49 protein-coding genes (2 of these 49 only partly in view) are annotated in these 56,211 nt (G+C 66.1%); 26 read left to right on the top strand and 23 right to left on the bottom strand.

Annotated features, from left to right (window positions below; genetic code table 11):
* The 11 genes from phnH to ACSQ22_RS11835 form a co-directional block, all read left to right on the top strand.
* A protein-coding gene (phnH, locus tag ACSQ22_RS11885; protein ID WP_436130397.1) for a phosphonate C-P lyase system protein PhnH crosses the window boundary here: on the top strand, positions 1-124 show its end. The gene continues 518 nt to the left of window position 1, outside the view; 124 of the gene's 642 nt are visible here — the last part of the coding sequence; its start codon lies off the left edge, out of view; its stop codon occupies positions 122-124.
* Positions 125-126: 2 nt separating this feature from the next.
* A complete protein-coding gene (locus ACSQ22_RS11880; RefSeq protein ID WP_436130396.1) occupies positions 127-1,230 on the top strand; it encodes a carbon-phosphorus lyase complex subunit PhnI in 1,104 nt (367 codons plus the stop codon).
* Entirely contained in the window at positions 1,227-2,144 is a 918-nt protein-coding gene (locus tag ACSQ22_RS11875) for an alpha-D-ribose 1-methylphosphonate 5-phosphate C-P-lyase PhnJ (protein WP_436130395.1), read from the top strand. Before ACSQ22_RS11880 ends, ACSQ22_RS11875 begins: the two co-directional genes overlap by 4 nt.
* Positions 2,141-2,602: an N-acetyltransferase family protein gene (locus ACSQ22_RS11870; protein ID WP_436130394.1), complete on the top strand. Its 462-nt coding sequence runs from the start codon at positions 2,141-2,143 to the stop codon at positions 2,600-2,602. The genes ACSQ22_RS11875 and ACSQ22_RS11870 overlap by 4 nt, the downstream gene beginning before the upstream one ends.
* Positions 2,599-3,387 (top strand): phosphonate C-P lyase system protein PhnK, encoded by a 789-nt coding sequence (gene phnK, locus ACSQ22_RS11865; RefSeq protein ID WP_055399975.1) that lies wholly within the window; start codon positions 2,599-2,601, stop codon positions 3,385-3,387. Before ACSQ22_RS11870 ends, phnK begins: the two co-directional genes overlap by 4 nt.
* A complete protein-coding gene (gene phnL / locus ACSQ22_RS11860) occupies positions 3,384-4,118 on the top strand; it encodes a phosphonate C-P lyase system protein PhnL (protein WP_436130393.1) in 735 nt (244 codons plus the stop codon). Before phnK ends, phnL begins: the two co-directional genes overlap by 4 nt.
* Positions 4,115-5,269 carry an alpha-D-ribose 1-methylphosphonate 5-triphosphate diphosphatase gene (locus ACSQ22_RS11855; protein WP_436130392.1) on the top strand — a complete coding sequence of 385 codons (1,155 nt, stop codon included), beginning with the start codon at positions 4,115-4,117 and terminating at the stop codon, positions 5,267-5,269. The genes phnL and ACSQ22_RS11855 overlap by 4 nt, the downstream gene beginning before the upstream one ends.
* Positions 5,270-5,486: 217 nt before the next feature.
* Positions 5,487-6,347 carry a phosphonate ABC transporter ATP-binding protein gene (gene phnC / locus ACSQ22_RS11850; RefSeq protein ID WP_436130391.1) on the top strand — a complete coding sequence of 287 codons (861 nt, stop codon included), beginning with the start codon at positions 5,487-5,489 and terminating at the stop codon, positions 6,345-6,347.
* A 45-nt stretch (positions 6,348-6,392) separates the two neighbouring features.
* Positions 6,393-7,340 carry a phosphonate ABC transporter substrate-binding protein gene (phnD, locus tag ACSQ22_RS11845; RefSeq protein WP_056059741.1) on the top strand — a complete coding sequence of 316 codons (948 nt, stop codon included), beginning with the start codon at positions 6,393-6,395 and terminating at the stop codon, positions 7,338-7,340.
* A 34-nt stretch (positions 7,341-7,374) separates the two neighbouring features.
* The gene (gene phnE / locus ACSQ22_RS11840; RefSeq protein ID WP_056059739.1) at positions 7,375-8,181 is read left to right on the top strand and encodes a phosphonate ABC transporter, permease protein PhnE; all 807 of its coding nucleotides are present in this window, start codon (positions 7,375-7,377) and stop codon (positions 8,179-8,181) included.
* 13 nt (positions 8,182-8,194) lie between these two features.
* Positions 8,195-8,779, top strand: coding sequence for a phosphonate degradation HD-domain oxygenase (locus tag ACSQ22_RS11835; RefSeq protein WP_436130390.1), 585 nt, complete (start codon positions 8,195-8,197; stop codon positions 8,777-8,779).
* Positions 8,780-8,815: 36 nt separating this feature from the next.
* On the opposite strand, the gene ACSQ22_RS11830 is transcribed toward ACSQ22_RS11835, so the two are convergent.
* Positions 8,816-9,277, bottom strand: coding sequence for an Lrp/AsnC family transcriptional regulator (locus tag ACSQ22_RS11830; RefSeq protein WP_055399988.1), 462 nt, complete (start codon positions 9,275-9,277; stop codon positions 8,816-8,818).
* Between the two features lie 97 nt (positions 9,278-9,374).
* On the opposite strand from ACSQ22_RS11830, the gene ACSQ22_RS11825 reads away from it, so the two are divergent.
* Positions 9,375-10,343, top strand: coding sequence for an EamA family transporter (locus ACSQ22_RS11825; protein ID WP_436130389.1), 969 nt, complete (start codon positions 9,375-9,377; stop codon positions 10,341-10,343).
* Here the strand turns inward: ACSQ22_RS11825 and ACSQ22_RS11820 are convergent.
* The 6 genes from ACSQ22_RS11820 to ACSQ22_RS11795 are packed head-to-tail and all read right to left on the bottom strand — an operon-like array spanning position 10,288 to position 17,262.
* Positions 10,288-10,686: a RidA family protein gene (locus ACSQ22_RS11820; protein ID WP_436130480.1), complete on the bottom strand. Its 399-nt coding sequence runs from the start codon at positions 10,684-10,686 to the stop codon at positions 10,288-10,290. The genes ACSQ22_RS11825 and ACSQ22_RS11820 overlap by 56 nt on opposite strands.
* 2 nt (positions 10,687-10,688) lie before the next feature.
* The gene (locus tag ACSQ22_RS11815) at positions 10,689-12,356 is read right to left on the bottom strand and encodes an AMP-binding protein (protein WP_436130388.1); all 1,668 of its coding nucleotides are present in this window, start codon (positions 12,354-12,356) and stop codon (positions 10,689-10,691) included.
* A gap of 4 nt (positions 12,357-12,360) precedes the next feature.
* A complete protein-coding gene (locus ACSQ22_RS11810) occupies positions 12,361-13,557 on the bottom strand; it encodes an acyl-CoA dehydrogenase family protein (protein ID WP_436130387.1) in 1,197 nt (398 codons plus the stop codon).
* Between the two features lie 4 nt (positions 13,558-13,561).
* Positions 13,562-14,416 carry an enoyl-CoA hydratase family protein gene (locus ACSQ22_RS11805; protein WP_431151696.1) on the bottom strand — a complete coding sequence of 285 codons (855 nt, stop codon included), beginning with the start codon at positions 14,414-14,416 and terminating at the stop codon, positions 13,562-13,564.
* The gene (locus ACSQ22_RS11800; protein WP_121507724.1) at positions 14,413-14,904 is read right to left on the bottom strand and encodes a MarR family winged helix-turn-helix transcriptional regulator; all 492 of its coding nucleotides are present in this window, start codon (positions 14,902-14,904) and stop codon (positions 14,413-14,415) included. The genes ACSQ22_RS11805 and ACSQ22_RS11800 overlap by 4 nt, the downstream gene beginning before the upstream one ends.
* A 6-nt stretch (positions 14,905-14,910) precedes the next feature.
* Positions 14,911-17,262, bottom strand: a complete 2,352-nt coding sequence (locus ACSQ22_RS11795) for a bifunctional salicylyl-CoA 5-hydroxylase/oxidoreductase (RefSeq protein WP_436130386.1) — start codon at positions 17,260-17,262, stop codon at positions 14,911-14,913.
* Positions 17,263-17,375: 113 nt separating this feature from the next.
* Between ACSQ22_RS11795 and ACSQ22_RS11790 the strand changes: the two genes are divergently transcribed.
* From ACSQ22_RS11790 to ACSQ22_RS11780, 3 genes are all read left to right on the top strand, one after another.
* Complete coding sequence (locus ACSQ22_RS11790; protein WP_436130385.1) at positions 17,376-18,644, top strand: class I SAM-dependent methyltransferase; 1,269 nt, start codon at positions 17,376-17,378, stop codon at positions 18,642-18,644.
* A gap of 29 nt (positions 18,645-18,673) precedes the next feature.
* Positions 18,674-18,997 (top strand): DUF1840 domain-containing protein, encoded by a 324-nt coding sequence (locus tag ACSQ22_RS11785; RefSeq protein ID WP_436130384.1) that lies wholly within the window; start codon positions 18,674-18,676, stop codon positions 18,995-18,997.
* A gap of 99 nt (positions 18,998-19,096) precedes the next feature.
* Positions 19,097-19,486, top strand: a complete 390-nt coding sequence (locus tag ACSQ22_RS11780) for a nuclear transport factor 2 family protein (RefSeq protein WP_436130383.1) — start codon at positions 19,097-19,099, stop codon at positions 19,484-19,486.
* Positions 19,487-19,514: 28 nt separating this feature from the next.
* Here ACSQ22_RS11780 and ACSQ22_RS11775 read toward each other — a convergent pair whose 3' ends face one another.
* The 9 genes from ACSQ22_RS11775 to ACSQ22_RS11735 all read right to left on the bottom strand — a co-directional run bounded on the left by ACSQ22_RS11775 (position 19,515) and on the right by ACSQ22_RS11735 (position 30,834).
* On the bottom strand, positions 19,515-20,543 hold the full coding sequence (locus ACSQ22_RS11775; RefSeq protein ID WP_436130382.1) for a Bug family tripartite tricarboxylate transporter substrate binding protein: 1,029 nt from the start codon (positions 20,541-20,543) through the stop codon (positions 19,515-19,517).
* Between the two features lie 181 nt (positions 20,544-20,724).
* Complete coding sequence (locus tag ACSQ22_RS11770) at positions 20,725-21,711, bottom strand: tripartite tricarboxylate transporter substrate-binding protein (protein WP_055400007.1); 987 nt, start codon at positions 21,709-21,711, stop codon at positions 20,725-20,727.
* Between the two features lie 412 nt (positions 21,712-22,123).
* Positions 22,124-23,371, bottom strand: a complete 1,248-nt coding sequence (locus ACSQ22_RS11765; RefSeq protein WP_436130381.1) for a phenylacetate--CoA ligase family protein — start codon at positions 23,369-23,371, stop codon at positions 22,124-22,126.
* A 224-nt stretch (positions 23,372-23,595) separates the two neighbouring features.
* Positions 23,596-24,408, bottom strand: a complete 813-nt coding sequence (locus ACSQ22_RS11760) for an ABC transporter ATP-binding protein (RefSeq protein ID WP_055400025.1) — start codon at positions 24,406-24,408, stop codon at positions 23,596-23,598.
* A gap of 224 nt (positions 24,409-24,632) precedes the next feature.
* Positions 24,633-25,961, bottom strand: coding sequence for an ABC transporter substrate-binding protein (locus tag ACSQ22_RS11755; protein ID WP_291467507.1), 1,329 nt, complete (start codon positions 25,959-25,961; stop codon positions 24,633-24,635).
* A gap of 52 nt (positions 25,962-26,013) precedes the next feature.
* Complete coding sequence (locus ACSQ22_RS11750; protein WP_055400013.1) at positions 26,014-27,090, bottom strand: branched-chain amino acid ABC transporter permease; 1,077 nt, start codon at positions 27,088-27,090, stop codon at positions 26,014-26,016.
* Positions 27,091-27,118: 28 nt separating this feature from the next.
* Entirely contained in the window at positions 27,119-28,048 is a 930-nt protein-coding gene (locus ACSQ22_RS11745) for a branched-chain amino acid ABC transporter permease (protein WP_055400015.1), read from the bottom strand.
* 15 nt (positions 28,049-28,063) lie between these two features.
* Entirely contained in the window at positions 28,064-28,849 is a 786-nt protein-coding gene (locus tag ACSQ22_RS11740) for an ABC transporter ATP-binding protein (RefSeq protein ID WP_055400027.1), read from the bottom strand.
* Between the two features lie 38 nt (positions 28,850-28,887).
* On the bottom strand, positions 28,888-30,834 hold the full coding sequence (locus tag ACSQ22_RS11735; protein WP_121422121.1) for an AMP-dependent synthetase/ligase: 1,947 nt from the start codon (positions 30,832-30,834) through the stop codon (positions 28,888-28,890).
* Between the two features lie 243 nt (positions 30,835-31,077).
* On the opposite strand from ACSQ22_RS11735, the gene ACSQ22_RS11730 reads away from it, so the two are divergent.
* Together ACSQ22_RS11730 and ACSQ22_RS11725 are read left to right on the top strand one after the other, a co-directional pair.
* On the top strand, positions 31,078-32,841 hold the full coding sequence (locus ACSQ22_RS11730) for an ExeA family protein (protein ID WP_436130380.1): 1,764 nt from the start codon (positions 31,078-31,080) through the stop codon (positions 32,839-32,841).
* Between the two features lie 2 nt (positions 32,842-32,843).
* A complete protein-coding gene (locus ACSQ22_RS11725) occupies positions 32,844-33,674 on the top strand; it encodes a general secretion pathway protein GspB (RefSeq protein ID WP_218298976.1) in 831 nt (276 codons plus the stop codon).
* Positions 33,675-33,857: 183 nt separating this feature from the next.
* Here the strand turns inward: ACSQ22_RS11725 and ACSQ22_RS11720 are convergent, their stop codons facing one another.
* Entirely contained in the window at positions 33,858-35,036 is a 1,179-nt protein-coding gene (locus tag ACSQ22_RS11720; RefSeq protein ID WP_121422124.1) for an ABC transporter substrate-binding protein, read from the bottom strand.
* 178 nt (positions 35,037-35,214) lie between these two features.
* Here ACSQ22_RS11720 and ACSQ22_RS11715 point away from each other — a divergent pair, with 178 nt between their 5' ends.
* Positions 35,215-35,928, top strand: coding sequence for a Crp/Fnr family transcriptional regulator (locus ACSQ22_RS11715; RefSeq protein WP_199727044.1), 714 nt, complete (start codon positions 35,215-35,217; stop codon positions 35,926-35,928).
* 89 nt (positions 35,929-36,017) lie between these two features.
* Here ACSQ22_RS11715 and ACSQ22_RS11710 read toward each other — a convergent pair whose 3' ends face one another.
* Complete coding sequence (locus ACSQ22_RS11710) at positions 36,018-37,730, bottom strand: methyl-accepting chemotaxis protein (protein WP_228897511.1); 1,713 nt, start codon at positions 37,728-37,730, stop codon at positions 36,018-36,020.
* A 396-nt stretch (positions 37,731-38,126) separates the two neighbouring features.
* On the opposite strand from ACSQ22_RS11710, the gene ACSQ22_RS11705 reads away from it, so the two are divergent.
* The 6 genes from ACSQ22_RS11705 to ACSQ22_RS11680 all read left to right on the top strand — a co-directional run bounded on the left by ACSQ22_RS11705 (position 38,127) and on the right by ACSQ22_RS11680 (position 45,587).
* Positions 38,127-39,023, top strand: a complete 897-nt coding sequence (locus tag ACSQ22_RS11705) for a DUF4394 domain-containing protein (RefSeq protein ID WP_121507712.1) — start codon at positions 38,127-38,129, stop codon at positions 39,021-39,023.
* Positions 39,020-39,676, top strand: coding sequence for a methylamine utilization protein (locus ACSQ22_RS11700; RefSeq protein ID WP_199727043.1), 657 nt, complete (start codon positions 39,020-39,022; stop codon positions 39,674-39,676). Before ACSQ22_RS11705 ends, ACSQ22_RS11700 begins: the two co-directional genes overlap by 4 nt.
* Positions 39,673-42,042 carry a putative bifunctional diguanylate cyclase/phosphodiesterase gene (locus tag ACSQ22_RS11695; protein WP_436130379.1) on the top strand — a complete coding sequence of 790 codons (2,370 nt, stop codon included), beginning with the start codon at positions 39,673-39,675 and terminating at the stop codon, positions 42,040-42,042. The genes ACSQ22_RS11700 and ACSQ22_RS11695 overlap by 4 nt, the downstream gene beginning before the upstream one ends.
* Before the next feature lie 325 nt (positions 42,043-42,367).
* Positions 42,368-43,195 (top strand): pseudouridine synthase, encoded by an 828-nt coding sequence (locus ACSQ22_RS11690; protein ID WP_436130479.1) that lies wholly within the window; start codon positions 42,368-42,370, stop codon positions 43,193-43,195.
* A gap of 55 nt (positions 43,196-43,250) precedes the next feature.
* Entirely contained in the window at positions 43,251-44,516 is a 1,266-nt protein-coding gene (locus ACSQ22_RS11685) for an esterase/lipase family protein (protein ID WP_436130378.1), read from the top strand.
* Between the two features lie 135 nt (positions 44,517-44,651).
* Positions 44,652-45,587: a hypothetical protein gene (locus ACSQ22_RS11680; protein ID WP_055400141.1), complete on the top strand. Its 936-nt coding sequence runs from the start codon at positions 44,652-44,654 to the stop codon at positions 45,585-45,587.
* A 267-nt stretch (positions 45,588-45,854) separates the two neighbouring features.
* Here ACSQ22_RS11680 and aqpZ read toward each other — a convergent pair whose 3' ends face one another.
* Positions 45,855-46,550 (bottom strand): aquaporin Z, encoded by a 696-nt coding sequence (aqpZ, locus tag ACSQ22_RS11675; RefSeq protein WP_055400143.1) that lies wholly within the window; start codon positions 46,548-46,550, stop codon positions 45,855-45,857.
* 323 nt (positions 46,551-46,873) lie between these two features.
* Between aqpZ and htpG the strand changes: the two genes are divergently transcribed.
* On the top strand, positions 46,874-48,850 hold the full coding sequence (gene htpG, locus ACSQ22_RS11670; protein ID WP_436130377.1) for a molecular chaperone HtpG: 1,977 nt from the start codon (positions 46,874-46,876) through the stop codon (positions 48,848-48,850).
* Between the two features lie 120 nt (positions 48,851-48,970).
* Here htpG and ACSQ22_RS11665 read toward each other — a convergent pair whose 3' ends face one another.
* A complete protein-coding gene (locus ACSQ22_RS11665) occupies positions 48,971-49,279 on the bottom strand; it encodes a hypothetical protein (protein WP_055400148.1) in 309 nt (102 codons plus the stop codon).
* A 312-nt stretch (positions 49,280-49,591) separates the two neighbouring features.
* Between ACSQ22_RS11665 and ACSQ22_RS11660 the strand changes: the two genes are divergently transcribed.
* Positions 49,592-53,032, top strand: a complete 3,441-nt coding sequence (locus tag ACSQ22_RS11660; RefSeq protein WP_436130376.1) for an IPTL-CTERM sorting domain-containing protein — start codon at positions 49,592-49,594, stop codon at positions 53,030-53,032.
* Between the two features lie 143 nt (positions 53,033-53,175).
* On the opposite strand, the gene ACSQ22_RS11655 is transcribed toward ACSQ22_RS11660, so the two are convergent.
* The 3 genes from ACSQ22_RS11655 to ACSQ22_RS11645 form a co-directional block, all read right to left on the bottom strand.
* Complete coding sequence (locus tag ACSQ22_RS11655; RefSeq protein ID WP_228897503.1) at positions 53,176-53,889, bottom strand: response regulator transcription factor; 714 nt, start codon at positions 53,887-53,889, stop codon at positions 53,176-53,178.
* A 206-nt stretch (positions 53,890-54,095) separates the two neighbouring features.
* The gene (locus ACSQ22_RS11650; RefSeq protein WP_436130375.1) at positions 54,096-55,154 is read right to left on the bottom strand and encodes a serine/threonine protein kinase; all 1,059 of its coding nucleotides are present in this window, start codon (positions 55,152-55,154) and stop codon (positions 54,096-54,098) included.
* Between the two features lie 44 nt (positions 55,155-55,198).
* Positions 55,199-56,211 carry the 3' portion of a DUF2855 family protein gene (locus ACSQ22_RS11645; protein ID WP_436130374.1) on the bottom strand. The gene runs 82 nt beyond the window's last position, so the window shows 1,013 of its 1,095 coding nt (coding positions 83-1,095); its start codon lies beyond the right edge, outside the window; the stop codon is at positions 55,199-55,201.

The raw sequence follows: 56,211 nt of genomic DNA, 5'->3' as shown, positions 1-56,211 counted from the left end.
GGCGGCCAACCACGCAGTGTTTCCGTGCGGTGTGGATGTGTTGTTGGGCACGGCGGGCCACATCGTGGGATTGCCGCGCACAACGCGGGCGACGCGCGGTGCCGCCGCCCTTCAGGAGGTCTGAGCATGTACGTTGCCGTCAAGGGCGGAGAAGCCGCCATTCTCAACAGTTACCAGTTGCTGGCCCGCCAGCGCCGGGGCGATACCGCACAGCCTGAACTGTCGGTGGCGCAGATCCGCCAGCAGCTCAAGCTGGCGGTGGACCGCGTCATGACCGAGGGTTCGGTGTACGACCCCGAACTCGCAGCCCTGGCCATCAAGCAGGCGGCGGGCGACCTGGTGGAAGCCATCTTTTTGCTGCGCGCCTACCGCGCCACGCTGCCACGCCTGGGCACCACCTGCCCGCTGGACACCAGCCGCATGGCGCTGGACCGGCGCATTTCCGCCACGTTCAAGGACCTGCCGGGTGGCCAGGTGCTGGGCCCCACGTACGACTACACACAGCGCCTGCTGGACTTCAAACTGCTGGCCGAGGGCCCGGTGGCGCCGCCTGCCGCTGCGGCAGCTGCGGTGCCACCCGGCCCCACGCCGCGCGTAGTGGACCTGCTCAACCAGGAAGGCTTGATCGAAACCCGCCCCGTGCCCCCGGGCGACCCCGCGCCCACAGACCTGACCCGTGAGCCACTGCGCTTCCCTGCCAACCGCGCCACCCGCTTACAGAACCTGGCGCGCGGTGATGAGGGCTTCCTGCTTGCCATGGCGTATTCCACGCAGCGCGGTTACTCGCACTCGCACCCGTTTGTGGGTGAGGTGCGCCTGGGCACGGTGGCAGTGGAGATCGAACCCGAAGAGCTGGGCTTTGCCATCGACATCGGTGATATCGAGATCACCGAATGCGAAATGGTGAACCAGTTTGCGGGCAGCAAGAGCCAGCCCCCGCAGTTCACGCGCGGCTACGGCCTGGCGTTTGGCCACAGCGAGCGCAAGGCCATGGCGATGAGCCTGGTGGACCGAGCCCTGCGTGCCGATGAGCTGGGTGAACCGGTGGAGTCGCCCGCGCAGATGCAGGAGTTTGTGCTGGGCCACAGCGACAGCCTCGAAGCCTCGGGCTTTGTGCAGCACCTGAAGCTGCCGCACTACGTGGACTTTCAGTCCGAACTGGAGCTGGTGCGCAAGATGCGCGCCGCTGCCGCCCACCCCACCACCCCCGCTGAGGAGGATGCCGCATGAACGCGCCCATGGAACCCGCCGTGATGGGCTTGCCCGCCGACGCCGCACCGGTGGACGGCCACTTCAACTTTGCCTACCTGGACGAGCGCACCAAGCGCATGATCCGCCGCGCCATCCTCAAGGCCGTGGCCATCCCCGGCTACCAGGTGCCGTTTGGCTCCCGCGAAATGCCGCTGCCCTATGGCTGGGGCACGGGCGGCATCCAGGTCACCGCGTCCATCATCGGCCCGCAGGACTGCCTCAAGGTCATCGACCAGGGATCGGACGACACGGTCAACGCGGTCAACATCCGCCGCTTCTTCGAGCGCACCACGGCCGTGGCGACCACCACCCGCACGCGCGAGGCCACGCTGATCCAGACGCGCCACCGCATCCCCGAGACACCGCTGGCCGAAGGCCAGGTCATCGTCTACCAGGTGCCAGTGCCCGAGCCCATGCAGCGCCTGGAGCCGCGGGAGACCGAAACGCGCACTCTGCATGGCCTGGCCGAGTACGGGCTCATGCACGTCAAGCTCTACGAAGACATCGCGCGCTACGGCCACATTGCCACCACCTACGACTACCCCGTGCTGGTCAACGGCCGCTATGTGATGGCGCCGTCGCCCATCCCCAAGTTCGACAACCCCAAGATGCACATGAACCCCGCGCTGCAGCTGTTTGGCGCGGGCCGCGAAAAGCGCATCTACGCCGTGCCGCCCTATACACCGGTGGAGAGCCTGGGTTTTGAGGACCACCCGTTCGAGGTGCAGCGCTGGGATGCTGCCTGCGCGCTGTGCGGCGCCACCGACAGCTTTCTCGACGAGGTCATCACCGACGACCAGGGCGGGCGCATGCATGTCTGTTCCGATTCGGACTACTGCCACGAGCGCCAGGCGCAGCAGGCCGATGCGGCGGAAGCACAGGGAACCGCATGAGCACCGTGCACATCCGCGAGGCTACGCCGGCCGACCTGGAGAGCGTGCTGGCCCTGTACGCCGCCATTGAAGACAGCCCGACCGATGTGCTGTCGCTGGAAGACGCCCAGGCCGTGTGGGCCCAGTTTGCGCGCTACCCCAGCTACCGCCTGTGGGTCGCTTGCGACCCCGCGCAGCACGGTGCCGTGGTGGGCACCTATGCGCTGCTCGTCATGCACAACCTGGCGCACCGGGGCGCGCCCTCGGCCATTGTCGAAGACGTGGTGGTGGCGCCAGACCAGCAAGGGCGCGGCGTGGGCCGCCAGATGATGGCCCATGCGATGCAGCAGGCCCGCGAGGCGGGCTGCTACAAGCTCGCGCTCTCGTCCAACGCCCGCCGTGCGGGCGCACATGCCTTTTATGAATCCCTGGGCTTTGCGCAGCATGGCCTGAGCTTTGTTGTCGAGACCCTCACATGAACCACCCCGAACCTTCTGCGCCGCTGCTGAGCGTGCGCAACGTCAGCAAGCGCTATGGCGACCGCGTGGCGCTGCAAGGCGCGTCCTTTGACCTGTGGCCCGGCGAGGTGCTGGCCGTGGTGGGTGAGTCAGGCTCCGGCAAGTCCACGCTGCTCAACGCCATTGCAGCACGCAGCGCCCCGGACGAAGGCACGGTGCAGTTCCGCCAGCGCAGCGGCGAGCTGCAGGACATCTACGCCATGACAGAAGCGCAGCAGCGCCTGCTGGCGCGCACCGACTGGGGCTTTGTGCACCAGAACGCGGCGGACGGCCTGCGCATGGATGTATCTGCCGGCGCCAACGTGGGCGAGCGCCTCATGGGTCTGGGCGAGCGTCATTACGGCCGCCTGCGCGCCACGGCCACGGAATGGCTGCAGCGCGTGGAGATCGATGCGGCGCGCATCGACGACGCACCACGCACGTTTTCGGGCGGCATGCGCCAGCGCCTGCAGATTGCCCGCAACCTGGTCACGCAGCCCCGCCTGGTGTTCATGGACGAACCCACCTCGGGCCTGGATGTGTCGGTGCAGGCGCGCCTGCTGGACCTGCTGCGCCAGCTCACGCGGCAGATGCAGTTGGCGGCCATTGTGGTCACGCACGACCTGGCCGTGGCACGCCTGCTGGCCCACCGCATGGTGGTCATGCAACGCGGCCGCGTGGTGGAGGCGGGCCTGACCGACCAGGTGCTCGACGACCCGCAACACCCCTACACCCAGCTCCTCGTTTCTTCGGTACTGCAGCCATGAACCAGCCCCCTTCCATTGCGCCCATTCTCCAGATGCAAGGGGTGGCCAAGCGCTTCACCCTGCACCACCAGAACGGCATCGAACTGCCCGTGCTCGCCCACCTGGACCTGGCCGTGCAGCCCGGTGAATGTGTGGTGCTGGACGGACCCTCGGGCATGGGCAAGAGCACGCTGCTCAAGATGATCTACGCCAATTACCGGGTCAATGCAGGGAGCATCACCGTGCGCTCGGCCGATGGCGCCGTGGTGGATGTGACACAGGCCACGCCGCGTGCGCTGGTGCAGCTGCGGCGCGACACCGTGGGCTATGTGAGCCAGTTCCTGCGGGTCATTCCGCGCGTGTCGGCGCTGGACGTGGTGGCCGAACCACTGGCGGAAGACGCCGGAGACGACCCTGCGGGCATCGAGGCCGCGCGCGAGGCCGCCCGCCAGTGGCTGACCCGCCTGCGCATTCCCGAGCGGCTGTGGCACCTGCCGCCCGCCACCTTCTCGGGCGGGGAGCAGCAGCGCATCAACATTGCCCGCAACATGATCAAGCCCAAGCCGTTGCTGTTGCTGGACGAGCCCACCGCATCGCTCGATGCAGCCAACACCGAGACCGTGATCGCCATGATCCACGAGGCGGTGGCGCGCGGGGCGGCCCTGGTGGGCATTTTTCACGACGCGCAGGTGGGCGCCGCCGTGGCCACGCGCCGCGTGAATGTGGGCGACTTTCGGGGAGCATCGTCATGACCGCGACCGTGTTCAAGAACGCCCGCATGGTGCTGCCGGGCGAAGTGTTGTTGGGCAGCCTGCAGGTGGATGGCGGGCGCATTGCGTCGCTGGATAGTGGGGGCACTGCGGCCCTGCAAGGCATCGACCTGGGGGGCGACTACCTGCTGCCGGGCTTGGTCGAAATCCACACCGACAACTTCGAGCGCCACCTGATGCCGCGACCCAAGGTGCAATGGGCCGAGATGCCCGCACTGCTGGCGCACGACGCCGAGATTGCGGCCGCAGGCATCACCACGGTGCTGGACGCGCTGGGCGTGGGCGAGGCCGATGTGGACAGCCTGCGCGGCAGCGCCTGGAACCGTGTGCTCGACACCATCGACACCTGCACCGAGCGCAACCTGCTGCGGGCCGACCACCACCTGCATGTGCGCTGCGAGCTGCCTGCGCCCAACACCATCGACCTGTTCGAGCCCTTCCACGGGCACCCGCGCCTGTCACTGATCTCGCTGATGGACCACACCCCGGGCCAGCGCCAGTGGGAGAACATCGAGCAGGCGCGCACCTACTACACCGGCAAGAAGGGCTGGAGCGCCGAGAAATTCGAGCGCCAGGTGGCGCACGCTGCCACGCTGCAGGCGCAGTACGCCGAGCCACACCGTGCGTACTTTGTGGATTACAGCCGCACGCACGGCATCTCGCTGGCCAGCCACGACGACACCACGGTGGCCCATGTGGAGCAGGCCCATGCCGAAGGGGCCGCGATGTCGGAGTTTCCGACCACACTGGCCGCAGCCCAGGCTGCGCACGAACGTGGCTTGCTCACCGTGATGGGCGGGCCCAACGTGGTGCGCGGTGGTTCGCATTCGGGCAACGTGGCGGCGGCCGACCTGGCGCGCAGGGGGCTGCTGGACATCCTCTCGTCCGACTATGTGCCCGGCAGCCTGCTGAGCGCGGTGATGCGGCTGGTGCAGGACGACATCCTGCCCCTGCCACAGGCCGTGGCCACCGTCACCCACAACCCGGCCAAGGCGGCGGGCATGCTGGACCGGGGCGCGCTGGCGCCCGGCCTGCGCGCCGACCTGGTGCAGGTGCACATGGCTGAGCTGCCTGATGGCGGTCGCCAGGCCGTGGTGCGTGGGGTGTGGCGCGAAGGGCAGCGCGTCCTGTAGAGCGCGTGCAGGTCGTTTCCTGACATCCAAACTTCTCCCAACTGTCAAAGCACTGTCACGCCCGACCACCACACTCCGGTTGTCTAGACGACTTATTCCGTTTCCAAATCATCCGTGTCGTTGTTGCTTCGCCTTGCCGTGCTACAGCACTGTCTGCGGCTTCGCGCCTAGACACGAATGATTTGAAAACGGAATTAACCCCCCCAAGGAGGCTGCCATGACCGCCGCACTGCACATCCACCAACTGAACAAGCATTTCGCCAACGGCAAACACGCCCTGCGCGACATCAACCTCACCGTGCAGCGCGGCGAGATGGTGGCGTTGATTGGTGCATCGGGCTCGGGCAAGTCCACCCTGCTGCGCCACGTGGCGGGTCTGGTGGTGGCCGATGCGTCCAGCGATTCGCTGATCGAGGTGGACGGCCGCTGCGTGCAGCAGGGCGGGCGCATCCACAGCGACATCCGCAAGGTGCGTTCGCAGGTGGGTTTTGTATTCCAACAGTTCAACCTGGTGGACCGCTTGCCGGTGTTGATGAACGTGCTGGTGGGCCTGCTGCACCGCACGCCCTGGTGGCGCGGCTGGCTGCGCATGTTCAAGCCGCAGGAGCGCGCACTGGCGCTGGAAGCGCTCCACCGCGTGGGCATTGCCGAATGCCATGCACAACGTGCTTCCACCCTGTCCGGCGGGCAGCAGCAGCGCGCGGCCATTGCCCGCACGCTGGTGCAGGGCGCCAAGGTGGTGCTGGCCGACGAACCCATCGCGTCGCTCGACCCGGAGTCCTCGCGCAAGGTCATGGACATCCTGGCGCGCATCAACCGCGAGGACCGCTGCACTGTCATCGTGTCGCTGCACCAGGTGGATGTGGCCATCAAATACTGCCCCCGCGTGGTGGCCTTGCACCACGGCCAGGTGGTGTACGACGGCCCTTCGGCGGCCCTCACGCCCGCACTGCTGCGCAGCCTGTATGGCGTGCACGCCGACGAAATTCTGTCGGATGCAGCGGGTGCCCCCACAGCACCCGTGCATGCCCCAACACCCGTCCCGCAGTGGGCGCCCGCCATGGTCCAGGCCGCCTGAACGGTCTTTTGTTTCTTTTCAATTCCTTTCTCTGGAGTTTTCAACATGTTCAAGAAACTGTGTGCCGCCCTGACGATCGGGCTGGGCTTGACCACGGGCGCGTTGGCCCAGGACATCAACTTCGGCATGATCTCGACCGAGGCCTCGCAAAACCTCAAGGCCGACTGGCAGCCGCTGCTGGACGACATGGCCAAGCAGACCGGTCTGAAGATCAATGCCTTCTTTGCATCCGACTACGCGGGCCTCATCGAAGCCATGCGCTTCAACAAGATGCAGGTGGCCTGGCTGGGCAACAAGTCGGCCATGGAAGCCGTGGACCGCGCCAACGGCGAAGTCTTTGCGCAGATGGTGAACGCCGACGGCACGCAGGGCTACTACTCGCACCTCATCGTGCACAAGGACAGCCCCCTGGCCACCCTGGATGACGTGCTCAAGAACGGCAAGTCGCTGAGCTTTGGCAACGGCGACCCCAACTCCACCTCGGGTTTCCTGGTGCCCGGCTACTACGCCTTTGCACAGAACAAGATCGACGCGAAGACGCACTTCAAGATCACGCGCAGTGCCAACCACGAGACCAACGCGCTGGCCGTGGCCAACAAGCAGGTGGATGTGGCCACCAACAACAGCGAGAACCTGGAGAAGATCAAGGAGCGCCAGCCCGAGAAGTTCAAGGACATCAAGATCGTCTGGACCTCGCCCCTGATTCCGCTGGACCCGCTGGTGATGCGCAAGGACTTGCCCGAGGCCACCAAGACCAAGATCCGCGACTTCTTCTACAACTACGCCAAGACCGACGCGCGCGAGAAGGAGATCGTGATGAAGATCTCCAAGCTCTCGGGCTTCAAGCCATCGACGAACGCACAGCTCACCCCCATCCGCCAGCTGGACCTGTTCGGCAAGCGCAACAAGATCGAGGCCGACGCGACGCTGGCTGATTCTGACAAGAAGACCCGCCTGGCCGAGATCGACCAGCAGCTGGCGTCGTTGAAGTAATCCGTAGGTTTCTTGTTGCGACCCGGGTGTCTCCATGTCCTCTGCTTTGAATCCCTCGCTGGCCACCCTGGCCGGCACCTCGTCGCCCAAGCGCAGCCTGGCCTGGTACCTGTCGTGGGGCATCCTGCTGGTGTTGCTGGCGGCGTCCTGGAAGGGCGCCGACATGCGCCCGTTCGATCTGTGGAACGACTCGGGCAACATGGTCAGCTATGCGGCGGAGTTCTTTCCGCCCAATTTTGCGCAGTGGCAGATCTATGTGCAGGAGATGCTGGTCACGCTGCAGATCGCGCTGTGGGGCACGGCGCTGGCGGTGGTCACCGCCGTGCCGCTGGCACTGCTGGCCTCGTCCAACATCGTGCCCTGGTGGGTCTACCAGCCAGTGCGCCGTGTGCTGGATGCGTGCCGCGCCATCAACGAAATGGTGTTTGCCATGCTGTTTGTGGTGGCTGTCGGGCTGGGGCCGTTTGCCGGGGTGCTGGCGCTGTGGATCCACACCTCGGGCACCTTGGCCAAGCTGTTCTCCGAAGCCGTGGAGGCGATTGACCCACAGCCGGTGGAAGGCATCCGTTCCACCGGTGCGAGCGCACTGCACGAAATCATCTACGGCGTGATTCCGCAGGTCATGCCGCTGTGGATCTCGTACACGCTGTACCGCTTCGAGGCCAACGTGCGTTCGGCTTCGGTGGTGGGCATGGTGGGCGCCGGGGGCATTGGGGTGGTGCTGTGGGAAATCATCCGGGGCTTCCAGTACGCCGAGACCTGCGCGGTCATGCTCATCATCGTGGTCACGGTGAGTGTGATCGACCTGGTGTCGGCCCGCATCCGCAAGGCACTGGTCTGACAAGGAGCACACCATGGCATTGAGCCTTGAAGACATTGCCCACCTGCTTGCCACACGGGGCGTGAACCAGTACGGCCGCGAGGCGGTCAGCCAGCTGGAGCACGCACTGCAGTGCGCGCAGTTGGCCGAAAAATCAGGTGAAACCCCGGCCACTGTCGTCGCGGCCCTGCTGCACGACCTGGGCCACCTGCTGGCGCCCGGGGGCGACACGGCCGAGCAAGACGACCTGCACCAGTACATGGCCATCCCGTTCTTGCGGGGCCTGATGCCCGACGCGGTGCTGGAGCCCATCCGCCTGCATGTGGATGCCAAGCGCTACCTGTGCACCATGGAGCCGGGGTACTGGGAGACGCTGTCGCCCGCATCGCAGCACAGCCTGGTGCTGCAGGGCGGTCCCTTCACGCCCAAAGAGGCGATGCAGTTTGCGGCCCAGCCCTTTGCGCAGGAGGCCATCCGCCTGCGCCGCTATGACGACCATGCCAAGGTGCCGGGGTTGGTCACGCCCCCGCTGGGCTACTACATGGCGCTGGTGCAGCGTCTGGTGCCAGTTCCGGCAGCTGTTGCCGCTGCGGCTGAACTCGCCCCGGTGGCAGCGTAAAAAGCCGCGCGGCCAAGCCGAGGCCGCCCCTGCGCGTCAACCTCCCTTGTCGCCATTCACCCAGCCCAGGTCCAGCGGGCGGTCCTCGAACTCGGTATTCAGGACCACCGTGCTGGTGGTGCGGGCCACGCCCGCGATGGCCTTGATCTCGTAGATCACGTCCTCCAGCGCGCGGGCATGTGTGGTGCGGACCTTGGCCAGAAAATCGTATTCACCCGCCACGCTGTGCAGCTCTTCGACCTGGGGCATGGCGCGCAGGCGGGGTGCCACGTCGCGGCAGTGGATGCCGCCATCGTTGCGGATGGCCACGAAGGCGGTGAAGTTCAGCCCCACGCGTTCCGGGTCCACGCTGATCGAAAACCGGCGAATCACGCCCTTGTCCAGCAGCTTCTTCACCCGCTCGTGCACGGCGGCGGTGGACAGTCCCACTTCGGCCCCCACATCGGCATAGGAACGTCGGCCATCGGCGCCTAGCGCCGAAATAATTCTGGCGTCCATGTCATCTGTCTGAATATTTGCTTGCATAGCCGCTCGATTTTGGTAAAAATTCCGAAAACCTTGCGGTTTCCATAAATTATTCGGTCAGGTGAAGAATATGCCGGCAATTTTCAATGCGCAAGCCCGCACACAGCGCAAAGGGGCGGTGGCCATGGCACTGCTGTTGGTCTACATCGTCTGGGGCACTACCTATTTCGCCATTGGTATTGCGCTGCAGAGCATGCCGCCGCTGCTGATGAATGCGATCCGCTTTCTGTGTGCAGGGGGGGTGATGCTGCTGATTGCGCTGTGGCAAGGCCATGCATTGCCCACGTGGGTGCAATGGCGCAACTCGGCGGTGGTGGGCGGCTGCATGGTGTTTCTGGCCATGAACCTGATGGGTTTTGCGCAAAAGCTGGGCATTGGCTCGGGCCTGATGGCCACGGTGGTCACCACCATGCCGATGTGGCTGGCGCTGTGGTCGCGCTGGGGCGGCGAGCGCGTGCCCTTCACCAGCTGGATTGGCCTGGCGCTGGGCGTGGTAGGCGCGCTGCTGCTGGCGCTGGAGGGCGATTTCTCGGCCACCTGGCTCGGGGCGCTGCTGGCCTTTGGTGCTCCGCTGTGCTGGAGCGTGGGCTCGTATGCATCGCGCAAGCTGTCGCTACCCGCGCCCGCCATGGCATCGGCCGCGCAGTGGTTTGCGGGGGGCGCCATGGGGCTGGTGGTGGCGTTGTGGTTTGAGCCTTTGAGCGCCCTGGGTCAGGTCACCGCCAAGTCGTGGGCGGCGTGGGTCTACCTGCTGGTGTTTGGCACCTTGGTGGCGCTCAATGCGTACCTGTGGCTGCTGCAGAACACGTCGGCCGCGCTGGCGGGCAGCTATTCGTTCGTTAACCCTGCGGTGGCTTTGCTGGTGGGCGTGGCGCTGGGGGGCGAGCTGCTCACGGGCTGGGTGTTTGCCGCGCTGCCGTTGATTGGGGCGGCGCTGGCGTTCATTCTGTACGGGCAAGCGCTGCAGCGGTGGCTGGAAAAGCTCAGTCCGGGACTACAGCGGTTGCTTCAATCTCGATCTTCGCGCGCTCTTCCATAAGCCCAGCCACCTGCACGCAGGCCATGGCCGGAAAGTTCTTGCCCAGCACCTCGCGGTAGACCGCGCCCAGCTCCTTCAGGCGGCTGTTGTATTCGTTGCGGTCGGTCACGTACCAGGTCAGCCGCACCAGGTGCTCGGGGCCCGCGCCACCAGCCTCCAGCACCGCTCGCACATTCAGCAGCGTTTGCCTCGTCTGGGCGATGAAGTCGTCGCTCTCGAACTGCTGCTGCGCGTTCCAGCCGATCTGGCCGCCGGTGAAGACCATGGTGCCGCGCGCGGCCACGCCGTTGGCGTAGCCCTTGGGGGTGACCCAGCCTTCGGGCTGCAAAAGGGTGTTTTTCATCGTCATGTTGTTTTTGTGGAAGTGGGCGACGCGGCGGAGGGTGATGCGGCCGCACCCTGGCGCAGCTTGAAACGCTGCAGCTTGCCGGTTTCGGTGCGGGGCAGGGACGTGACGAACTCCACCACGCGCGGGTATTTGAACGGGGCGATGGTGGCTTTCACATGGTCCTGCAGCGTCTTGACCATGGCGGCATCGCCCGTGTGGCCGGGCTTCAATACGCAGATGGCCTTCACCACCATGCCGCGCTCCTCGTCGGGCACGCCGATCACGCCGCACTCGGCCACGGCCGGGTGGCGCAGCAGGGCGTCTTCCACCTCGGGGCCGCCCACGTTGTAGCCGGCGGTGATGATCATGTCGTCGTCGCGCGCCTGGTAGAAAAAATAACCGTCAGCGTCTTGCGTGAACGCGTCGCCCGGGTAGTTCCAGCCATCCTTCACGTACTTGGCCTGGCGCGGGTCGTCGAGGTACTTGCAGCCCGTGGGGCCGATCACCGCGAGCTTGCCCACGGTGCCGCGCGGCAGTTCGTTGCCATCGTCGTCCACCACCTTGGCGGTATAGCCGGGCACCACCTTGCCGATGGCGCCGCGCCGGCTCTCACCGCCGGGCGAGGAAATGAAGATGTGGAACATCTCGGTGGCGCCAATGCCGTCCGTCATGTCGAGGCCGGTCGCGTCTTTCCACAGCTGGCGCGTCGCGTCCGGCAGGCCTTCGCCCGCGCTCACGCTGGTGCGCAGCTGGGGCAGGCCGATCTGCTTGGCAAAGGGGGCCATCTGCCGGTAGAAAGTGGGCGCGGTGTAGCAGATGGTCACGCCCGCATCGCGCATCAGCCGCACCATGGTTTCGGGTGTATAGGGCTGGTCGGGGAAGTACACGCTGGCCCCGGCCCACATCGGAAACACCAGCAAGCCGCCCAGGCCAAACGTGAACGCCAGCGGCGGCGAGCCCGCCACGATGTCATCGGGCGTGGCCTTGAGTACATGGCGCGGCCAGGCCTCGCAGCCTGCCAGTACATCGCGGTGCGTGTGCACGGCCGCCTTGGGGGAACCTGTGGTGCCCGAGGTGAAGGCCATCAGCGCGATGTCGTCCGCCGACGTGGGGCACGGCGGTGTGGTGCCGGGCTTGCCCTGGGCACGCTGCAGCAGGTCGGCCGCATCGGGCGCGGTGTGGAAGGGCACGATGGTGGCGAGCACGGGGTGCTGCGTCTGCGCGGCCTGCAGCTCGGCCAACAGGCGGCCGTCGCACAGTGCCAGCGTGGGCTGGGCGCGGTCGATGATGCTGCCCAGCTCGCCCGCGCGCAGCAGTGGCATGGTGGCCACCGCCACCAGCCCCGCACAGACGGTACCCAGCCAGGCCAGCGCCATCTCCACCGTGTTGCCACCGCGCAGCAGCACGCGGTTGCCGGGCACCAGGCCGTGGTCCTGCGTCAGCACCTCGGCAATGCGCGCGGCCTCGGTGCGGGCGTCGCGGTAGGTGTACGTGCGGTGCGGGCCGCGCAATAGGGGGCGGTCGATGTGGCCCGCACGTTCGGCCTGGTCGAACAGGGCCTGCACCAGGTTGGCCTGGTTGGCGATCTGCAGCTCGGGCAGGTCGTAGCGCAGTGTGGGCCAGGCCTCGGGCGGCGGCAAGCGGTCGTGCACGAAGTGGTCGGGCTGGGCGGAGGGGGCTTTCATGCGATTACTCCTGCAGAACGGCCTTGCCGATGATGAGCTGCTGCACTTCGGTCGCGCCTTCGTAAATGCGCAGCGAGCGGATGTCGCGGTACAGCGACTCGACCTTGCTGCCCACCTCCACACCGCGCCCGCCGTGCAGCTGCAGCGCCATGTCGATCACGCGCTGGGCGTTTTCAGTGGCGGTCATCTTGGCCATCGCGGCTTCGGCAGTCACGCGCGCCTTGCCCGTGTCGCGCAGCCAGGCCGCGCGGTAGGTGAGCAGCGCGGCGCTGTCCACCAGCGCGGCCATCTCGCCGATCTTGGCCTGCGTGAGCTGAAAGTCCGCCAGCGTCTGGCCGAACATGCGGCGCTGGCGGGCGTGGTGCACGGCCTCGGCCAGTGCGCGGCGCGCCATGCCCAGGGCCGCGGCGGCCACCGACGCACGAAAAATGTCCAGCGTGCGCATGGCCAGCTTGAAGCCGCCGTTCTCGTCGCCCAGCAGCGCGGTGGCGGGCACGTTGCAGTTGGTGAACTGCAGCGTGGCCAGCGGGTGGGGCGCCATCACATGGATATGGCGCGAGGCGTCCAGGCCCGGCGTGTTCGCATCGACGATGAAGGCGCTGATGCCGCGCGTGCCGCCGCTCGGGTTGGTCTTGGCGAACACGCAGTAGAAGTCGGCGATGCCGCCGTTGCTGATCCAGGTCTTGGTGCCGTTCAAGCAAAAAGTGCCTGTAGCGCCAGTCGAATCTGTGCTGGCAGCTATGGTTTGCATAGCGCCCACATCCGACCCCGCCTCGGGTTCGCTCAGCGCGAACGCAGCAATCAGTTCGCCACGCGCCACGCCTTGCAGGTAGTGCGCCTGCTGCGCGGGGCTGCCCGCCAGCGTGATGGCGCCGCTGCCCAGCCCCTGCATGGCAAACGCAAAGTCCGCCAACGGCGAGTGGTAGGCCAGCGTCTCGCGCAGCAGCACCAGCGCGCGCGAGTCGAGCGCCGGCAGCGCGCCGCCGTGCGCGGCGGGCACGCAGTAGCGCAGCCAGCCGCCCGCGCCCAGGCGCTGCACCCAGTCGCGGCAGGCGGCGCGGTCGTCGGTTTCATCGACCTGCTGTGCGGCAGCCCAGGGCACCAGGCCCTCGGCCAGCGCGCGGTGGGCGTCGTCGAAGAAGGGCAGGGCCAGGTGCGCCGTCGAGGGCGGGTGGGGGGCCGGGGGCGTTGCAACGTGCATGGGTTCAATCTCCCTGGAACACGGGCTTTTGCTTGGCGGCGAACGCTTCGTAGGCGCGGCGGAAGTCTTCGGTCTGCATGCAGATGGCCTGGGCCTGCGCTTCGGCTTCGATGGCCTGCTCGATGGTCATGCTCCACTCCTGGCTCAGCATGGTCTTGGTCATGCCGTGGGCGAAGGTGGGACCATCGGCCAGCGCGCGCGCGGTGGCCTGCACGTTGGCCAGCAGGTCAGCGCTTTCATACAAATCGTTGAAGAAGCCCCAGGCCAAGCCTTCGTGCGCTGTCATCGCGCGGCCGGTGAACAGCAGTTCGCTGGCGCGGCCCTGGCCGATCATGCGCGGCAGCAGTGCGCAGGCGCCCATGTCGGCGCCGGCCAGGCCCACGCGGGTGAACAAGAACGCGGTCTTGGTGGCCTCGGTGCCGTAGCGCATGTCGCAGGCCAGCGCCATCATCGCGCCCGCACCGGCACAGATGCCGTCGATGGCGCCCAGCACGGGCTGCGGGCAGGCGCGCATGGCTTTCACCAGGTCACCCGTCATGCGCGTGAACTCGAGCAGCTCGGGCATGGTCATGGTGGTCAGCGGGCCGATGATCTCGTGCACGTCGCCGCCCGAGCAGAAGTTGCCGCCCGCACCCGTGACTACGATGGCCTTCACGTCGGTGGCAAAGCGCAGCGCGTAGAAGAAGTCGCGCAGCTCGGCATAGCTCTGGAAGGTGAGCGGGTTCTTGCGGTCGGGCCGGTTGAGCGTGACGGTGCCCACGCCAGCATCGAAGCTCCACGCGAAATGCTCGGCCACGTAGCGGGCCTCTGGGTTGAACTGCTCGCGCATGGGGTTGCTCGCCCCGATGTAATGCTTCATTCGGCTGTCTCCAAAGAATTGTTTTGTGTGTGTTCTTTCACCTTGCCCAGCAGGCGGTACAAGGTGCTGATGTCGCGCTCGCCCAACGAGGCGAAGGCTTCGACGATCCATTGCTCGTGCTGGCGCGCCATGGTGTTGAACTGCTCGCGGCCTTGCGGCGTGAGGCGCACGAGGTACGCGCGGCGGTCGCCTTCCACGTCCATGCGCTCGACCAGCCCCTCGGCCACGAGCTGGTCGGTGATGCCGGTGATGTTGCCGCTGGTCACCATCATGCGGCGCGAGAGCTCTTTCATCTTCATGCCGTCCGGTGCGCGCTCCAGCTGTGCCATCAGGTCGAAGCGTGGCAGCGTGGTGTCGAACTGCGCGCGCAGGTGGCTGCGCACCTGCTTTTCGATGAGCTGGGTGCAGGTGAGCAGGCGCAGCCACAGGCGCAGGGCCTCGGGATGTTCGCTGGGGGCGGCGCCGTGCAGGCGGGCTTCGAGGTCCATGGTGGCTTACTCGATGGCTGCGGGTTTGCTGGATTCCTGCGCCGGTGCGGTCAGCGCGGCCATCTGCTTTTGCTTGGCAATCTCGCGCAGCATCTGGTCGCGGCCGCTGTGGTATTGCACAGGCCAGTCGGTGTGCGTTGCGGCCTGGGGGCTCAACTGCGCGGCGGCATGCAATGTCCAGGCCGGGTCGGCCAGGTGGGGGCGCGCAATGGCACACAGGTCGGCGCGGCCGGCCGCGACGATGCTGTTGGCATGGTCGGCTTCGGTGATAGCGCCCACCGCCATGGTGGCAATGCCCACCTCGTTGCGGATGCGGTCGGCAAACGGTGTCTGGTACATGCGGCCGTACACGGGGCGCGAGTCGCGCGTGGTCTGGCCGGAGGACACGTCGATCAGGTCCGCGCCTGCGGCCTTGAACAAGCGCGCGATGGCAATGGCGTCGTCGGCGGTGTTGCCATCGGGGAGCCAGTCGTGCGCGGAGATGCGCACGCTCATCGGCTTGTCGGCGGGCCACACGGCGCGCAAAGCAGTGAACACTTCCAGCGGGTAGCGGCAGCGGTTGTCCAGGCTGCCGCCGTATTCGTCCGTGCGGTGGTTGGTGGCGGGACTGATAAAGCTGGCCAGCAGGTAGCCGTGCGCGCAGTGCAGTTCCAGCCAGTCAAAGCCGCAGGCCACGGCCCGGCGGGCGCTGTCCACAAACGCGGCGGTCACGCGGTCCATGTCGGCGCGGGTCATGGCGGCAGGCGTCTGGTTCTGCGCGCCGTAGGCGAGGGGGCTCGCGGCCAGCAGGGGCCAGTTGCCCGCGTCCAGCGGCTCATCCGTGCCTTCCCAGCCGACGCGGGTCGAGCCCTTGGGGCCGCTGTGGCCCAGCTGCAGGCCGATCCTGGCCGTGCTGCTGCCGTGCACAAAGTTCACGATGCGCGCAAAGGCGGCTTGCTGTGCGTCGTTCCACAGGCCGGGGCAGGCGGGGGTGATGCGGCCCTCGGGCGTGGGGCTGGTCATCTCCACCATCACCAGCGCGGCGCCGCCCAGGGCCCTAGCGCCCAGGTGCACCAGGTGGAAGTCCTGCGGCACGCCCTCGACCGCGCTGTAGGTGGCCATGGGCGAGACAACGATGCGGTTCTTGAGCGTGAGGCCTTTGAGCGTGAAGGGCGTGAGCATGGGCGGAATCGCGGCCTTGCCACCCGCGAGCCAGGCCTCATAGCCCTCCAGCCACGCGGCATCGCGCAGCCGCAGGTTCTCGTGGCTGATGCGCTGGCTGCGCGTGAGCAGCGAGTACGTGAACTGCTCTACGGGCATGCCGGCGTAGCGCGCCACGTTCTCAAACCACTCGGTGCTGTTGCGCGCGGCGTTCTGGATCTTCAGCACCTCCACGCTGCGGCGCGCTTCATAGTGCTGCAGCACCTCGTCAATCGGCAAACCCGTGGCGAATTCGTTGGCGAGGTCAATGGCGTCTTCGAGCGCGAGCTTGGTGCCGCTGCCAATCGAGAAATGTGCGGTGTGCGCCGCGTCACCCATCAGCACGATGGGCACCTGCTTCCCGCCGATGGTCTCGCGGTGCACCCAGGTGTTGCAGATCACGCGCGGAAAGCGGATCCAGTTGGCCGAGCCGCGCAGGTGTGTGGCGTTGCTGATGAGCGCGTTGCCGTCCAGGTATTTGGCAAACAGCTTTTCGCAGAATGCAATGGCCTCGGGCTGCTCCATCTGGTCGAGGCCGTGCGCCTTCCACACCGCTTCGGGTGTCTCGATGATGAAGGTGGAGGTATCGGCATCGAACTGGTAGGCATGCGCCTGGAACCAGCCATGCTCCGTTTGCTCGAAAGCAAACGTAAAAGCATCAAGCTCTTTGTGTGTACCCAGCCAGACAAAACGGCACTCGCGCAGGTCGATATCGGGCTGGTAGGTGGTGGCGTAGCGGGTGCGGATGCGGCTGTTGAGGCCGTCGCTGGCGATCACCAGGTCGGCGTTGTACTCGGTGGCCAGCGCCTGGTCGTCGGCCACGTCGGTCTCGAACACCAGCTCCACGCCCACCGCCAGGCACCGGTCCTGCAGGATGTTGAGCAGCCGCTTGCGGCCAATGCCGCAGAAGCCGTGGCCTGTGGAGCGCACGCTGCGCCCCTTGAAGAACACTTCGATATCGTCCCAGTGGTTGAACGCGTCGCCGATCAGGGCTGCCGTTGGCGCGTCGGCCGCCTGCAGGTTGGCCAGCGTCTGGTCCGACAGCACCACCCCCCATCCGAAGGTGTCGAACGGCCGGTTGCGTTCGACCACCGTGACGCGGTGCGCGGGGTTTTGCTGCTTCATGAGCAGGGCGAAGTAGAGACCGGCGGGCCCACCGCCAATGCAGAGGATGTTCATGTCAAAATAGTTTAGGCTTAAACAAAATACTGTCAATGGGGCCTTCCCGGCGAAACCCCTGATGCCATCGCGGGGTGTTGACGCAGTGCAGCAAATTTCTCAAGATGCGCCGCATGAAGCACTTGCTGCATACCCTGGAGGGGCGGCTGGCGGCCTTGCCGGTGCCGATGGCCGTCCAGTTGCCTGCGGGCCAGCAACTGGGCGCGCCCGAGCCTGCGGTCACCTTGCGCTTTCGTGACCGCATGGCACTGGTGGCGCTGGCCACGGGCGAGATCGGCAATGTGGGGGCTGCCATCGTCGAGGGGCGCGTGGCGCTGGAAGGCGGCATGCGCGACCTGATGGCCGCCGCTGCGGGCCTGTTGACCCGCGACCCGGCCCGCGACCAGCACCACGGCTGGTGGCAGCGGGTGCTGGCACGCGCGCGGTCGATGGCGGTACACACGCTGGCGCATGACGCGCGCCATGTGCAGTTCCATTACGACCTGTCGGATGACTTCTACGCGCTGTGGCTCGATCCGCGCCGCGTGTATTCGTGTGCCTACTACCGGTCACCCGACATGACGCTGGCCCAGGCGCAGGAGGCCAAGCTCGACCACATTTGCCGCAAGCTGCAGCTGCAACCGGGGGACCGGTTTCTGGACATTGGCGCGGGCTGGGGTGGCCTGCTGCTGTGGGCGGCCGAGCACTACGGTGTGGATGCCACAGGCATCACGCTGTCGCGCAACCAGCACGCCCATTTGCAGCGGCGCATTGAAGAGCGTGGGCTGCAGGGGCGCGTGCGCATGCAACTCGTGGATTACCGCGAGCTGCAGGTGGAGCAGCCCTTCGACAAGATCGCCTCGGTGGGCATGTTTGAGCATGTAGGCCGCGCGCAGATGCAGCGCTACTTTGAGGCGGTGGCGCGCCTGCTGCGGCCCGGAGGGCTGGTGCTGAACCACGGCATCACGGCGGGTGGCGCAGACAACGCGCAACTGGGCGCGGGCATGGGTGACTTTATTGAGCAGTACATCTTCCCGGGCGGCGAGCTGCTGCATGTGAGCGCGGTGCTGCACGACATGGCCCGCGCAGGCCTGGAGATGGTGGACACCGAGAACCTGCGCCCACACTATGCGCGTACGCTGTGGGCGTGGTCCGACGGGCTCGAAGCCCAATTGCCTGCGGCCCGTGAGGTGCTGGCCGCACAGGGTGGGGCGCAGCAGGGTGATAAGGTCTTGCGTGCATACCGCCTGTATCTTGCGGGCAGTGCCCTGGGGTTTGAGCGCGGCTGGATGGCACTGCACCAGATGCTGGCCATCAAGCCTGACGGAGATGTGGCCACCGGGGCCATGCCCGGCGCACAATCAGGCTATCCGTTCATTCGCGATTACATCTACCGCAGCTGAGTCTGCTTCTTCCTGGAAAACGCTTCACCATGCTCTACAAATTCAAATCCCGCGCCGCAGCCGATCTGATCATGCTGGAGCCGCAGGGCCGCCAGGTGGTGACCATCATGGGCAAGACGCCCGGTGCCAGCGGCATCGTGACGGCCGCCCAGATCCCCGCCGCCATCGCTGCACTGGAGTCCGCCGTGGCGTCCGAGGAGGCCCAGCAGGCGTCCGCAGACGCAGGTGGAGAGGACGAGGCCAGTACGGAAGACCGCGCTGAGGCCGTGCGCCTGCGGCAGCGGGTGGCACCGCTGATCGACATGCTCAAGCGCAGTGCGGCGGCGGATGTGGACGTGGTCTGGGGCGTGTAGCGCCTCGTCTTTTGGGCCCCTGGGCTGCGGGCAGCTTCGTTCGCGGCGCATCTTCACGGCAGCCCCCTGCAGGTTTCTTCTTTCTCGTGCAACCCTCCAATGACCCGCGACCTTTCTCCTCTGGCCGTCGTCCAGGCTCAGCTGGACGCCTACAACGCCAAGAACATCGACGCCCTGTTGGCGACCTACGCCGAAGACGCGCAGCAGTTTGTCCTCCACGGAGAACGGCTTGCGCAAGGGCATGCCGAAATGCGTCCACGCTTTCTGGCGCGCTTTGCCGAGCCCGACCTGCATGCACGGCTACTGTCGCGCACGGTGATGGCGAATGTGGTGGTGGACTGCGAATTGATCACGCGCAATTTTCCCGAGGGTCTGGGGACGCTGGAGATGCTGTGCGTGTATGAAGTCTCGAACGGGCGCATCCAGCGCGCCTCGTTTGCCACGGGTGAAAAGCGCCTGCAGCCCGCGCAGGCAGCCATCACGGGCTGACCCGCAGGCCCGCCACCACGGCAAGAGGTCAGTCCACCTTCGCCCCCGACGCCTTCACCACCTGCGCCCACTTCTTGTGTTCGTTGTCGATGTGCTTGGCAAACTCGGCGGGTGTGTTGCCACCCGGAATAGCGCCTTGCGCCACCAGCCGTTCTTTCATCGCCGGGGTGGCCAATGACTTGGCCACTTCCTGCTGGATGCGGTTCACGATGTCCTGGGGCGTACCCGCCGGGGCAAGCAGGCCGAACCAGGAGCTGGCCTCGTAGCCCTTGAGGGCCGGGCCTCCGGCCTGCTCCACTGTGGGAACGTCGGGCAGGGCGCTGGAGCGCTCTGAACTGGTCACGGCCAGAGCCGTGAGCTTGCCCGCTTTGATCTGCGCCATCGACGAAGGCAGGTTGTCAAACATCACGTCGGCGTTGCCCGCCACCATGTCCATGAGCGCGGGGCCGGAACCCCGATAGGGCAAGTGCAGCATGAAGGTGCCCGTCATGCTCTTGAACAGCTCGCCTGCCAGATGGATCGATGTGCCGTTGCCGCTGGAGGCCATGTTCATCTTGCCGGGGTTGGCCTTGGCGACGCGGATGAAGTCCTGCACGTTGGCGATGCCCTGGGCCTTGGCCTTGTCGGCATTCATCACCATCACATTGGGCACCGCAGCCACCAGCGTGACGGGGACAAAGTCCTTGATGGGGTCGTAGGGCAGCTTGGCGTACAGCGCGCGGTTGATGCCGTGCGTGCCCACGGTGCCCATCAGCAGCGTGTAGCCGTCCCCCGGCGACTTGGCGACGATGTCGGCGCCCACATTGCCGCCAGCACCGGCGCGGTTGTCCACAATGAACTGCTGGCCAAACGCGCGCGAGAGTTCGGGCGCCATGGCGCGCGCCAGGATGTCGGTGGTGCCACCGGGGGCAAAGGGCACCACGATGCGCACGGGCTTGGTGGGCCAGGTGCTGGCTTGTTGTTGGCCGTGCGCAAGGGGCAGCAGGGCAGCGCAACCCAGGGCGGCGCAGGCCAGTGCCGCAACGGTGCGGCGGCGTGGATGGGGGCGTGTTGTCATGGCGGGGGCGTCCTTTCGCAGGTGTTTCGTATGCATGCAAAGCTTTTTACGCGGCGCGGCGCGATCCGTGCAGATGGATTACCCCAAGGTGGTGGCGCCGAGCTCGATGGCAGGCACAAAAAAGCCGCCTCGGCCAAGGCCGAGGCGGCTTTTCCATCAATGGCTGGAAGGGAAAAACTGATCAGTCTGCGTAGGTGCCTGCAGCCTTGATCACAGCGCCCCACTTGTCGATTTCGGCCTGTACAAACTTCTTGTGCTCGGCGGGCTCCATGCGCTTGTCGGTGACGACCACCGCGCCCAGGCCTTCTTGCTTCTTAATGAACTCGGGGTCCTTCAGTGCAAGCTTGAGGGCTTCGTTGATCTTGGTCACGACGGGAGCTGGCGTGCCCTTGGGCGCGTACAGGCCGTGCCAGATGCTGACGTTGAAGTCCTTCAGGCCCGACTCCGCCAGGGTGGGCAGGTCCTTCAGAGCCGGGGTGGTCAGGCGCTTGGGCGTGGTCACGGCGTAGGCCTTGACCTTCTTGCCTTCGATCTGTGGCGTGGTGTTCGTGGTCTGGTCGCACAGCAGGTCGATCTGGCCGCCAATCAGGTCGGTGATGGCGGGGGCCGTGCCCTTGTACGGCACGGGGGTCATGTCCACCTGCATGGCGCTCTGGAACATCAGGCCACACAGGTGCGACGCTGCGCCCAGGCCGGCATTGCCCAGGTTGATCTTGCCCTTGTTCTGCTGGATCCAGGCGGTGAGTTCCTTGAAGTTGTTCGCAGGCATGGTGGGCCGAGCGATCAGCGTCATGGGCACATCGTTGACCATGCCCAGGTATTCAAAGTCGTTGGGCACGCTGAACGACAGCTTGCGGTACAGCGCGGGCATGGTGGACATGCCAATGTGGTTGAGCAGCAGCGTGTAGCCGTCCGGCGCGGCGCGGGCTACGCGGGCTGCACCGATGGAGCTGCCGGCGCCGGCCGTGTTGTCCACCACCACAGTAGCACCCAGGGGCTTGCGCAGTGCTTCGGCCAGGTCGCGCGCCACGCGGTCGGTAGGGCCGCCCGCAGCAAAGGGAACCACGATGGTGACGGTCTTGTCCTTGGCGGGATAGTCTTGGGCGCTGGCGCCAAAAGCGGTGGCTGCGGCCGCAGCGATCAATGCAAGTTTCAGCGTTGTTTTCATGGGTCTCTCCTGTGAATGACGGGCCATGATAGCGAGGGGGGTTTGCGGGAACATTGCGGATATTACGTAGCACACAGGGGGCATGGTCTTTAACAAAAAGACGTCTGTAGCGCTTGTCTATAAAGCGCTGAATGCTACTGAATTGTGAGCAATGCTAGGGTAAACACTGCGCTATGACACCGCGCAAAGCGGGCACTTTTTGCGCTGACGCAAACCTTTGGGCGGAGCGGGAAGGGCCCACGTTTGCGCATTGACAGCACGCCCATGCCGCTCATCACCGAGACAGGCACGACCCGATGCCAGCGCCACCGTGGAACGCTTTGCCAAGCCACGGGCGGCGTTTCCGTTGGGGATAGAGGAGCTGCAGCCCCTGGCAGCTGCGGCTAGGCGCCGCAGGGCGCCATGGCGGAGGCTACTTATAGCTCCGCGCGTCCTCGATCACCTTGCCATCGTTGGGCAGCGTGCCAGGGGCCACCATCTGCACGTCGCCCCGCAGCTTGGTCACTTCGCGGATAGCGTCCGAGAGCTGGTGTGCCAGGCCCTCGGCGGTCTCCACGGTTTCCACCTGCAGCACCATCTGGTCGTTGGCCATCTCGCCGCTGACCACCAGGCGTGCGCGCAGCACCTGCGGAAAACGCTGTGCAATCGTGGCCACCTGGCCGGGGTGCACGAACATGCCGCGGACCTTGGTGGTCTGGTCGGCCCGGCCCATCCAGCCCTTGATGCGGGTGTTGGTGCGGCCCGTGGGGCACTGGCCTGGCAGCACGGCCGACAGATCGCCCGTGCCAAAGCGGATCAGCGGGTAATCGGGGTTGAGCGTGGTCACCACCAGCTCGCCCACCTCGCCCTCGGGCACCGGGTCGCCGGTGCCGGGGCGCACGATCTCGACGATCACGCCTTCATCGAGCACCAGGCCTTCGCGGGCCGAGGTTTCATAAGCAATCAGCCCCAGGTCGGCCGTGGCGTAGCACTGGTAGCCCGCGATGCCGCGCTCGGCAAACCACTCGCGCAGTGAGGGCGGAAAGGCCTCGCCCGACACCAGCGCCTTGGTCACCGTGGGCAGCGTTACACCCATCTCGGCGGCTTTTTCGACAATGATCTTGAGAAAGCTGGGCGTGCCGATGTAGCCCGCAGGTTGCAGTTCGGCCATGGCCTGCACCTGCTGCTCGGTCTGCCCCGTGCCGCCTGCAAACACCGTGCAGCCCAGAGCGTGTGCGCCGGTTTCCATCATCGAGCCCGCGGGCACGAAGTGGTAGCTGAAGCTGTTGTGGATCAGCTCACCGGGCCGAAAGCCTGCGGAATGGATGGCGCGCGCCATGCGCCAGTAGTCGCGGCGCGTGCCTTCGGGTTCGTAGATGGTGCCGGGGCTGGCAAACACACGCGGCATGGCCGCGCCAAAACCCAGCGCGCTGAAGCCACCAAACACGTTGGTGGCGCGGCCTGCCTGCTGGCGCTCCAGCAACTCGTACTTGCGGGTGACGGGCAGCGTTGCCAGGGCCGCGCGGCCGGTGATGGTGGTTGCATCCACGCCAGCCAGGATGCCGGCAAATGCGGGCGATGCCTTCTGGGCATGGGCGATCTGCTGCGGCAGCGCAGCCATCAGCGCCGCTTCGCGCTCTGCGGGGCTGCGCGTTTCCAGGGCGTCATAAAACGTGCTCATGCCTGGGGTTCCTTGTGAGGTGGTTTGAAGTGAAATTGGCCTCTGGCGCTTATCCATAAAGCGCAAGCAGCTATGAAAATAGGAGTTATCCGTTCAGCGTTTGAAAAGGTGCGGAGCCTGGAATACCGGCGCTGACGAAAGCCAGCGCCACCGCGCAAGGGCCGCCCCGCCGCGCTGGTGGCGTCCCCCTGAGGGGGAAGGCGCGCAGCGCCACAGGGAGCTCCTCAAGCCAACCAGCGCTTGCGCCGCTTGTAGCTTTTGACATCCTTGAAACTCTTGCGCTCGCCGCCGCCCACGCCCAGGTAGAACTCCTTGACGTCCTCGTTGTTGGCCAGGTCGCTCGCTGCGCCGTCCATCACCACGCGGCCGCTTTCCATGATGTAGCCGTAGTCGGAATACTTGAGCGCCATGTTGGTGTTCTGCTCGGCCAGCAGGAAGGTGACCTTTTCTTTGGTGTTCAGGTCCTTCACGATGTTGAACACCTCCTCCACGATCTGCGGCGCCAGGCCCATCGAGGGCTCGTCCAGCAACACCATGCTGGGGTTGGCCATCAACGCGCGGCCGATGGCGCACATCTGCTGCTCGCCGCCCGAGGTGTAGGCGGCCTGCGAGGTGCGGCGCGTCTTGAGGCGCGGAAAATAGTTGTAGACCTTCTCCAGGTTGGCTGCGATCTCGGCCTTGCTGGTGCGGGTGTAGCTGCCCGTCATCAGGTTCTCTTCAATGGTCAGGTGGGCAAAACAGTGGCGCCCCTCCATCACCTGCACCACGCCACGCTGCACCAGGTCCGCGGGCGAGAGGTTTTCGATGCGCTCGCCGCGCAGCTCGATGCTGCCCTTGGTCACCTCGCCCCGCTCGCCCTGCAGCAGGTTGGAGATGGCGCGGAGCGTGGTCGTCTTGCCCGCCCCGTTCCCCCCCAGGATGGCCACGATGGAGCCCTGCGGCACCTGCAGTGACACGCCCTTGAGCACCAGGATCACATGGTTGTAGATGACCTCGATGCCGTTGACGTTGAGAACGATATTGCTGTTGGAGTCCATGGTGTTGCCTTCCTGTACCAATCCAAAGAGCTGTTGCACAACCCTTTGGATTGGCGGCTGCCAGAAAGCAGCCGTTACGTCACGGGCCCTTGATACGGTCGCAGCCTGAAATACCAGTGCCACCGCGCAAGGGCCGCCCCGCCGCGCTGGTGGCGTCCCCCTTCCCGCAGCGCGAAGCGCTAAGAGAGAAGGGGGAAGCGGCAAAGCCGCTCAGGGGGATGTGCTTAGCTCTGGCAGTCCGCAGCGTCGCGTCGCGTCATCTTCTTGTCGGCCAGGTACTTGTCCGCACCGGCCTTGACCATGGGCTTCAAGATCTGCTCATCGGCCTGGTACCAGTCGGACGAGAAGTTGAACTTCTTGCCGTCCCAGGTGTGCACGCGCGCCCAGGTGGAGCCCATGTGGTCGGCGCAGCTGGTGGACAGGGGCCGCATCACGTCCTTGAAGCCCAGCGCATCGAGCTTCTTCTGGTCCAGGGCCAGGTTTTCCATGCCCCAGCGCACTTGTTCGCCGGTCATGACCTTGCCCTTGCCAAAACGCTCCTGTGCGCGGCGCACCGATTCGACGGCCAGCATCTGGATGATCACGCCGCGCGTGTACAGCACCGAGCCCACTTCGTCCTTGGGCCCTGTGCCCTGGCCCTTGTCGTGAACGTTCTTCAGGATGTCCTGGATCACCTTGGGCTGCTGGCCCGAGGTGTTCAGTGCCAGCGCGTTGTAGCCCTTCGCGCCTTCGCCCACGTCACGCACATCGGGCTCGGCACCCGCCCACCACACGCCATACATCTTTTCGCGGGGGTAGCCGGTGGCTTGGGCTTCCTTGAGGGCGGTGGAGTTCATCACACCCCAGCCCCACAGCAGCACGTAGTCAGGGCGGCTCTGGCGCACTTGCAGCCAGGTGGCTTTTTGTTCCACGCCGGGCGCGGTCACGGGCAGCATCTGCAGCTCAAAGCCGTGCATCTTGGCGCGTTCTTGCAGCAGCGGGATGGGCTCCTTGCCGAACGGGCTGTCGTGGTACACCAGCGCAATCTTCTTGCCCTTGAGCTTGTCCAGGCCGCCATTGGCCTTGCCGATGTGCTGGATCAGGATGTCGGCGCCGGTCCAGTAGCTGCCCATGAACGGAAAATTCCACTTGAACGCCTGGCCGTCCTGCGCCACCGACAGGCCGTAGCCCAGCGTCATCAGCGGAATCTTGTCCACAGGGGCTTTTTCGGTCAGTGCAAACGTGATGCCGGTGGCCTGGGGGTCGAACAGCGACACGCCGGGGCGGCTCTTGAGGCGCTCGTAGCATTCGACGCCACGGTCGGTGGCGTAGCCCGTTTCACATTCTTCAAAAGTCAGCTTCACACCATTGATGCCGCCGTCGCGGGCGTTGATCATCTTGATGTAGTCCTGCTTTCCGTTGGCCCATGGCACACCGTTGGGTGCGTAGGGTCCTGTGCGGTAGGACAGCAGCGGGAAGAACTGCTCCTTGGCTTGTGCGAGGGCGCTCGTCGCAACGGACGAGGCACCGGCAGCAACCACCGCAGCGGCGATCACGAGTTTCGAAAGCTTCATGGATGTCTCCTTTGGATGAATGTGTTGAAGCACGGGGAAAACTGGCAGGGGATCAGTGGGGGAAAGGCCAGAGGCGGAGTTTTTGTTTGGCGGTGGACCACAGCTTGGCCAGACCATGGGGCTCCACGATGAGGAACCACACGATCAGTGCGCCGAAGATCATCAGCTCGGCATGCGAGACACCGGCGGTGGACACCTCGATGCCAAAGATCCCCATGAAGGCCGGCAGGAACTGGTTGAGCACGATGGGCAGCACCACGATGAAGGCCGCACCAAAGAAGCCACCCATGATCGAGCCGAGCCCGCCGATGATCACCATGAACAGCAGGCGGAACGAAATTTCCACCGAGAAGGCCGCAGGCTCCCACGCGCCCAGGTGCACAAAGGCCCACAGCGCACCGGCCATGCCCACGATGAACGAGCTGACCGCAAACGCGCTGAGCTTGGCGTACATGGGGCGGATGCCGATCACGGCCGCAGCCACGTCCATGTCACGGATGGCCATCCACTCACGCCCGATGGCGCCGCGCACCAGGTTCTTGGCCAGCAGGGCCACCACCACCAGGATGGCCAGGCAGAAGATGTACTTGCTGGTGGCGCTTTCGATCGGCATGCCCAGCACCTGCAGGTTGGTGACCGACACCGAGCCAGAGTCGGAGTTGTTGGTGAACCACTTGATGCGCAGGAACATCCAGTCGCTGAAGAACTGCGCGGCCAGCGTCGCCACGGCCAGGTACAGCCCCTTGACGCGCAGGCTGGGCAGCCCGAACAGGATGCCGAAGAACGTGGCGCACAGCCCGCCGAGGATCAGTGCCGGGATCAGCGGCATGCCGGGGAAACGCACGAAGAAGTTGTAGGCCCCGTAGGCGCCCACGGCCATGAAGGCGCCCGAGCCCAGCGAGATCTGTCCGCAGTAGCCCACCAGAATGTTCACCCCCAGGGCCGCCAGCGCCATGATGACGAAGGGGATCAGGATGGCACGGAAGATGTAGTCGCTGGCCAGCATGGGCACGGCGATGAAGGCAATGGCCAGGATGATGCCGATGGCAATGCGGTCCTGCGCGATCGGGAAGATCTGCTGGTCGGCGCGGTAGCTCGTCTTGAACTGGCCGTTTTCGCGGTAGAGCATGGAAGTCTCCTGTTCTTGTTGTTATGGGTTACACGCGGTCGATGATCTTCTCTCCGAACAAACCTTGCGGTCTGAACAGGAGGAACACCAGCGCCAGCACATACGCAAACCAGATCTCGATGCCCCCGCCCACGAACGGGCCCAGGTACACCTCGGAGAGCTTTTCGCCCACGCCGATGATCAGGCCGCCGATGATGGCGCCGGGTACCGAAGTCAGGCCGCCCAGGATCACCACCGGCAGCGCACGCAGGGCCACCGTGGTGAGCGAGAACTGCACCCCGAGCTTGCTGCCCCAGATCATCCCGGCCACCAGGGCCACCACACCTGCCACGCACCACACGATCACCCAGATGCGGTTCAAAGGGATGCCGATGGATTGGGCCGCCTGGTGGTCGTCGGCCACGGCGCGCAGTGCGCGGCCGGTAGAGGTTTTCTGAAAGAACACCGACAGCAGGGCCACCAGCGCGGCGGCAATGGCCGCAGCAATCACGTCTTCCTTGTTGATCAGGATGCCGCCCTGGAACACCGTATCAAAGGCAAAAATGGGTTCCTTGGGCATGCCCACGTCGATTTTGTAGATGTCGCTACCAAACAGCGTCTGGCCCAGGCCTTCAAGAAAGTACGTGATGCCCAATGTGGCCATCAGCAGCGTGGCACCTTCCTGGTTGACCAAGTGGCGCAGCACCAGCTTTTCAATCAGCCAGGCCACCACGAACATGATGGCGCCCGCAATCACGAAGGCGGCCAGGTTGGCCACGATGGGGTTGTCGATGCCGGTCCACTTGGGGATCCATTCGGCAAAGCGGGCCATGGCCAGCGCTGCAAACAGCACCATCGCGCCCTGCGCGAAGTTGAACACGCCCGAAGCCTTGTAGATCAGCACAAAGCCCAGCGCCACCAGCGAATACAGCATGCCGGCCATGAGGCCGCCGATGAGGGTTTCCAAAAAGAATGCCATGAGTTGTTCTCCCGATCAGTGGCTTGTGCCCAGATAGGCACTGATCACGTCTTCGTTGTTGCGCACTTCGTCGGGGCTGCCGTCGCCGATCTTCTTGCCGTAGTCGAGCACCACCACGCGGTCGCTGATGTCCATCACCACGCCCATGTCGTGCTCGATCAGCACGATGGTCGTGCCGAACTCGTCGTTCACATCGAGGATGAAGCGGCACATGTCCTGTTTTTCTTCCACGTTCATGCCGGCCATGGGCTCGTCCAGCAGCAGCACCTGCGGCTCCATGGCCAGGGCGCGGCCCAGGTCCACGCGCTTTTGCAGGCCATAGGGCAGCTGGCCCACGGGCGTCTTGCGAAACGCCTGGATTTCCAAGAAGTCGATGATGTGCTCGACGTACTCGCGGTGGCGGATCTCCTCGCGCTCGGCCGGGCCGATACGCAGCGCCTGCATCAGCAGGTTGCTTTTGATCTTGAGGTTGCGGCCGGTCATGATGTTGTCGATCACGCTCATGCCCTTGAACAGCGCCAGGTTCTGGAACGTGCGCGCCACGCCCATCTCGGCCACCTGGCGCGAGTTCATGTGCGAGAACGTCTTGCCCCGGAAGGTGATCGAGCCGTCCTGCGGCGTGTACACGCCGTTGATGCAGTTGAGCATGGAGCTTTTGCCCGCGCCGTTGGGGCCGATGATGGCGCGGATCTCGTGCTCTTTCACGTTGAACGAGATGTCGGTCAGCGCCTTCACGCCGCCAAACCGCAGGCTGATGTTCTTGACGTCCAGGATGACGTCGCCGATCTTCTTTTTGGTCATGGTGGGGTGTTGCTGCTCGGGCGGGTAGAGAGCGGGTTTCATGCTGCAGCCTTGACGGGCGCGAAGGTCTTTGTGTCCGACAGCTTCAGGGTGGCGCTCACGCTGCCTGTGCGGCCGTCCTCGAACTTGACCTGGGTCTCGATGTACTGCTCGGTGCGGCCTGCGTACAGCGCATCCACCAGCACCGCGTACTTTTCGGCAATGAATCCCCGGCGGACCTTGTTGGTGCGCGTGAGTTCGCCGTCGTCCGCGTCCAGCTCCTTGTGCAGCACCAGGAAGCGGCTGACCTGGCTGCCCGCCAGCATGGTGTCGGTGGCGAGGTCGGCGTTGACTTTCTCGATGCACTCGCGGATCAGCTCGTACACCTCGGGCTTTTGCGCCAGGTCGGTGTAGCCCGCGTAGGGCAGGTTGCGGCGTTCGGCCCAGTTGCCCACGGCGTCGAAATCGATGTTGACCATTACACACACCTTCTCGCGGCCGTCGCCCAGCGCGACCACTTCCTTGATGTGCGGGAAGAACTTGAGCTTGTTCTCCACATACTTGGGCGCAAACATGGCGCCATCGTTGGCGCCGCCCTTGATGCGGCCCACGTCCTTCACGCGGTCAATGATCTTGAGGTGGCCGTGCGCGTCGAGGAATCCTGCATCGCTGGTGTGGTACCAGCCATCGGCGGTGAGCACCTCGGCTGTGGCCTTGGGGTTCTTGTAGTACTCCTTGAGCAGGCCGGCGGACTTGACGAGGATCTCGCCGTTGTCGGCCACCTTGATCTCCACACCGCGAATCGGCACGCCCACCGTGTCGGCGCGCGCCTGGTTGTCGGGCTGCAGGCAGACGAACACGGCGGTCTCGGTGGAGCCATACAGCTGCTTGAGGTTGATGCCGATGGAGCGGTAGAACGTGAACAGATCCGGGCCAATGGCCTCGCCTGCCGTGTACGCCACGCGCACGCGGCTAAAGCCCAGGTTGTTGCGCAGCGGGCCGTACACCAGCAGGTTGCCCAGCGCGTACTTGATGCGGTCCAGGGTGCTCACGGGTTCGCCGTCCATGAGGGCGGGGCCCACCCGCTTGGCCACGCTCATGCAGGCGTGGAACATGGCGCGCTTGATGGTGCCTGCGTCTTCCATGCGGATCATCACGCTGGTCAGCAGGCCTTCAAAAATGCGCGGCGGCGCAAAGTAGTAGGTGGGGCCGACTTCCTTCAGGTCGATGGTCACCGTGCTGGCCGACTCGGGGCAATTGACCACGTAGCCGCAGGCCAGCCACTGGGCGTAGCTGAAGATGTTCTGGCCGATCCAGGCCGGGGGCAGGTAGGCCAGCACTTCTTCGCTGCTTGTGAGCTTGTCGAACTCGGCACCTGCGCTGGCGCGGTCCAGCAGGGTGCTGTGGGTGTGCACCACGCCCTTGGGGTTGCCCGTGGTGCCCGAGGTGAAGAACATCGCCGCCACATCGTCGGGCTGGGCCTTGGCGACCTCGCTCTGGAACCACTGGGGGTTCTTGGCGACGTGCGCCTTGCCTGCTTCGATCAGCGAGTCCAGCGACGCCAGGCCCTGTTCCTCGTAGTTGCGCAGGCCCCGCGGGTCGTCAAAGTAGATGTTCGAAATCTGGGGGCACTGCTCGCGGATCTCCAGCAGCTTGTCCACCTGCTCCTGATCTTCCACCAGGCAAAAGCGCACTTCGGCATTGTTGAGCGGGAACACGCATTCGGCCCCCACGGCGTCCTGGTACAGCGGAACAGGAATCGCGCCCAGCGACTGCGCGGCCAGCATGGTGGCGTACAGGCGGGGGCGGTTGGCGCCGATCACCACCATGTGTTCATGGCGCTGCAGCCCGGCCAGGTGCAGGCCGGCGGCCACCTGCTCCACCAGCCGCACCAGGTCAGCCCAGCTGTGGGTTTGCCAGATGCCATATTCTTTTTCGCGCAGGGCCGGGGCCGTGGGGCGCTCGGCGGCATGCTTGAGCAGCAATTGCGGGAACGTGGTCAACATTGCAGGTTCCTGAAAGTAAGAGGTGTCCGTCCGGTGACTGCCGGGAGCGCGGCCTTGTGGCTGCGTATCTGTGTATGGGATGGATGCTAGGACTGACTTTGACGTCATCTTGTCTTGCCGACGACAATTTACGGGAAACTACTCCTCGGGTAAAACCCTGACGCACGGCGAACGGCCGATTGGCGAGGGTGGCGGACGGGGTATCGCGGAACGCTTCACAGGGGGGCGGTATCCTCACGGGCTATGTACGCCCCGTTCTTCGGCCTTCAGCACCCGCCGTTCTCCATCGCCCCCGACCCCCGCTACCTGTTCATGAGCGAGCGGCACCGCGAGGCGCTGGCCCACCTGCTCTATGGACTGGATGCGGGGGGGGGCTTTGTGCTGCTCACGGGCGAGGTGGGGGCGGGCAAGACCACCGTGTGCCGTTGCTTTCTGGAGCAGATCCCGTCGCACTGCAACGTGGCCTACATCTTCAATCCCAAGCTCACGGTGCGTGAGCTGCTGCGTTCCATCTGCGACGAGTTCGGGGTGCCGCACAAGCCCACCGTGCCGGGTGGTGTGGAAACGGTCAAGGATTACATTGACCCGCTCAACGCCTCGCTGCTGGCGGCGCACGCCGCCGGGCGCAACACCGTGCTCATCATCGACGAGGCACAGAACCTCTCGGCCGACGTGCTGGAGCAGCTGCGGCTGTTGACCAACCTGGAGACCAGCGAGCGCAAGCTGCTGCAGATCATCCTCATCGGCCAGCCCGAGCTGCGCGCCATGGTGGCCAAGCCGTCGATGGAGCAACTGGCCCAGCGCGTGATTGCACGTTTTCACCTGGGCGCACTGAGCCCGCAGGAGACACAGCAGTACATCGCACACCGCCTGGCCGTGGCCGGGCTCACCGGGCCGCTGCCGTTTGACCGGGGTGCCCTGCGGCGTGTGCATGCGCTCTCGCACGGCGTGCCCCGGCGCATCAACCTGCTGTGCGACCGGGCGCTGCTCGGTGCCTATGCGGCTGGCGCGCGGCAGGTGAACCGGGCCATCGTCAACCGCGCTGCGCGCGAGGTCTTCGATGCGCCGGCCTCGGCCGCTGCAGCGCGCAGCGCCCGGCAGGCGGGACTGCCGCGCTGGGCTCTGGCGGGCCTGGGTGCCGTGGCGGGTGCTGCAGCGGTGGCGGCTGCGGGCTGGGGCATGGGGGTGTGGCCTGCGCACCGTGGCGGCCCGCAGGTGGCCAACACAGGCCCTGGTGCCGCCGTGGCGCAGGGTGCGGCGTCCAGCTTGGGCGCGAAACCCCCGGCGGCTGCGGCGCCTGCGGCAGTGCTGCCCGCATCCGCTGCGGCTGCCTCCGCCCTGGTTGCTGCCGCGCCCGCTGTACCGGCGTCATCGGCGGCACCGTCTTCTGCGCTGGACCAATTTATGCAGGCCCAGCCTGCCACCGATGCGCCGGCCTGGCAGGCGCTGGCCTCGGCCTGGGGGGCGGCTTTGCCTGCGGGCGCGGATGCCTGCACTACCCTGCCGCGCGAGGGCTTGCGCTGCTACCGCAACCGCCGTGCGGGCCTGAACCTGGTGCGCCAGATCGACCGGCCCGTCCTGCTTGCGCTGTATCCGTCGGAAGAGGCCGAGGCCCCTGTCTCGGTCTTGCTGCGTGGACTGGATGGCGACAACGCCACGCTCGAAGGCGGCGGCCGCAGCTTGCGCGTGCCCGTGGCCGAACTGGCCCAAGTCTGGCGCGGCGAGATTGCCACGTTGTGGCGCGCCCCGGTGGGCATGCCCGACCGGGGCGAGATCACCGATTCACAGGCGGGCGCGGCCTGGCTGGACCAACGGCTGGCGAGCAAGGCCGCCGGTGGCTCGGGCCCCGGCAGCAAGCCGGTGACACCCGCTCAGCGCCAGTCGCGCATCCACCGGTTCCAGCTGGCCCAGGGCGTGACGCCCGACGGCCGCGCCGGCCCCCTGACCCTCATGCTGCTCAACCGCGCCACGGGCGTGAACGAGCCACGTCTGCGGAACACGCCTTAACCATGTCCTACATCCTTGATGCCCTGCGGCGTGCCGATGCCGAACGCGGCCGGGGCGCCGTGCCGGGCCTGCACACGCAGGCTGCGCCCACTTCTGGCGCTTCCTCCATGCCGGGTCAGGCCGGGCCGATCAACCTGTGGTTTGTCGCAGCGGGCGTGGTCGGAGCCGCTGCGCTGGCGGCCGGCGGCACCTGGTGGGCCCTGCGGCCCCAGGCCCCGGCTGTGGTGGTGGCAGCGGCCCCGGCTGTGCCAACGCCCGCTGCCGTGGCGCCCCCCGTGGCAGCGCCAACCCCGCCGCCGCCCCCTGTGCCCGCGCCGGAGCCTGCCCCGGCACCCGCACCCGCACCGATGGCACCGCTTGAGCCCCGCAGCGCGGACAAGCGCCCGGCAGACAAACGCAGCGCAGCACCTCAGCCACCCCCGCGTGAACGTGAGCGGCCCGTGGCCTCCGTGGTGGTGGCGGCTCCTGCGGCGGCCCGCGCCCCCGCAGCCGAGCAGCCCGCGCGCCCGCGCAGCCCGGCAGCTGCGCCCGCCCCCCAGGCCCCCTCAGCGCCTGCGCCACGGCCGTCACCAGACGCCGGAGTGGCACCACCGCCCGCCAGCCCCGTGTTTGCGCAGGGAGACCTGCCCGAGGCCTTGCGCACGCAGTTGCCTGCGCTCAAGGTGACGGGCGCCACCCATTCGAACAATCCGGCCTACCGCATGGCCATCGTCAACGGTCAGGTGCTGCACGAAGGCGACCAGGCGGCACCCGGCCTGGTGCTGGAGAAGATCGAGCCGGGGCGTACCGTCTGGTCGTTCAAGGGCTATCGGTATGGGGTGGCGGCGCAGTAGAAAAAAACATGAGCTAAAACAGCCTCTAGCGCTTATCCTGTAAGCGCTAATAGCTATCTATTTGATAGTTGTTTTGTGAGGCGCTGTGCTTTCAACACCTGGCTCCACGCAAAGCGAGAGCTACGGTGGAGTCGGCGTCACCGGCCCACCAAAGTCCGGGAGACGGCGCAGCAACCCCGGGGATCAGCGGATAAACCTGCCGTCGCGCCCCACCAGCGTCAGCTCCACAAACCGCGATGCATTGCGGTCGGGGGTGCTGGCGTTGATCTCGAAGCCACCCAGGTCCCACTTCTTGAGGTTCCAGGTGGCGTCGATGAAAGCGGCTCGTGTGGGGTTGCGGCCCGCGCGCTGCAGGGCCTCGGCAAAGACGCGGGCGTTGATGTAGCCCTCCAGCGCCAGGTGCGAGGGCTCGGCTGCGGCGCCCGAGGCCTTCCAGGCGGCCTGGAAGTCGCGCACCACCGGCATGACCACGTTGGAGGGCAAGGGCACGACCTGCGAAATGGCCATGCCCGTGGCATCTGCGCCCAGGGCCTTCACGGTAGCGGGGGTGCCCATCACCGACAGTGCATACAGCGTCACGCCGCGCTTGATGGCGCGAAACGCCTTCACGAATTCCAGCGTTGGCTTGCCTGCCAGGCCGATCACGATGGCTTCGAGGTTGCCGCTTGCCAGTTTGGTGGCTGCGGCGCCGGCATCCGACGCGTTGTTTTCGACCGTCACCGTCAGCGCCTCGGGCAGCTTGAGGCGGTCCATCGACTGTTTGGCGGCGGTAAAGATCTCTTTGCCGAACGCGTTGTTCTGGTAGACGATGCCGATGCGCTGGATGCCGATGGTAGACAGGTGTTGCACCAGCTTTTCGGCCTCGTCGGCGTAGCTGGCGCGGATGTTGAAAACACTGCGAGCCTTGGTGCGGCTCAGTTGCGCGCCGGTGAAGGGGGCGAAAAACGGAATGCCGCTCTCGATCACCTTGGGCAGCATGGCGTCGATCATGGGGGTGCCCATGCAGTTGAACAGCGCAAAGTACCCAGGGTCTGCCAGGAACTGCTCCACATTGGCCAGCGCCTTGGGCACATCGTAGGTGTCGTCCTGCGTGACCAGTTCAATGGTCTTGCCGTGGATGCCACCCCGTGCATTGATGCCCGCAAACGCTGCCTTGGCACCCTGGTGCATGGCCGACCCGAGATCGCCCAGCGGGCCGGTGAGGGCGGTGGACTGTGCAATACGGATGGTCCCTTCCTGTGCGCGGGCGCTGCCCAGCCCCAGCCAGGGCAGGCTGATGGTGGCGGTCGCGGCAGCCAGCAACTGGCGCCGGGCGATGTGGGACGGTGGGCGGGCGGTGGTCGGGGGCAGGTCGGCGGGCATGTGTGTCTCCTCAAAAGGCCCGGGCCTGCGCAGCGGCGGCCGGGGGAGGCGACATCATCCAATCACGATTGGCATTTTTTTGTCGGTCTGGCGACAATTGGGGTCGTGGTATTCCCGCACTTCCCCATCGCGGCAGACTGCCCTTTTTCATGAGAACCTTCGCGCCATGGACTCACGCATGAACCAGGATCTGTCTTTGCACCAGCGTCGTCGGCCACCCACGGCGGATGAGCTGGACGGCATTCCCTGGCTGCGACTGCTGCTGCCCGCCGAGCGCGAGCGCGCTGTGGCCTCGTTGCTGGTGGGGGATGCCAAGGCGGGCGACTATGTGTGCCGCGTGGGGCGCCCGGTGACCTACTGGTTTGGTGTGGTCGAGGGCCTGCTCAAGATGAGCACGGACAACGCCCAGGGCCAGACCATGACGTACGCGGGCCTGCCGCCGGGCGGCTGGTTTGGCGAGGGCACCACCATCAAGCGCGAGCCCTACCGCTACAACATCCAGGCGCTGCGCAAGAGTGTGGTGGCGGGGTTGCCGATTGACAGCTTTCACTGGCTGCTGGACCACTCCATCGGCTTCAACCGCTTTGTGATGAACCAGCTCAACGAGCGCCTGGGCCAGTTCATCGCCGCGCGCGAGATCGACCGCCTGAACAACCCCGATGTGCGTGTGGCCCGCAGCCTGGCGTCGCTGTTCAACCCGGTGCTGTACCCGGGCGTGGGCGAGGTGCTGCGCATCACGCAGCAGGAGCTGGCCTATCTGGTGGGTCTGTCGCGCCAGCGCGTGAACGAGGCGCTGGCTGCGCTGGAAGCGCAGGGCGCCATCCGTGTGGAATACGGCGGCCTGCGCGTGCTGGACTTGGCCGCGCTGCGGTCGAGTGTGTTTCCCCCCTGAGGCGATCGGCGCCTGGGGACGACGCCCTTGCTGCGGGGCGGCCCTTGCTGGGCGTCCCTGGCGTGGGGCGCGCCGGTTTCAAAGTCCGGTTAGCTGCGCGGCAGGGCGCGGGGGCGGGAAGGTGGCGAGGACAGGGGGCGGCTGCCGGTGGTGCGGGCAGGGGCGGGCACAGCCATTGGCGATGCAGAGGGGCTGCCTGCCCCCCAGCTGTTGTCATCGCCGCCGTCGCGCGTGAGGCGGAAGGTGCCCACCATTTGTGTGAGGCGCCCGGCCTGGTCTTTGAGGCTGTCGGCGGCGGCGGCGCCTTCTTCCACCAGCGCCGCGTTCTGCTGGGTCATTTCTTCCAGCGCACCCACCGAGTGGCTCACGTGGCCAATACGCTGGCTTTGCTCCTGTGTGGCGGCGGTGATCTCGCCCATGATGTCCGACACACGGCGCACCGAAAGCACCAGTTCTTCAATGGTCTTGCCGGCGTGGTTCACCAGGGTGCTGCCTTCCTGCACCTGGTCTACGCTGGTACCGATCAGCGCCTTGATCTCGCGCGCGGCATTGGCCGAGCGGCCCGCCAGGTTGCGCACCTCGCCGGCCACCACGGCAAAGCCCCGGCCTTGTTCGCCTGCACGGGCTGCTTCTACTGCCGCATTCAGCGCGAGGATGTTGGTCTGGAACGCAATGCCGTCGATCACGCTGATGATGTCGGCGATCTTGCGCGAGCTGGCGCTGATGGTGTCCATGGTGCGCACCACCTGCGACACCACCTCGCCGCCGCGCGTGGCGGCATCCGATGCGGTGGAGGCCAGCTGGTTGGCCTGGCGGGCCGAGTCGGCGCTCTGCGACACCGTGCCGGTCAGGTCCACCAGCGAGCTGGCCGCGCTTTGCAGGTTGTGCGAGGTCTGTTCGGTGCGCTGGCTCAGGTCCAGGTTGCCCGAGGCCACTTCCGAGCTGGCGACCAGGATGGAATCTGCCGTCTGGCCAATCTCACCCACCAGGGTGCGCAGGCGTTCCTGCATGGCGGCGATGGCTTCGAGCAGGCGGCCGGTTTCGTCGTGGATGCGCACTTCGACCTGCGAGGTGAGGTCGCCGCGCGCAATGCGTTCGGCCACCACCACGGCGCGGCCAATGGGGGCCGTGATGCTGGTGGTGATGCGCCAGGCAATCAGCGCGCCCAACCCAATGGCCAGCAGCACCAGCAGCCCGCCCACCACGCGGGCCTGGCTCTGCGTGTGCTCGGCCGATGCAGTGGCTTCGGCATTCAGCGTGTTTTGCAGGTCGATGAGTTCGCCCAGTTTGGTGCGCCAGGCGGTTTCGGCGGGCGCCACGCGGGTCATCAGCGCCAGGGTGGCGCTCACGGTATCGCCGTCGTCGGCGGCCTTGATGGCTGTGTCCAGTTCGGGGCGGGTCTTCTTGCCCAGGGCCTGCACTTCGCCCAGCAGTTTGATCTCGGTGGGGGTGGCGTTGGCGGGGGTCAGCAACTCCGCCAGCGCGGCTTCCTGGGTCGCATACAGCTTGAGCGTCTTGGCCACAGCATCAATCTGTTCGCGGGCCTGTTTGGGGTCGATGTCGTTGAGCATGGCCGCCGACCGGCTCTGAATGCCTATGGCGCTCACACTCTCCAGCATGCCATTGACCAGCTTGGCCTTGTTGGCGCCGATGCCCGTGATCTGGCGCATCTGCTCGTGCACCTTGCCCACCGAGAGCTGGCCCACGGCGGCCACCGCCACCAGCAGCACCAGCATGCAGCCAAAGCCCAGGCTCAGTCGGCTGGAAATCGACAGGGATTTGAGTGACGTTGCGGCCTGCATGGTGTTCCTTGGAGTCTCTGGGGACAATGAATCGTGTGGGGAGAACGAAGCAATAAGGGTGCCCGTGTCAGCCACCTGCTGAATGGCCTTGGTCTGCGTCCGGGTTCAAGGCAGTGTAGGCACAAATTACAAAATGTGTCATGACGCTTGCGGATAGTGGTATGCCCAATGTGCATGGGCTCGTTGTTACAAATTTGCGGGCAATTTTTTGCCATTTGTGAAAGCGTATGGCGGTATTGTTGCTTCGCAAGATTGCAGATAGAACTGGTGTTTACGCCTGTATTTAAAGCATCAAATGCTATACAAAATATAGCAATCCACTTTCCCTGGATTGCTCTGTGGCCACGCGGGAGTGGCCCATCAGGTATAAATCCGTTACAGATGCGAGGCCCCACGATGAAAGCTCTTTCCTTCCCCTTGGTGCGCCACATGGCTGCTGCAGCGCTGGTAGGCGCCGCGCTGGCGGGTTGCGCCACCGCACCCGCGCCAGAATCCAGCCAGCGCGAACTGGTCGTTGCGATCACGGCCTCGCACGAACTCATCACCTTCCACGCCGGCCAGCCAGACCGCATCCTGGAGCGGCGCCCCGTCACGGGTCTGCCCACAGGTGAGCGGCTGGTGGGTATCGACTTTCGGGTGGCGCGTGGCGTGCTCTATGCACTCTCTCAGGCGGGCCGCCTGTACACGCTCGACATTCCCACTGGCGCGCTGCGCCCCGTGGGGCCAGCACCAGCGGTCCTGGGCTTGCGGGGCACGGCCTTCGGCTTCGATTTCAACCCTGCGGCCGACCGGATCCGTGTGGTGTCGAACACGGGCCAGAACCTGCGCCTGCACCCCGACACCGGGGCTGCCGTGGATGGCGACCCGGCCGTCGAGGGTGTGCAACCCGACCCGGCCCTGCGCTATGCGTGGAGCGACACCCACGCCGGCCGCAATCCCGACATCGCAGGCGCCGCCTATACCTACAACGCCCAGGACAGCAAGATCACCACCAACTACGCCATCGACCGGACCCTCGGCGTGCTGGTGATGCAGGGCTCACGCGAAGGCACCACGCCTGTGGTGTCGCCCAACACCGGCCAGCTGCGCACCGTGGGGTCGCTGGGGCTGCCACGGCTCACCGACGTGGCGTTCGATATTTCGGACGTCGGCAATACCGCGCTGATTGCGGTGCGCACTTCGGTGGACAGCCACACGCGGCTGCACCTCGTAGACCTGCGCACAGGGGCCACCCGGCCGCTGGGCACCGTGGGTGAAGGCGCCCCCCTGCTGGGCATGGCCATCGAACCATGACCACCAGCTGCCATGCCCAGCGCACCAGGGCTTTGTCTGCGCTGACCGGCGTGGTTGTGGTGTTTGTGGCGTGTCTGGCAGGCCTGCCCACCGCTGCCCAGGCTGCCACAGTGCAGGTGGAGGTGCTGGATGCGGCGGGCAGGCCGCTGCCAGACGCCGTGGTGTTTCTCGAATCCGCCGATGCCCGCAAGGCGGTCAGGCCGCTGTCCGGTGCGGAGATGGCGCAGGAAAAGCGGCAGTTTGTGCCCGGCGTGCTCGTGGTGCCCGTAGGCACCGAGGTGCGGTTCCCCAACCATGATTCGGTGCGCCACCACGTCTATTCGTTCTCGCCGGCCAAGAAGTTCGAACTCAAGCTCTATACAGGCACGCCTTCCAACCCTGTGCTGTTCGACCGCCCTGGTGTGGCCGTGCTGGGCTGCAATATCCACGACCAGATGGTCGGCTGGATTGTGGTGGTGGACACCCCGTACTACGCCCGCACACCTGCCGCACCGGGCCGGGCGCAGATCGACAACGTGCCGCCCGGCACCTACACCTTGCGCACCTGGCACACGCGGTTGCCCGTGGGCGCGCCCGCGCAGGAGCAGGCGCTCACGGTGCCCGCCACGGGTGCTGCGGCGGCATCGGTGCGTTTGGCAGGGCTGCAGCCTTGAACCGGAAGAAGCTGTGCGAACTGGGGCGCAGCCTGATCTTGCGGCTGATTGGGCTCACGTTGCTGCTGCTGCTCATCGTGCAGGCTGCAGGTTTTGCCGTGGTGCGCGCCACCATCGAGCGCAATGCCCGTGCGCAGATTGCCCAGGCCCTGGACCTGGATGAAAACGTCTGGCGCCGTCTGTTGGAGCAGAACGCCGACAAGCTGCGCCAGGGTTCGGCCTTGCTGGCCGCCGACTACGGTTTTCGCTCGGCCGTGAATTCGGGCGACGAGGAGACCATCCAGTCGGTGCTCGAAAACCACGGCAACCGCATTGGCGCGGCGGTCACCGCGCTGCTGGGCACCGACCTGGAACTGCGCGCGGTCAGCCTGGCGGGCAACATGGAGGCGTTTCCGGCCACCTTGCGCGCGCTGGTGCCGCCGCTGGCCGCCCAGCCGCAGGGCAGCCAGATCGCGGTGATGGGCGGCGTGCCCTACCAGTTCGTGATGGTGCCGCTGCGCGCACCGGTGGTCATTGGCTGGGTACTGATGGGGTTCCCGGTCAACCAGCCGCTGGCCGATGAGATGCGGCAGCTGCTGGCGGTGCACGTGGCGCTGGTCGTGAAGGGCGAGGACGGCAGGGCCAAGGTGCCCGTCAGCACGCTGCCACCAGGCTCGCTGGCGCTGCTGCAGCGCGAGGGTGTGCCCTCTGGCGAGCTGCAGACGCCCGAGGGCATCCTGCTGGCGAGGGCCATTCGCCTGGACAGCGTGGGGGGCGAGGTGCAGGCGCTGCTGCTGCGGTCGGTGGACGAAGTGCTCGCCCCCTACCGGCAGCTGCAGGTGCTGCTGGCCATCATCACCGTGGCGGGGGTGATGCTGTTTGCGGTGGGCACGGGGCTGGTCGCACAACGCCTGACCACGCCGCTGCGCTCGCTGCTGGCCGCCACGCAGCGGCTGTCGCGCGGTGAATACGATGTGCCGCTGGAACACACCGACCGCAGCGACGAGATTGGCAACCTCGCACGTTCATTCGATCACATGCGCAGGGACATTGCTGCGCAGCAAACCGAGGTCCGCCGCCTGGCCTATTGGGATCGCCTCACGGGCCTGCCCAACCGGGAGCGCTTTCGCGAGGCGGTGGTGTTGGCCATTGCACGCAGCACCGGCGGTGCGGTGCCCCCGCACCCGCTGGCCGTGCTCACGCTCGACCTGGACCGCTTCAAACACGTGAACGACGTGCTCGGCTATTCCTTTGGTGACCGCCTGCTGCAGGCGGTGGCCGAGCGGCTGCGCCAGCAGGTGCCATCGCCCGACAACATGGTCGCCCGCCTGGGCGGCAACGAATTCGCCGTGCTGCTGCGGGGCGCCGATGCGGCCACCGCCCATGCCACGGCGTTGCGCATCACCCAGTCGTTCGAAGAGCCGCTGGCCTTCGAGGACCAGACGGTGGACCTGAGCGCTGGCATTGGCATTGCCTGCTGGCCTGGCGATGCCGACGATGCCGACACGCTGCTGAGCCGCTCCGAGATCGCCATGTATGCCGCCAAGCGCAGGCTCAGCGGGGCACAGCAGTACGACGCCTCATTTGATTCGGCCAGCGCGCAGACCCTGTCGCTGCTGACCGAGCTGCGCCACGCGGTGGAGCACCACGAGCTGCGCCTGTACCTGCAGCCCAAGGTGCCGCTGCACGGGCAGCCCGGCCGGGCTGCCGAGGCCCTGGTGCGCTGGCAGCACCCGCAGCGCGGCCTGGTGCCGCCCATGCAGTTCATTCCGTTTGCCGAACAGACGGGGTTCGTGCGGCAGCTCACGCTGTGGATGTTCGAAGAGGTGGCGCGCCTGCTGGCCGACCCGCGCACCCAGGGCCTGGCGCTGCGGGTGTCGGTCAACCTGTCCACACGCGATCTGCTCGACCCGGAACTCAGCACCCGCCTTGCCGACATTCTGGTGCGCCATGGCGTGCCGGCCAGTGCCTTCTGCCTGGAGATCACCGAAAGCGCCATCATGGACGACCCCCAGCGCGCCGAGGCCATGCTCAACCGGCTGTCGGAGCAGGGCTTCAAGCTGTCGATTGACGACTTCGGCACCGGCTATTCCTCGCTGGCCTACCTCAAGCGCCTGCCGGTCCATGAGCTCAAGATCGACAAATCGTTTGTGATGGGCATGGAGACGGGCGAGGACGACGCGATGATCGTGCGCTCGACCATCGACCTGGCGCACAACCTGGGGCTCACCGTGGTGGCCGAGGGGGTGGAAACCGCCGCCATTCTGGAGCGCTTGCGCACCTTGGCGTGCGATGAGGCGCAGGGCTATCACATTGCACGACCACTGCCGGTCGATGATTTCCTGGCCTGGCAAGAGGGGCAGGCGCATCAGGTGCGCCAGGGGTAAGTTTCTTTAGTTCTTGGTCTGCCAGGCCCCGCAGGCGAAAATACGCGCAATGTCTTCTCCTTCCAGTTCCCGCCCGCCTGCCGGCCCCGCTGCTGCCCCCGCCCCCGCGCCGGCTGCAGGCGCCAGCGCACCAGCGGCACCCGCAACCCGTCCTGTTCTCCGCCGTCCCGCCGTGGCCGCCAAAGCGGCTCCCGTCCGGCCCGCGCCGCCGCCGCGCGCTGCCAGGGCGCCCGCGCCCCCCAACTACCGCACGGCGTCGGGCTCGTTTGTTGCGCCCATCAAGCAAGCGCCCGAACGGGCGTCCGCGACGATCACCGTGAACGGCATGGTCAGCTCCCGCCTGAACAAGCGCATGGCCGAGCTGGGCCTGTGCTCGCGGCGCGAGGCGGACGACTGGATCGCCCAGGGCTGGGTGAAGGTCAATGGCCAGGTGGCCGAGATGGGCGTGCAGGTGTTGCCTACCGACCGCATCGACGTAGACAAGGTTGCCCAGGGTTTCCAGGAGCAGCGCGTCACCATCCTGCTGAACAAGCCCATCGGCTATGTGAGCGGCCAGGCCGAGGATGGCCACACGCCCGCGGTGGCATTGATCAACCCCCGCACGCACTGGCGTGACGACCCCAGCCGCAACCGATTTTCTCCGCCGCAGCTGCGTGGCCTGGCGCCTGCGGGGCGGCTCGATATCGACTCGGTGGGCCTCTTGGTGCTGACCCAGGATGGTCGGGTGGCCCGGCAGATCATTGGTGAGGACTCCGAGATGGAAAAGGAGTACCTGGTGCGCGTCGTTTACCAGGCACCGGGTCAGGTGGTGCCACGCCATCCCAGTGAGCGCTCCGCGCCGCTGCAGGAGATTGACGAGCGCGATCCTGTCAGCACCAATGTGCAGGCGGTGTTCCCCCCCGCGTTGCTGGCCCGGCTGCGCCATGGCCTGAGCCTGGACGGCGAGCCGCTCAAGCCCGCCAAGGTCGATTGGCAGAACCCCGAGCAACTGCGGTTTGTGCTGACGGAGGGCAAGAAGCGCCAGATCCGCCGCATGTGCGAGCTGGTGGGTCTCAAGGTGGTGGGGCTCAAGCGCATTCGCATCGGCCGCGTCATCCTGGGCAATCTGCCGGTGGGGCAGTGGCGCTACCTGTCTCCCAGCGAGCGGTTCTGAGTACCACCAGGCTCCCCGCGTCACCGCACTGCATCCCTTGAACGGAGCCTTCTCCATGCCTACCCCACTGCGACCTCGCGCTGATGTTGCCAACGCCGCCAAACCCCATCCGCTGCGCCAGTTGCGTGCGTCCGACTTGCGGGGAGTGGCGCGGTTGGCCACACAGGCCACCACGGGCATCAGCCGCGTGGCCGAGGGGGTGCACCAGTCGGTGCTGGGCACGCTGGGCCTGCCTGGAGGGGCGCAGCCGGGCCAGGCGCGCGGCCTGACCGGGCTGGTCTACCAGAGCATTCGGGGCGTGACACGCCTGGTGGACGCGGGCCTGCAGGCAGGTCTGGCGCGGCTGGAGCCGTTTTTTGAACCCGATGCGCCGCCCACCGCAGTGCAGTGGGAGCGCGAGGCCGTGCTCGCCGCCCTCAACGGCGTGATGGGCGACCGCCTGCAGCGCGACGACAACCCACTGTGCACCCGCATGGGGTTCTACCGGGATGGGCTGCCTTTGGACCTGCCCGCCCTGGCCGCCAGCGGCCGGGCCACGGGCAAGCTCTTGGTGCTGGTCCATGGCCTGTGCATGAACGATCTGCAGTGGCTGCACCAGGGCCATGACCATGGCGCCCACCTTGCGCAGGCGCTGGGCTATACGCCGGTCTACCTGCGCTACAACACGGGCCTGCACACGTCCGCCAACGGTGCCGAGCTGGCCGCCCAGCTGGAATCCCTGGTGGCGGCCTGGCCCGTGCCCGTGAAGGAGGTAGCGGTGCTGGCCCACAGCATGGGCGGCCTGGTGGCCCGCAGTGCCTGCCACCAAGCGGCGGCTGCGGGGCAGGGCTGGCTGGCGCTGCTGCGCCACCTCGTATTTTTGGGAACGCCCCACCATGGCGCACCGCTGGAGCGCGCAGGGCACTGGGTGGACACCCTGCTGGGCAGCACGCCGTATTCCCGGCCGTTTGCCCGGCTGGCGCAGCTGCGCAGCGCGGGCATTACCGACTTGCGCCATGGCCATGTGCTGGAGGCCGACTGGCAGGGGCGTGACCGCTTCGTGCGGCACCCTGACCGGCGCACCCCCGTGCCCCTGCCCGATGGGGTGGCCTGCCATGCTGTTGCCGCCACGCTGGCGGCGCGGCGCAGTCCGGCGGCCGAGCGGCTGGTGGGGGACGGGTTGGTGCCATTGCACAGTGCCCTGGGCATCCATGATGATGCGAAACGAACCCTGGGTTTTGCCAAGAGTCGGCAGGCCGTGTTCCACCGGATGGGCCATCTGGCGTTGCTGGGGGATGCGGGTGTGGCGCAGCAGCTGGAGCAATGGCTGCAGCCTGCGTGAAGACAAGCAAAAAACAGGCAACACGGCAGAACCGGAAAAGCGGTTCGGATGGCCTGTTTTTCCCCGCCAGCGGTCTTGCCGGGTGTGAGGCCACCGCTACCATGTGGCCACGAGATATGTAACAAGGAGAAGCTAGTGAGTGACGTGAAATACCGCCTGGTAACCCGCAGCGACTTTGACGGCCTGGTGTGCGCCGTGCTGCTCAATGAGCTCAACCTCATCGACGAGATCACCTTCGTCCACCCCAAGGACATGCAGGACGGCAAGATTGCCATCACCAGCCGTGACATCACCACCAACCTGCCCTATGTGCCCGGGGCCCATTTGGTGTTCGACCACCACGAGTCCGAAACGGTACGCAATTCGGGGCGGCGCTCCGAAAATCACATCATCGAAGCCCATGCCCCCTCGGCAGCCCGTGTGGTCTACAACCACTACGGCGGCAAGGCGGCCTTTCCGCGCATCACCGACGAGATGATGGCGGCGGTGGACCAGGCCGACTCGGCCCAGTATTCGCGCGAAGACATCCTCGACCCCCAGGGCTGGGTGCTGCTGAACTACATGATGGATTCGCGCACGGGCCTGGGGCGCTTTCGCGAATTCCGCATCAGCAACTACGCACTGATGATGGATCTCATCCAGTACTGCCGCGACCACACCATCGAAGAGATCCTGGCCCTGCCCGATGTGCAGGAGCGCGTGCAGCTTTACCGCGAACACGCCCCCAAGGCCCAGGAGCAGTTGCAGCGCTGCGCCATCCGCATCGGCAAGCTGGTCGTGCTCGATCTGCGCGAGGAGGACACCATCTGGGCCACCAACCGTTTCATGATCTATGCGCTGTTCCCTGACTGCAACATCTCCATCCACGTGATGTGGGGGTTGCAAAAACAGAACACGGTGCTGGCCACCGGCAAGTCCATCCTGGACCGCAGCAGCCAGGTTCACATCGGCAACCTCATGCTGGAGTTTGGGGGCGGTGGGCATGCGGCAGCGGGCACCTGCCAGGTGGCCAATGACAAGGCCGACCAGATCCTGCAGTCGCTGGTGCAGCGCATCACGCTGGAAGGCTGACGGGGGCAGGCCGCCACAAGGCCCGCATGGTTTGCATTCAACCGGGTTGCCGGGCTGGAAGCCGCCGACAGTGCTGTAGCGCGGCAGGCACGTCGCACCAGTGATACCTTGCGCTTCGCGCCACCCACGGGCGCACGAAGCTGGCGCGGCCCAGGCCAGTGCTCCCGCGCAAGGGCCGCCCCGCCGCGCTGGGAGCGTCCCCCTCCCGGCTCGCGCAGCGAGGCGAGAGAGGGGGAAGGCGTGAAGCGACTCAGGGGGTGTTTCACTTCAGTCGTCGCTCAGCAGCGCGCGGTAGATGGCGGCGCCCAGCAGTGCGCCTGCAATGGGCGCGGCCCAGAAGACCCACAGTTCCGACAGCGCATAGGCTGGGCCAAACAGCGCCGGACCGGTGCTGCGGGCCGGGTTGACCGAGGTGTTGGTCACCGGGATGGAGATCAGGTGAATGAGCGTGAGGCACATGCCGATGGCCAGCCCGCCAAAGCCGCTGGCCGCGCGTTTGGCCGTGGCGCCCAGGATCACGATGAGGAAGATGGCTGTCAGCACGACCTCCGTCACCACGGCGGCCATCAGCCCATAGCCGCCTGGGGAGTGTTCGCCATAGCCGTTGGTGGCAAAGCCCCCGATGTCTGCGCCCGGCTTGCCCGTGGCAATGAGGTACAGCACGGCCGCTGCAGCAATGGCGCCCAGCACCTGGGCCACCACGTAGCCCGGCAGCTCGGACGCCTTGAACCGGCCCCCCAACGCCAACCCTACCGACACGGCAGGGTTGAAATGCCCGCCCGAGATCGGCCCCAGCGCATAGGCCCCGGTCAGCACTGTGAGGCCAAAGGCCAGGGACACGCCGACAAAACCGATACCCAGCTGCGGGAAGGCGGCAGCCAGTACGGCGCTGCCGCAACCGCCAAATGTCAGCCAGAACGTGCCGAGGAACTCGGCGGACCATTTTTTCAGGGATGTGGGCATGGCAAGAGGGCTCCGGAGGAAAAGGGGGCAGAGGATGGGAAGGCGGCCTCGCACCGAGCGCCTTCGGTGGCGTGCATCTTATGGGGTCTAAATGACAGAAATTGCTGTCAAATGCCTGCAAATTGTCAACAATCTTCAGCGCCGAAATGGCTGTGCGGGATGGCTTCGGTGCGGGCCGCAGGTGGTGAGGGGTGTGCGCCGCACAGTGCAACCCTTGAAATCACCGAGTCCGCCCCGAGGTGAACACGCGCGAATGCCTTTCCTGGCCTCCTGGGCGTGAAACGCGTTCTTTTTGCACCTTACACAGCAACCTCCAAGACACCATGAGCACAAAACAAACCCTGTCTTTCCAGGCCGAAGTAGCGCAACTGCTGCACCTGGTCACCCATTCGCTGTATTCCAATCAGGAGATCTTCCTGCGCGAGCTGATCTCCAACGCGTCGGACGCCTGCGACAAGCTGCGTTTTGAAGGCCTGAACAACTCCGCGCTGTTTGAAGACGCCCCCAACCTCGAAGTGCGCGTGACCTTCGACAAGGCCGCCAAGACGCTGACCATCACCGACAACGGCATCGGCATGAGCCAGCAAGAAGCCATCGACCACCTGGGCACCATCGCCAAAAGCGGCACCAAGGACTTCATGGGCCGTCTCTCAGGCGACCAGAAGGCGGATGCCCAGCTCATCGGCCAGTTTGGCGTGGGCTTTTACTCCGGCTTCATCGTGGCCGACAAGATCACCGTGGAATCGCGCCGCGCGGGCCTGAAGGCCGACGAAGGCGTGCGCTGGATCAGTGGCGGCACGGGCGACTTCGAGGTGGAGACCATCACCCGCGCCCAGCGCGGCACCAGCATCATCCTGCACCTGCGCGACGACGCCGAGGAATACCTCAACGCCTGGAAGCTCAAGCAGGTCATCGCCAAGTATTCCGACCACATCAGCCTGCCCATCCTGATGGAAAAGGAAGAGTGGAAAGACGGCGAGCTGATCAACCCCAATGACGAAAACGGCGGCCGCCAGCCCGGCGGCATGGTCAAGACCGGCGAGTGGGAAACCATCAACAAGGCCAGCGCCCTGTGGACGCGCCCCAAGAAGGACATCACCGAAGAGCAGTACGCCGAGTTCTACAAAACCATCAGCCACGACCACGAGGCCCCGCTGACCTGGGCGCACAACCGAGTGGAAGGCAACACCGAGTACACGCAGCTGCTGTACATCCCCGCCAAGGCGCCGTTTGACCTGTGGAACCGCGACAAGAAGGCCGGCGTGAAGCTGTACGTGAAGCGTGTGTTCATCATGGACGACGCCGAGGCGCTGATGCCCACCTACCTGCGCTTCGTCAAGGGCGTGATCGACTCCGCCGACCTGCCGCTGAACGTGAGCCGCGAGCTGCTGCAGGAAAGCCGCGACGTGCGTGCCATCCGCGAAGGCTCGACCAAGCGCGTGCTCTCGATGCTGGAAGATCTGGCCAAACACGACAAGCATGACACCGCAGCGGGCGCCGACGGCGTGACCGATGTGGTGGATGCCGACGACAAGGCCAAGGAAGGCAAGTACACCGCGTTCTACGCCGAGTTTGGCGCCGTGCTGAAGGAAGGCCTGGGCGAAGACTTTGGCAACCGCGAGCGCCTGGCCAAGCTGCTGCGTTTTGCATCCACCTCCAGCGACGCCGTGACGGTCGGTTTTGCCGATTACAAGGCCCGCATGAAGGAAGGCCAGGAGGCGATCTACTACATCACCGCCGACACCCTGGCCGCTGCCAAGAACAGCCCGCAGCTCGAAGTCTTCAAGAAGAAGGGCATCGAAGTGCTGCTGATGACCGACCGCGTGGACGAGTGGGCGCTGAACTACCTGCACGAGTTTGACGGCACGCCGCTGCAAAGCGTGGCCAAGGGCGCCGTGGACCTGGGCACGCTGCAGGACGAGGCCGAGAAGAAAGCCGCCGAAGAAGCTGCCGAAGCCTTCAAGCCTGTGCTGGCCAAGCTGAAAGAAGCGCTCAAGGACAAGGCCGAAGACGTGCGCGTGACCACGCGCCTGGTCGATTCACCCGCCTGCCTGGTGGTGCAGGACGATGGCATGAGCACCCAGCTGGCGCGCATGCTCAAGCAGGCCGGCCAGCAGGCGCCCGAGACCAAGCCTGTGCTGGAGGTGAATGCCGAGCACGCGCTGGTCAAGAAGCTCGATGGCAGTGTGCACTTCCACGACCTGGCGCACATCCTGTTCGACCAGGCGCTGCTGGCCGAGGGCGGCTTGCCTGAAGACCCCGCCGCGTATGTGAAGCGCGTGAACGCCTTGCTGGTGTAAAAATTTAGGCAAAATCGGCCTCTGGCGCTTGTCCATCAAGCGCTAAGTGCTATAAAAATAGTAGTAAAAACCGGTGGTGCCTGGCACCACCGGTTTTTTCATGGGGCTTTACAAAGCCGCTCAATCTTCGGGCTGGGCCTGCTCCAGGATGCGGCTGTGTGCCTGGTTGCGTTCCTGCGAGGGGGTGTCGATCAGCTCCTTGAGCGCCCCCTCTGGCAAACGCAGTCCCTTGCGCCGGTCGTTCTTGACCGGCAGGTTGCGCCAGCCCGACAGCACCAGCCAGTCCCACAGTTCCCTGGGCAGCGGATGGGTGACGGCCATCTTGACCTGCCCCCGCAGGATCACGGTGCCCACGGCGGGCAAAGGCCCCACGGGGGCGGGCTTGCGCTTCTGGCGAATGGAGAGGAGCGTGCGAAACATGTCCTTCATGGGTGGGCCAACTCGCGGTAGATCGAAGATGGCGCAGCATAGCCCAGGGCCCCCCAGCCGGTCCACCACCCGTGTTGCCCACCGGGGTGGCGTGCACCCGTGGTGCAAACAATACGCAATACCGTTCGCAACCGTTAACGATTGTTGCCGGGCGGATTGCGCCCCCGTCCGTCGATAAATTCCAACCCAGCCTTGGTCCGTGGCGGCCACGGTACATCCACGCACTCCCTGCATTTTTTGCCAGCCCCTCGGGGCCTGGTGAGGTTGCGGCGTGGCCGGAAGTCGGAGCCATTCACCTCAGGAGTATTTTTGATGCTTTATCGATTGACGCGATCTTGGGAGGGCGCATGCGCCTTCTGGCGCGCGCGCACATCCAGTGGGCCCGCGCAGCCTGCTACAAGCCCTGCGCACAGCGCGGTACGCCGCTTCCGCTGGCTCTTGCTGGCGGGTGGCCTGTTTGCGGGTGCAGCCATGGCGCAGTCTGCCGACCTGGTGGTCAACCATGCGGATTCGCCGGACCCCGGGCCCGCAGGCGGCATCTTCACGTACACGCTGCGCATCGACAACAACGGCCCCAACGGCGCCACCGGCGTCACGCTGACGGACACACTCCCGGTGGGCTCCACGTTCGTGGATGTGGCCACCACAGCAGGCACCTGCAGCCAGGCGGCGGGTGTCGTCGATTGCACGTTGGGCAATATCCCGTTCAACAGCAACCAGACCGTGACCATCCGGGTGCGGCTGCCTTCCGCCGGGGTCTGGACCAACACCGCCACGGCTGGCAGCGCCACGTCCGACCCGAACACCAGCAACAACGTCAACAGCGTGCAGGACACCACTGCCACGCAGGCGGCCGACCTTGCGCTGGTGGCTACGCCCTCCACGGCCAACGTGGTGGCCGGCCAGGCCTACAGCTACGCGCTGCAGGCTGCCAACAACGGCCCGAACGCGGCCGATGGCAGCCAGCGGATTACCTTCACAGTGCCAGCCGGCGCGTCGATTACCTCTGTTCCGACAGGCACGGGCTGGTCCTGCACGCCATCGGGCGGCTATCCGCTGAGCAGCGGCAATGTGACCTGCACGCGCACGGGCACCCTGGCCAGTGGAGCGTCCGCCTCGGTGCTGACGGTTCCCGCCGTGTCCAACGTCAATGGCACGGTGACGGCGGCTTTTGCCATCGATGGCATCAAGCCCGACAACTCCGCCATGCCCGATGGCAACACCTCCAACAACACCACCTCGGCGGACGTAACGTCCACCTCGGGTGCCGACGTGTCCATCACCAAGACAGCCGCCAGCTCCAACGTGGCCCAGGGTGCCAACGTGGTGTACACGCTCACGCCGCGCCTCAACGGCGGGGTGTCGCTGGCGGGTCAGCCGGTCACCGTGACCGATACGCTGGGCGCCGGACTTAGCTTCGTATCTGCCGTCGGCACGGGCTGGGTCTGTGACGCCACGATCACCTGCACGCGCACCGAATACACCGGTGCCAACTTCAGCAACATGCCCACGATCACCGTGACCGCCACGGCCAACAGCGCAGGCACGCTGGGCAACACGGCCGGTATCAGCACGGCGCTGCCAGACCCGGTGCCCGCCAACAATTCGGCTTCGGTCAACGTGACGGCCAGCAACGACGCCGACATGCAGCTGACCAAGACGGCCAGCATCAACCCCGTGGTGCCGAACCAGGCGTTCAATTACACGCTGACCGCGCGCAACACCGGGCCGCTGGCCGTGCCCAATGGCCAGACCATCACCATCACCGACCAGGTGCCGGCGGGCGTGAGGCTCGACAGCCTGGTCAGCGCGACGGGCTGGACTTGCGACGCTTTGCCGTTCACCGGCCCCGGCAACTGGGCCTGCTCGCGCTCTACCGGCCTGAACGCCAATACCAATGCCCCTGCCGTCACGGTGTCGGCCGTGCTGACGGGCACTGGCACCGCCACCAACAACGCCTGCGTGGCGCTGGGGGCGGGTGTGCGCGTGGACAGCAACGGTGCGAACAACTGCGTGGGTGTGGGCGTGACCTCCACGGCCACCGAGGCCGACCTGCGCGTCGTGTCCAAGACCGCTGCGCCCGACCCTGTGGTCGCGGGCCAGAACCTGACCTATGTCATCACCGTGGACAACGTCGGCCCGGCCGCTGCCACGAACGTGGTGGTGTCGGATACGCTGGGCAGTCTTGTGAACACAGGGGGGTTTCAATCTGCCGTGGCCTCGCAAGGTAGCTGCACGCCCAACGCTGTCACCAACGGCACCTCGCAGAACCTGAGCTGTAACCTGGGCACGCTGAACTCCGGCGCGCAGGCCACCGTGACCGTGGTGGTGCGCCCCAGCATTGCCGTCAGTGGCCCGCGCACCAACACCGCGACCGTGCGCTCTACCGACGTGGGCGACCCCAACCAGGCCAACAACAGTGGCAGCGTGACCAGCCAAGTCACGGCCATCGTGGATGTGACGGCTGCCAAGACGGCCACTCCGTCCACCGTTGCGGCCGGGGCTCCCATCACCTTCGTGGCGACGATTGGCAACACAGGGCCTTCCACGGCACAGACCGTGCAGATGGTGGACACCCTGCCGTCCAACGCCGCCTTTATCGACGTGGTGAGCGTGAGCGGGGGCGGCAGCTGCGCGCCCATCACCGCGGGCACGGTGGGCGGAACGCTCACCTGTAATTGGGCCAGCATCAATTCCGGATCGCAGCAGACGGTGAACTACCGCATGCGCCCCCTGGGCAGTGCAACGGGCAGCACGGTGGTCAACAGCGTGGCCGCAACCACGGCCACCGCCGAGTCGAACGCCGCCAACAACAGCGCCACGACCAGCACCCCGGTCACTGCCGCGCAGCTGGACATCCTGGTGAACAAGGTGGACAGCGCTGATCCGGTCGACCTCGGACAAAACACGACCTACACGATCACGGTGAATAACAGCGGCCCGTCGTTTGGCACCAACGTGGTGATGACCGACATCTTCCCCGCACCGGGCTCCTCGCCCACGGCCACCTTCAGCTACCAGGGCGCGCTCACGGTGAATGCAGGCGGCGCGTGTACCGAACCCACGATGGGGGCGACCAGCGGCACGCTGACCTGTAGCTTTCCGGGGCTGAGCAGCGGCCAGAGCGCCACCATCACCTACGTCATGCGCGCGGAGACCCTTACCGTCAATGGCGCCACCAGCGGCACGGCCTTCAACCAGGCGAGTGTGGTGGTGGACGAAACCGAGACCACGCTGGCCAACAACGTGGTGACCCATGACACCACCGCGCGCCGCTTTACCGTGGCCACGGATCTGGCACTGAACAAAACAGCGCCGGCAGGTCCTCTTACGCCCGGCGCTGCGCTCGCCTACACCTTGGTGGTCACCAACAATGGCCCGCTGGCCAGTGATGGAGCGCAGGTCGTGGACGTGCTGCCCGCCGGGGTGAACTTTGTTTCAGCGCCAGGTTGCGTCAACGCGGCCGGGACCGTCAGCTGTGGTGTCGGAGCGCTGGCGGTGGGGGCATCGCGCACCTTCACGATCAACACCACCCTGGCCACCCCTTACAGCGGTGCGCGTCCTCTGGTGAACTCTGCCACGGTGGATGCGCCGGGCGACACCAACCCTGGCAACAACACGTCCAGCGCCTCGACGACGGTGACGGGCAACGCCAGCAACATTCCGACGCTGTCGGAATGGGGCCTGATCCTGCTGGCTGCATTGCTGGGCCTAATGGCCTGGCAGCACCCTGCCATGGGCCGCCGCCGGTAGCCCGGCAGCCACCACCGCCGCGATCACTTCGCGGCGGCGGGCGGAACGCCAAAAGGCCAGCACGCTGCAAAGCGTGCTGGCCTTTTTTTGTTGTTCAGGGAAGGAGCACGTGGCGGCTTGTGCGCCGTCCTGCGCGCGGCGTGTCAGCCGCGTGGGTCCGCCAGGGCCACCGTGTCTACCGTGTCCAGCCGGTACCCCATGCCATAGATGGCCGTGATCGCATAGCCGTGGGCCTGCTGCGTCAACTGCAGCTTGGTGCGCAGGCGCGAAACGTGGGTGTCGAGCGAGCGTGAAGGTGCTTCGCTGCGCTCGCCCCACACCGCTTCGCGCAGGTGCGCGCGCGACAACAGGCGGCCCGCGTTGCGGAACATGAAAAGGGCGAGTTCGTATTCCAGGTTCTTCAGCGCCAGTGGCTCGCCGTGCAGGGATAACAACCGCTTCTCCGGATCGAACCGGTAGGGGCCGAAGACCAGCTGCTGGCCCATGGCCTGCGGATACGCCCGCCGCAGCAAGGCCGCAACGCGGGCGACCAGCTCCCCCACACGCAGGGGTTTGACCATGTAGTCGTCCGCGCCCCGGTTGAGCGCTTCGATCACGTCACGTTCTTCATTGCGGCGTGTGACCAGCAGGATGGGCAGTTGCTGGCCGGCCATCTCACGCAGGCGCTGGATGACCTCGATGCCGTCCATGTCCGGCAGGTGCCAGCCAGAGATCAGCAGGTCAAAGGTTTCGTGCCGGGTGTCCTTGAGCAGGCTCGCACCGCTGGTATAGAAATGGCACACATGGTGGTGGCGCTCAAGGGCGCCCCGGATCATGTCGGGCAAGAGGGGGTCGTCGTGCAGGACGGCAATGCGCATGGTGTCGGTCTTCGGGCGCAAGCGCCCTTCGCAAGTCAGAAAACGCCTTTCCAAGAAGGCGTCTCTGGATGTTGCGCGACATCGCGCCCCTGTGCACACGGGTTGACAATCGTTTGCAATGCCCGGGCGCCTCTGGCGCCTCTCCGGGGCGCCGCAGCGGCCTGCACCACAACACACCGCAGCGCAGGCGGCTCAGTGCGTTCATCTCACGCCGCCAGGGGCTCTTCCTGCATGGCCTCAATCTGCTCGATCAGCATGTCCACCTGCCCGCGCCAGTAGTCGCTGGTGCCAAACCACGGGAAGTTGACGGGAAAGATCGGGTCCTGCCAGCGGCGCGCGAGCCACGCGCTGTAGTGGATGAGGCGCAGCGTGCGCAGCGGCTCGATGAGCGCCAGCTCGCGGCGGTCGAAGCTGCGGAACTGCTCGTAGCCGTCGATCAGTGCGCCGAGCTGGTGGGTGCGCTGGCGCCGGTCTCCCGACAGCAGCATCCACAGGTCCTGCACGGCCGGGCCCATGCGCGCGTCGTCCAGGTCCACAAAATGCGGGCCGCCCCGGCCCCATTCATCCAGCGGGGTCCAGAGGATGTTGCCGGGGTGGCAGTCGCCATGCAGGCGGATTGCTGTTGCATTTTCTAAGCCAAATGAGACTCCAGCGCTTGATGGATAGGCGCTGGCAGCTATCAATTCAAGAGCTTTGTCGCATTGGGCCTTCCAGGTGGCCTGCATGTCGAGCGGAATGATCTCGTTCGTGAGCAGCCAGTCGCGCGATGCCGTGCCAAAGGTCTCCAGGTCCAGCAGCGGCCGGTGCACAAACGGTTGGGCCGCACCCACGGTGTGGATGCGCGCCAGAAAGCGGCCGATCCATTCCAGCACCTCGAAGTCGTCCAGCTCGGGCTGGCGCCCGCCGCGCCAGGGGCTGACGGAAAACGCAAAGCCATCGTGCTGGTGCAGGGTGGTGCCGTTCAGCACCAGCGGGCCCACGGCGGGCACCTCGGCGGCCATCAGCTCGGCGGCAAAGGCGTGTTCTTCGAGGATCTGAGCCTCGCTCCAGCGGCTTGGGCGGTAGAACTTGGCCACCACGCGCTCGCCGTCTTCCAGCGTGGCCTGGTACACCCGGTTTTCGTACGACGACAGGGCCATGAGGCGGCCGTCGCCATACAGGCCCACGCTGGCCAGCGCGTCCAGCACCTGGTCGGGGGTGAGGCGGGCGTAGGGGTGTTGGTCGTTGGCGGCGTTGGCAGCGGTGTCGGGGGGCAATGGGGTCATGCCCCATTGTCGCCGCCGCGCCCTTGACGGACCGGCATAGCGTTTCAGCCAGGCAGCATCGTCGCGATATGCCCGGCGCGCGGGTCGCCGCTGCCCGCCAGCACGCTCGCAAACAGCGCCTGCGTGGCCTGCGGCCCTGTATGGTGCTGCACCACCAGCCAGGGCTGCGGCCCGGCCGACACGGCGGTGCTGAACTGGTTCCAGGCCGCCACCAAGCGGTCGTTCAGGCCCTGGGCACCCCAGTCGGCGTGGCGCTTCTTGACCTGGGCGGGGGCGAAGAACATCACCGGGCGCGGGCCGGGCAACTGGCCTGCGCCGCCCAGGTCCTGCACGTGGCTGGCGCCCACCGAGCAGCTGTAGGCCAGGCCCGTGAAGTGGGCGTGGATGCGCTGGCGCAGGCCCACGCTGCCCGCAAAGTCGATGTACACGCTGGGTGTGGCACCGTCGATGCTGTCCAGTGCGTCGTAGGTAACCACGCGGCTGTAGCAGCCCAGGCTTTCGCAAAACGCCACATTGCCCGGCGAGGTGAGGCCAATGACCTCGATGCCCTCCCGCTGTGCAAGCTGGAAGGCGGTGCCGTAGGCCGTTTTGCTCGATGCGCTGGACAGCAGCATGCGCTTGGCGCCAAAGAACTGCTGGTCGGCCAGAAAATCGTCGATGAGCCACGAGGTGATGAACAGCGGCCGCAGCAGTGCCTGCACGTCCTCGTTGTCGGCGCGGTACAGCCCGTCGGTGCCGGTGCGCAGGTAGTGGTTGTAGACCGCATGCAGGCCCGCGCGGTGCGCGGCGCCGTCACTGAAGCCCGTGGGGTTGACGCGCTGGGGCGACAGCACGGCCTGACTGGCCATGGGCCAGTAGCCATAGAGGCGCTCGCCCACGGCCACCTCGGGGTGCTGTGACTCTGTCACCGTGCCAAAGCCCCACACGGGCACGATGCCCCAGCCTGCCTCGCCCGTGGGGAAGAACTGCCAGTAGTTCAGCATGTCGCCCAGCGCGGCGTAGGTGATGTTGTTGGCCGTGAGGGCAAACGACTCGACCCGCACGCGGACCTGGCCGC

The organism is Acidovorax sp. LjRoot38, assembly GCF_964252975.1.
Lineage (GTDB): Bacteria > Pseudomonadota > Gammaproteobacteria > Burkholderiales > Burkholderiaceae_C > Acidovorax > Acidovorax facilis.
The sequence above is the reverse complement of the archived record's forward strand: the minus strand, read 5'-3'. Positions and strand labels throughout refer to the sequence as shown.

Bases quoted from the DNA above. Each gene is read 5' to 3' on its own strand.
- ACSQ22_RS11855 (WP_436130392.1), top strand. From the start codon at position 4,115: ATGACCGCGACCGTGTTCAAGAACGCCCGCATGGTGCTGCCGGGCGAA.
- ACSQ22_RS11730 (WP_436130380.1), top strand. From the start codon at position 31,078: ATGTACGCCCCGTTCTTCGGCCTTCAGCACCCGCCGTTCTCCATCGCC.
- ACSQ22_RS11745 (WP_055400015.1), bottom strand. From the start codon at position 28,048: ATGGCATTCTTTTTGGAAACCCTCATCGGCGGCCTCATGGCCGGCATG.
- ACSQ22_RS11830 (WP_055399988.1), bottom strand. From the start codon at position 9,277: ATGGACGCCAGAATTATTTCGGCGCTAGGCGCCGATGGCCGACGTTCC.
- ACSQ22_RS11690 (WP_436130479.1), top strand. From the start codon at position 42,368: ATGGTCAGCTCCCGCCTGAACAAGCGCATGGCCGAGCTGGGCCTGTGC.
- ACSQ22_RS11780 (WP_436130383.1), top strand. From the start codon at position 19,097: ATGACCCGCGACCTTTCTCCTCTGGCCGTCGTCCAGGCTCAGCTGGAC.
- ACSQ22_RS11685 (WP_436130378.1), top strand. From the start codon at position 43,251: ATGCCTACCCCACTGCGACCTCGCGCTGATGTTGCCAACGCCGCCAAA.
- ACSQ22_RS11725 (WP_218298976.1), top strand. From the start codon at position 32,844: ATGTCCTACATCCTTGATGCCCTGCGGCGTGCCGATGCCGAACGCGGC.
- ACSQ22_RS11775 (WP_436130382.1), bottom strand. From the start codon at position 20,543: ATGACAACACGCCCCCATCCACGCCGCCGCACCGTTGCGGCACTGGCC.
- ACSQ22_RS11735 (WP_121422121.1), bottom strand. From the start codon at position 30,834: ATGTTGACCACGTTCCCGCAATTGCTGCTCAAGCATGCCGCCGAGCGC.
- ACSQ22_RS11835 (WP_436130390.1), top strand. From the start codon at position 8,195: ATGGCATTGAGCCTTGAAGACATTGCCCACCTGCTTGCCACACGGGGC.
- ACSQ22_RS11810 (WP_436130387.1), bottom strand. From the start codon at position 13,557: ATGCACGTTGCAACGCCCCCGGCCCCCCACCCGCCCTCGACGGCGCAC.
- ACSQ22_RS11740 (WP_055400027.1), bottom strand. From the start codon at position 28,849: ATGACCAAAAAGAAGATCGGCGACGTCATCCTGGACGTCAAGAACATC.
- ACSQ22_RS11785 (WP_436130384.1), top strand. From the start codon at position 18,674: ATGCTCTACAAATTCAAATCCCGCGCCGCAGCCGATCTGATCATGCTG.
- ACSQ22_RS11755 (WP_291467507.1), bottom strand. From the start codon at position 25,961: ATGAAGCTTTCGAAACTCGTGATCGCCGCTGCGGTGGTTGCTGCCGGT.
- ACSQ22_RS11760 (WP_055400025.1), bottom strand. From the start codon at position 24,408: ATGGACTCCAACAGCAATATCGTTCTCAACGTCAACGGCATCGAGGTC.
- ACSQ22_RS11875 (WP_436130395.1), top strand. From the start codon at position 1,227: ATGAACGCGCCCATGGAACCCGCCGTGATGGGCTTGCCCGCCGACGCC.
- ACSQ22_RS11870 (WP_436130394.1), top strand. From the start codon at position 2,141: ATGAGCACCGTGCACATCCGCGAGGCTACGCCGGCCGACCTGGAGAGC.
- ACSQ22_RS11700 (WP_199727043.1), top strand. From the start codon at position 39,020: ATGACCACCAGCTGCCATGCCCAGCGCACCAGGGCTTTGTCTGCGCTG.
- ACSQ22_RS11825 (WP_436130389.1), top strand. From the start codon at position 9,375: ATGCCGGCAATTTTCAATGCGCAAGCCCGCACACAGCGCAAAGGGGCG.
- ACSQ22_RS11710 (WP_228897511.1), bottom strand. From the start codon at position 37,730: ATGCAGGCCGCAACGTCACTCAAATCCCTGTCGATTTCCAGCCGACTG.
- ACSQ22_RS11720 (WP_121422124.1), bottom strand. From the start codon at position 35,036: ATGCCCGCCGACCTGCCCCCGACCACCGCCCGCCCACCGTCCCACATC.
- ACSQ22_RS11715 (WP_199727044.1), top strand. From the start codon at position 35,215: ATGAACCAGGATCTGTCTTTGCACCAGCGTCGTCGGCCACCCACGGCG.
- phnK (WP_055399975.1), top strand. From the start codon at position 2,599: ATGAACCACCCCGAACCTTCTGCGCCGCTGCTGAGCGTGCGCAACGTC.
- ACSQ22_RS11805 (WP_431151696.1), bottom strand. From the start codon at position 14,416: ATGAAGCATTACATCGGGGCGAGCAACCCCATGCGCGAGCAGTTCAAC.
- aqpZ (WP_055400143.1), bottom strand. From the start codon at position 46,550: ATGCCCACATCCCTGAAAAAATGGTCCGCCGAGTTCCTCGGCACGTTC.
- htpG (WP_436130377.1), top strand. From the start codon at position 46,874: ATGAGCACAAAACAAACCCTGTCTTTCCAGGCCGAAGTAGCGCAACTG.
- ACSQ22_RS11655 (WP_228897503.1), bottom strand. From the start codon at position 53,889: ATGCGCATTGCCGTCCTGCACGACGACCCCCTCTTGCCCGACATGATC.
- ACSQ22_RS11795 (WP_436130386.1), bottom strand. From the start codon at position 17,262: ATGAACATCCTCTGCATTGGCGGTGGGCCCGCCGGTCTCTACTTCGCC.
- ACSQ22_RS11880 (WP_436130396.1), top strand. From the start codon at position 127: ATGTACGTTGCCGTCAAGGGCGGAGAAGCCGCCATTCTCAACAGTTAC.
- ACSQ22_RS11750 (WP_055400013.1), bottom strand. From the start codon at position 27,090: ATGCTCTACCGCGAAAACGGCCAGTTCAAGACGAGCTACCGCGCCGAC.
- phnD (WP_056059741.1), top strand. From the start codon at position 6,393: ATGTTCAAGAAACTGTGTGCCGCCCTGACGATCGGGCTGGGCTTGACC.
- ACSQ22_RS11660 (WP_436130376.1), top strand. From the start codon at position 49,592: ATGCTTTATCGATTGACGCGATCTTGGGAGGGCGCATGCGCCTTCTGG.
- ACSQ22_RS11770 (WP_055400007.1), bottom strand. From the start codon at position 21,711: ATGAAAACAACGCTGAAACTTGCATTGATCGCTGCGGCCGCAGCCACC.
- ACSQ22_RS11790 (WP_436130385.1), top strand. From the start codon at position 17,376: ATGAAGCACTTGCTGCATACCCTGGAGGGGCGGCTGGCGGCCTTGCCG.
- ACSQ22_RS11705 (WP_121507712.1), top strand. From the start codon at position 38,127: ATGAAAGCTCTTTCCTTCCCCTTGGTGCGCCACATGGCTGCTGCAGCG.
- ACSQ22_RS11650 (WP_436130375.1), bottom strand. From the start codon at position 55,154: ATGACCCCATTGCCCCCCGACACCGCTGCCAACGCCGCCAACGACCAA.
- ACSQ22_RS11765 (WP_436130381.1), bottom strand. From the start codon at position 23,371: ATGAGCACGTTTTATGACGCCCTGGAAACGCGCAGCCCCGCAGAGCGC.
- phnL (WP_436130393.1), top strand. From the start codon at position 3,384: ATGAACCAGCCCCCTTCCATTGCGCCCATTCTCCAGATGCAAGGGGTG.
- ACSQ22_RS11665 (WP_055400148.1), bottom strand. From the start codon at position 49,279: ATGAAGGACATGTTTCGCACGCTCCTCTCCATTCGCCAGAAGCGCAAG.
- phnE (WP_056059739.1), top strand. From the start codon at position 7,375: ATGTCCTCTGCTTTGAATCCCTCGCTGGCCACCCTGGCCGGCACCTCG.
- ACSQ22_RS11815 (WP_436130388.1), bottom strand. From the start codon at position 12,356: ATGAAAGCCCCCTCCGCCCAGCCCGACCACTTCGTGCACGACCGCTTG.
- ACSQ22_RS11820 (WP_436130480.1), bottom strand. From the start codon at position 10,686: ATGAAAAACACCCTTTTGCAGCCCGAAGGCTGGGTCACCCCCAAGGGC.
- phnC (WP_436130391.1), top strand. From the start codon at position 5,487: ATGACCGCCGCACTGCACATCCACCAACTGAACAAGCATTTCGCCAAC.
- ACSQ22_RS11800 (WP_121507724.1), bottom strand. From the start codon at position 14,904: ATGGACCTCGAAGCCCGCCTGCACGGCGCCGCCCCCAGCGAACATCCC.